The organism is Roseateles sp., assembly GCF_039929605.1.
Lineage (GTDB): Bacteria > Pseudomonadota > Gammaproteobacteria > Burkholderiales > Burkholderiaceae_C > Pelomonas.
Window position 1 is genome coordinate 1 of record NZ_JBDSQX010000092.1, and the last position, 48,245, is coordinate 48,245.

General features: G+C 68.8%; 47 protein-coding genes and 1 other RNA gene. 22 read left to right on the forward strand and 26 right to left on the reverse strand.

The genetic code is table 11. From position 1 onward, the window contains the following. The first annotated feature begins 246 nt into the window (after positions 1-246). The 3 genes from ABIS05_RS12500 to ABIS05_RS12510 are packed head-to-tail and all read left to right on the forward strand — an operon-like array spanning position 247 to position 4,789. Entirely contained in the window at positions 247-1,227 is a 981-nt protein-coding gene (locus tag ABIS05_RS12500; RefSeq protein WP_348013314.1) for an aldo/keto reductase, read from the forward strand. A 47-nt stretch (positions 1,228-1,274) separates the two neighbouring features. Further along, a complete protein-coding gene (locus ABIS05_RS12505; RefSeq protein ID WP_348013315.1) occupies positions 1,275-2,483 on the forward strand; it encodes a DNA polymerase IV in 1,209 nt (402 codons plus the stop codon). Then, positions 2,480-4,789 (forward strand): ATP-dependent DNA helicase, encoded by a 2,310-nt coding sequence (locus ABIS05_RS12510; protein ID WP_348013316.1) that lies wholly within the window; start codon positions 2,480-2,482, stop codon positions 4,787-4,789. Before ABIS05_RS12505 ends, ABIS05_RS12510 begins: the two co-directional genes overlap by 4 nt. A 12-nt stretch (positions 4,790-4,801) precedes the next feature. Here ABIS05_RS12510 and ABIS05_RS12515 read toward each other — a convergent pair whose 3' ends face one another. Continuing rightward, positions 4,802-6,361, reverse strand: a complete 1,560-nt coding sequence (locus ABIS05_RS12515; RefSeq protein WP_348013317.1) for an alpha-L-fucosidase — start codon at positions 6,359-6,361, stop codon at positions 4,802-4,804. Between the two features lie 280 nt (positions 6,362-6,641). On the opposite strand from ABIS05_RS12515, the gene ABIS05_RS12520 reads away from it, so the two are divergent. The 7 genes from ABIS05_RS12520 (at position 6,642) to ABIS05_RS12550 (ending at position 12,366) form a co-directional block, all read left to right on the forward strand. Continuing rightward, positions 6,642-7,274: a CAP domain-containing protein gene (locus tag ABIS05_RS12520; protein WP_348013318.1), complete on the forward strand. Its 633-nt coding sequence runs from the start codon at positions 6,642-6,644 to the stop codon at positions 7,272-7,274. Between the two features lie 154 nt (positions 7,275-7,428). After that, positions 7,429-7,932: a hypothetical protein gene (locus ABIS05_RS12525; protein WP_348013319.1), complete on the forward strand. Its 504-nt coding sequence runs from the start codon at positions 7,429-7,431 to the stop codon at positions 7,930-7,932. A gap of 192 nt (positions 7,933-8,124) precedes the next feature. After that, complete coding sequence (locus tag ABIS05_RS12530) at positions 8,125-8,508, forward strand: VOC family protein (RefSeq protein ID WP_348013320.1); 384 nt, start codon at positions 8,125-8,127, stop codon at positions 8,506-8,508. Between the two features lie 408 nt (positions 8,509-8,916). Beyond that, positions 8,917-9,909 carry an ABC transporter substrate-binding protein gene (locus ABIS05_RS12535; protein ID WP_348013321.1) on the forward strand — a complete coding sequence of 331 codons (993 nt, stop codon included), beginning with the start codon at positions 8,917-8,919 and terminating at the stop codon, positions 9,907-9,909. A 4-nt stretch (positions 9,910-9,913) separates the two neighbouring features. After that, positions 9,914-10,753: an ABC transporter permease gene (locus ABIS05_RS12540; RefSeq protein ID WP_348013322.1), complete on the forward strand. Its 840-nt coding sequence runs from the start codon at positions 9,914-9,916 to the stop codon at positions 10,751-10,753. Between the two features lie 5 nt (positions 10,754-10,758). Then, complete coding sequence (locus ABIS05_RS12545) at positions 10,759-11,580, forward strand: ABC transporter ATP-binding protein (protein ID WP_348013323.1); 822 nt, start codon at positions 10,759-10,761, stop codon at positions 11,578-11,580. Between the two features lie 42 nt (positions 11,581-11,622). After that, positions 11,623-12,366 (forward strand): GntR family transcriptional regulator, encoded by a 744-nt coding sequence (locus ABIS05_RS12550; protein WP_348013324.1) that lies wholly within the window; start codon positions 11,623-11,625, stop codon positions 12,364-12,366. Here the strand turns inward: ABIS05_RS12550 and ABIS05_RS12555 are convergent. Together ABIS05_RS12555 and ABIS05_RS12560 are read right to left on the reverse strand one after the other, a co-directional pair. After that, complete coding sequence (locus ABIS05_RS12555) at positions 12,347-13,468, reverse strand: phospholipase A (protein ID WP_348013325.1); 1,122 nt, start codon at positions 13,466-13,468, stop codon at positions 12,347-12,349. The genes ABIS05_RS12550 and ABIS05_RS12555 overlap by 20 nt on opposite strands. A gap of 128 nt (positions 13,469-13,596) precedes the next feature. Further along, positions 13,597-13,953 carry an MmcQ/YjbR family DNA-binding protein gene (locus ABIS05_RS12560; RefSeq protein WP_348013326.1) on the reverse strand — a complete coding sequence of 119 codons (357 nt, stop codon included), beginning with the start codon at positions 13,951-13,953 and terminating at the stop codon, positions 13,597-13,599. A 148-nt stretch (positions 13,954-14,101) separates the two neighbouring features. Between ABIS05_RS12560 and ABIS05_RS12565 the strand changes: the two genes are divergently transcribed. From ABIS05_RS12565 to ABIS05_RS12585, 5 genes are all read left to right on the forward strand, one after another. After that, a complete protein-coding gene (locus tag ABIS05_RS12565) occupies positions 14,102-14,848 on the forward strand; it encodes a tetratricopeptide repeat protein (protein ID WP_348013327.1) in 747 nt (248 codons plus the stop codon). A 37-nt stretch (positions 14,849-14,885) separates the two neighbouring features. Then, on the forward strand, positions 14,886-15,803 hold the full coding sequence (locus tag ABIS05_RS12570; protein WP_348013328.1) for a LysR substrate-binding domain-containing protein: 918 nt from the start codon (positions 14,886-14,888) through the stop codon (positions 15,801-15,803). Positions 15,804-15,870: 67 nt separating this feature from the next. After that, a complete protein-coding gene (locus ABIS05_RS12575) occupies positions 15,871-17,025 on the forward strand; it encodes an alpha-hydroxy acid oxidase (protein ID WP_348013329.1) in 1,155 nt (384 codons plus the stop codon). A 167-nt stretch (positions 17,026-17,192) separates the two neighbouring features. Continuing rightward, on the forward strand, positions 17,193-18,746 hold the full coding sequence (locus ABIS05_RS12580; protein WP_348013330.1) for a methyl-accepting chemotaxis protein: 1,554 nt from the start codon (positions 17,193-17,195) through the stop codon (positions 18,744-18,746). Between the two features lie 64 nt (positions 18,747-18,810). Then, positions 18,811-19,941 carry a serine hydrolase domain-containing protein gene (locus ABIS05_RS12585; protein ID WP_348013331.1) on the forward strand — a complete coding sequence of 377 codons (1,131 nt, stop codon included), beginning with the start codon at positions 18,811-18,813 and terminating at the stop codon, positions 19,939-19,941. A 3-nt stretch (positions 19,942-19,944) separates the two neighbouring features. Here ABIS05_RS12585 and ABIS05_RS12590 read toward each other — a convergent pair whose 3' ends face one another. The 5 genes from ABIS05_RS12590 to ABIS05_RS12610 are packed head-to-tail and all read right to left on the reverse strand — an operon-like array spanning position 19,945 to position 23,455. Beyond that, the gene (locus ABIS05_RS12590) at positions 19,945-20,814 is read right to left on the reverse strand and encodes an alpha/beta hydrolase (protein ID WP_348013332.1); all 870 of its coding nucleotides are present in this window, start codon (positions 20,812-20,814) and stop codon (positions 19,945-19,947) included. Continuing rightward, positions 20,814-21,200, reverse strand: coding sequence for a DUF4440 domain-containing protein (locus tag ABIS05_RS12595; RefSeq protein WP_348013333.1), 387 nt, complete (start codon positions 21,198-21,200; stop codon positions 20,814-20,816). Before ABIS05_RS12595 ends, ABIS05_RS12590 begins: the two co-directional genes overlap by 1 nt. Next, a complete protein-coding gene (locus tag ABIS05_RS12600) occupies positions 21,197-21,523 on the reverse strand; it encodes a YnfA family protein (protein ID WP_348063265.1) in 327 nt (108 codons plus the stop codon). The genes ABIS05_RS12595 and ABIS05_RS12600 overlap by 4 nt, the downstream gene beginning before the upstream one ends. Before the next feature lie 31 nt (positions 21,524-21,554). Continuing rightward, positions 21,555-22,118, reverse strand: a complete 564-nt coding sequence (locus tag ABIS05_RS12605; RefSeq protein ID WP_348013335.1) for a DUF1566 domain-containing protein — start codon at positions 22,116-22,118, stop codon at positions 21,555-21,557. Between the two features lie 14 nt (positions 22,119-22,132). Further along, on the reverse strand, positions 22,133-23,455 hold the full coding sequence (locus ABIS05_RS12610) for a hypothetical protein (RefSeq protein ID WP_348013336.1): 1,323 nt from the start codon (positions 23,453-23,455) through the stop codon (positions 22,133-22,135). Between the two features lie 80 nt (positions 23,456-23,535). Between ABIS05_RS12610 and ABIS05_RS12615 the strand changes: the two genes are divergently transcribed. Further along, positions 23,536-24,096 (forward strand): YceI family protein, encoded by a 561-nt coding sequence (locus ABIS05_RS12615; RefSeq protein WP_348013337.1) that lies wholly within the window; start codon positions 23,536-23,538, stop codon positions 24,094-24,096. A gap of 196 nt (positions 24,097-24,292) precedes the next feature. Here ABIS05_RS12615 and ABIS05_RS12620 read toward each other — a convergent pair whose 3' ends face one another. From ABIS05_RS12620 to ABIS05_RS12635, 4 genes are all read right to left on the reverse strand, one after another. Continuing rightward, positions 24,293-26,479 carry a S46 family peptidase gene (locus tag ABIS05_RS12620; protein WP_348013338.1) on the reverse strand — a complete coding sequence of 729 codons (2,187 nt, stop codon included), beginning with the start codon at positions 26,477-26,479 and terminating at the stop codon, positions 24,293-24,295. Positions 26,480-26,709: 230 nt separating this feature from the next. Further along, positions 26,710-27,078, reverse strand: a complete 369-nt coding sequence (locus tag ABIS05_RS12625; RefSeq protein WP_348013339.1) for a hypothetical protein — start codon at positions 27,076-27,078, stop codon at positions 26,710-26,712. Positions 27,079-27,195: 117 nt separating this feature from the next. Further along, positions 27,196-28,002: a cupin domain-containing protein gene (locus tag ABIS05_RS12630; RefSeq protein WP_348013340.1), complete on the reverse strand. Its 807-nt coding sequence runs from the start codon at positions 28,000-28,002 to the stop codon at positions 27,196-27,198. A gap of 10 nt (positions 28,003-28,012) precedes the next feature. Further along, the gene (locus ABIS05_RS12635) at positions 28,013-28,729 is read right to left on the reverse strand and encodes a sigma-70 family RNA polymerase sigma factor (RefSeq protein WP_348013341.1); all 717 of its coding nucleotides are present in this window, start codon (positions 28,727-28,729) and stop codon (positions 28,013-28,015) included. Positions 28,730-28,947: 218 nt separating this feature from the next. On the opposite strand from ABIS05_RS12635, the gene ABIS05_RS12640 reads away from it, so the two are divergent. Further along, positions 28,948-29,433, forward strand: coding sequence for an SRPBCC family protein (locus ABIS05_RS12640; RefSeq protein WP_348013342.1), 486 nt, complete (start codon positions 28,948-28,950; stop codon positions 29,431-29,433). Positions 29,434-29,460: 27 nt separating this feature from the next. On the opposite strand, the gene dcd is transcribed toward ABIS05_RS12640, so the two are convergent. Genes dcd through ABIS05_RS12665 form a run of 5 tightly spaced genes read right to left on the reverse strand, consistent with a single transcriptional unit; the run spans position 29,461 to position 34,835 of the window. Further along, positions 29,461-30,027, reverse strand: coding sequence for a dCTP deaminase (gene dcd / locus ABIS05_RS12645; RefSeq protein ID WP_348013343.1), 567 nt, complete (start codon positions 30,025-30,027; stop codon positions 29,461-29,463). Positions 30,028-30,038: 11 nt separating this feature from the next. After that, complete coding sequence (locus ABIS05_RS12650) at positions 30,039-31,598, reverse strand: ABC transporter substrate-binding protein (RefSeq protein ID WP_348013344.1); 1,560 nt, start codon at positions 31,596-31,598, stop codon at positions 30,039-30,041. Then, positions 31,595-33,616, reverse strand: coding sequence for an amidohydrolase family protein (locus ABIS05_RS12655; protein ID WP_348013345.1), 2,022 nt, complete (start codon positions 33,614-33,616; stop codon positions 31,595-31,597). Before ABIS05_RS12655 ends, ABIS05_RS12650 begins: the two co-directional genes overlap by 4 nt. Before the next feature lie 41 nt (positions 33,617-33,657). After that, positions 33,658-34,122 carry a ribonuclease HI gene (rnhA, locus tag ABIS05_RS12660; protein WP_348013346.1) on the reverse strand — a complete coding sequence of 155 codons (465 nt, stop codon included), beginning with the start codon at positions 34,120-34,122 and terminating at the stop codon, positions 33,658-33,660. Next, complete coding sequence (locus ABIS05_RS12665) at positions 34,119-34,835, reverse strand: class I SAM-dependent methyltransferase (RefSeq protein ID WP_348013347.1); 717 nt, start codon at positions 34,833-34,835, stop codon at positions 34,119-34,121. The genes rnhA and ABIS05_RS12665 overlap by 4 nt, the downstream gene beginning before the upstream one ends. A 34-nt stretch (positions 34,836-34,869) precedes the next feature. Between ABIS05_RS12665 and gloB the strand changes: the two genes are divergently transcribed. Together gloB and ABIS05_RS12675 are read left to right on the forward strand one after the other, a co-directional pair. Continuing rightward, a complete protein-coding gene (gene gloB, locus ABIS05_RS12670) occupies positions 34,870-35,655 on the forward strand; it encodes a hydroxyacylglutathione hydrolase (RefSeq protein ID WP_348013348.1) in 786 nt (261 codons plus the stop codon). An 11-nt stretch (positions 35,656-35,666) separates the two neighbouring features. Continuing rightward, positions 35,667-37,259 carry a transglycosylase SLT domain-containing protein gene (locus tag ABIS05_RS12675; protein WP_348013349.1) on the forward strand — a complete coding sequence of 531 codons (1,593 nt, stop codon included), beginning with the start codon at positions 35,667-35,669 and terminating at the stop codon, positions 37,257-37,259. A gap of 10 nt (positions 37,260-37,269) precedes the next feature. Here the strand turns inward: ABIS05_RS12675 and ABIS05_RS12680 are convergent, their stop codons facing one another. From ABIS05_RS12680 to dnaX, 4 genes are all read right to left on the reverse strand, one after another. Next, positions 37,270-37,662 carry an MAPEG family protein gene (locus ABIS05_RS12680; RefSeq protein ID WP_348013350.1) on the reverse strand — a complete coding sequence of 131 codons (393 nt, stop codon included), beginning with the start codon at positions 37,660-37,662 and terminating at the stop codon, positions 37,270-37,272. Between the two features lie 11 nt (positions 37,663-37,673). Next, positions 37,674-38,255, reverse strand: coding sequence for a recombination mediator RecR (gene recR / locus ABIS05_RS12685; protein WP_348013351.1), 582 nt, complete (start codon positions 38,253-38,255; stop codon positions 37,674-37,676). A 119-nt stretch (positions 38,256-38,374) separates the two neighbouring features. Beyond that, positions 38,375-38,701 carry a YbaB/EbfC family nucleoid-associated protein gene (locus ABIS05_RS12690; RefSeq protein WP_348013352.1) on the reverse strand — a complete coding sequence of 109 codons (327 nt, stop codon included), beginning with the start codon at positions 38,699-38,701 and terminating at the stop codon, positions 38,375-38,377. A 10-nt stretch (positions 38,702-38,711) separates the two neighbouring features. After that, complete coding sequence (dnaX, locus tag ABIS05_RS12695; protein ID WP_348013353.1) at positions 38,712-40,568, reverse strand: DNA polymerase III subunit gamma/tau; 1,857 nt, start codon at positions 40,566-40,568, stop codon at positions 38,712-38,714. A gap of 33 nt (positions 40,569-40,601) precedes the next feature. Between dnaX and ABIS05_RS12700 the strand changes: the two genes are divergently transcribed. The 3 genes from ABIS05_RS12700 to ffs all read left to right on the forward strand — a co-directional run bounded on the left by ABIS05_RS12700 (position 40,602) and on the right by ffs (position 42,351). Beyond that, complete coding sequence (locus ABIS05_RS12700; RefSeq protein WP_348013354.1) at positions 40,602-41,711, forward strand: AIR synthase-related protein; 1,110 nt, start codon at positions 40,602-40,604, stop codon at positions 41,709-41,711. Positions 41,712-41,857: 146 nt separating this feature from the next. Next, positions 41,858-42,244, forward strand: a complete 387-nt coding sequence (locus ABIS05_RS12705; RefSeq protein WP_348013355.1) for a SirB2 family protein — start codon at positions 41,858-41,860, stop codon at positions 42,242-42,244. Positions 42,245-42,254: 10 nt separating this feature from the next. Next, an RNA gene (gene ffs, locus ABIS05_RS12710) (signal recognition particle sRNA small type) lies at positions 42,255-42,351 on the forward strand. A gap of 112 nt (positions 42,352-42,463) precedes the next feature. Here ffs and ABIS05_RS12715 read toward each other — a convergent pair. The 5 genes from ABIS05_RS12715 to ABIS05_RS12735 all read right to left on the reverse strand — a co-directional run. Continuing rightward, complete coding sequence (locus ABIS05_RS12715; RefSeq protein WP_348013356.1) at positions 42,464-42,880, reverse strand: hypothetical protein; 417 nt, start codon at positions 42,878-42,880, stop codon at positions 42,464-42,466. A gap of 45 nt (positions 42,881-42,925) precedes the next feature. Then, the gene (locus ABIS05_RS12720; protein WP_348013357.1) at positions 42,926-43,861 is read right to left on the reverse strand and encodes an OmpA family protein; all 936 of its coding nucleotides are present in this window, start codon (positions 43,859-43,861) and stop codon (positions 42,926-42,928) included. A gap of 15 nt (positions 43,862-43,876) precedes the next feature. Next, on the reverse strand, positions 43,877-44,245 hold the full coding sequence (locus ABIS05_RS12725; RefSeq protein WP_348013358.1) for a DUF4398 domain-containing protein: 369 nt from the start codon (positions 44,243-44,245) through the stop codon (positions 43,877-43,879). A gap of 184 nt (positions 44,246-44,429) precedes the next feature. After that, positions 44,430-46,820, reverse strand: a complete 2,391-nt coding sequence (locus ABIS05_RS12730) for a protein kinase domain-containing protein (RefSeq protein ID WP_348013359.1) — start codon at positions 46,818-46,820, stop codon at positions 44,430-44,432. Between the two features lie 12 nt (positions 46,821-46,832). Next, positions 46,833-48,245 (reverse strand): HDOD domain-containing protein (locus ABIS05_RS12735; protein WP_348013360.1); only part of this gene is annotated, 1,413 nt, incomplete at its 5' end.

The following is a 48,245-nucleotide window of genomic DNA, read 5'->3' on the forward strand; positions in this document are numbered from 1 at the left end:
GGGCAACCTGGCGCAGATCGACACGCCCTACCTGACCGAAGGCAGCTCGGGCCTGACGTTTGCAGTCGACCGCTTCAAGGGCTGGGCCCACAGCGGCCACGTAACGCTGGCTCGCGGCGAACGTTCGCGGCTCGCCGATTTCGCATCGGAAGTGCTTTGAAGCGAGGGCCGGCAGCGGACCATTGATCGCGCTACCATTTCGCAATCGCGCGCCCTACCGGCGCGCGTTTTTCGTTTGGAAACCACATGATCTACCGTCCTCTGGGCCGCACCGGCCTGAACGTCTCTGCAATCGGCTTCGGCGCCTGGGCCATAGGCGGCACCTGGGGCGACACCGACGACACGGCCGCGATGGCCGCGCTGCACCACGCCCTGGACCGTGGCGTGAACTTCTTTGACACCGCGGACGTCTACGGCGATGGTCACAGCGAGCGCCTGCTCGCTCGGCTGCGCAAGGAGCGCCCGAGCGACCCCTTCCATGTCGCCACCAAGGCCGGCCGGCGCCTGAACCCGCATGTGGCCGACGGCTACCTCAACCTACGCCCCTTCATCGAGCGCAGCCTGCAGAACCTCGACACCGACGGCATCGAGCTGCTGCAGCTGCACTGCCCGCCCAGCGCCGTCTACAGCATGCCCGAAGTCTTCGGCGCGCTGGACGACCTGGTGAAGGAAGGCAAGCTGCGCCATTACGGCGTCAGCGTCGAGCGCATCGACGAGGCTTTGGCCGCGCTGAAGTTCCCCGGCGTGCAGTCTGTGCAGATCATCTTCAACCTGTTCCGCCAGCGGCCCGCCGAGGTCTTCCTGCCCGCGGCGCAGGCAGCGCAGGTCGGCGTGCTGGCGCGCCTGCCGCTGTCCAGCGGCATGCTCAGCGGCAAGTTCACGCGCGACAGCAAATTCAGCGCCGACGACCATCGCGGCTTCAACCGCCAGGGCGAGGCCTTCGACAAGGGCGAGACCTTCTCGGGCGTCGACTTCGAGCAGGGCCTGGCTGCTGTGGAGGAACTGCGCGCGCTGCTGCCGCCTGGCGTGAGCATGGCCAAGCTCGCGCTGCGCTGGATCCTGATGAACGAAGCCATCACGACCGCCATCCCCGGCGGCCGCACGCCTGCTCAGGTGGACGAAAACGTCAGCGCCGCCGACCTCGCCGCCCTACCCGCCCCGCTGATGCAGGCGCTGGCCGACCTCTACCAGCGCCGCATCGCACCGCAGGTGCACGGCCTCTGGTAAGGCCTGCTGCCGTGGCCTGACAGTCCGGGGCGGGACAATCCCGCCCCATGCCGCAGCCCCCTCGCTGGATCGCCCACCTCGACATGGACGCCTTCTACGCGTCCGTCGAGTTGCTGCGCTATCCGCAGCTCAAGAGCGAAGCCGTCGTCATCGGCGGGCGGCGGGCGGATGCCCCGCAGCAGTTGGAAGACGGCTCCTGGCGCTACGCCACGCTGCGCAACTACACCGGCCGCGGCGTGGTGACGACCTCCACTTACGCCGCGCGCGACCTCGGCGTGTTCTCGGCCATGGGCCTGATGAAGGCCGCCCTGCGTGCGCCCGACGCCATCCTGCTGCCGGCCGACTTCGATTCCTACCGCAAGTACTCGCGCCTCTTTAAGGCCGCTGTGGCCGAGGCCGCGCCCGTCATCGAGGACCGCGGCATCGACGAGATCTACATCGACCTGAGCGACGTGCCCGGCGTGCGCGACGCCGTGGGCCATGACCCGCTGGGCGGCGTGAAGGCTGTGGCGCGCGAGATCAAGAACTCGGTCGGCCGCGCGACCGGCCTGACCTGCTCCATCGGCGTCACGCCCAACAAGTTGCTCAGCAAGATCGCCAGCGAGCTGGACAAGCCCGACGGCATCACCGTGCTGACGCTGGACGACATTCCTCGTCTGATCTGGCCGCTGGGCGTGCGCAAGATCAACGGCATCGGGCCGAAGGCGGGCGACAAGTTGCGCAAACTCGGGCTGGAGACCGTGGGCGACATTGCCGCCGCCGACCCTGCCTGGCTCGTCGAGCAGTTCGGCGAGAGCTACGGCCAGTGGCTGCACGCGGCCTCGCACGGGCGTGACTCGCGCGCCGTCGTCACGCATAGCGAGCCGGTGTCGATCAGCCGCGAGACCACCTTCGAGCGCGACCTGCACGCGGTGCACGACCGGGCCCTGCTCGGCGGCATCATGGACGAGCTCTGCGAGAGCCTGTCGCGCGACCTGGAACGCAAGCGCTACGCGGGCAAGACGGTGGGCATCAAGCTGCGCTTCGAGGGCTTCGTGACTGTCACGCGCGACCAGACACTCAAGTCAGCGATCACCAGCGCCGCCGACATCCGCCACGCCGTGGGCCTGTGCCTCAAGCGCGTCAAGTTCGACAAACGGCTGCGGCTGATGGGCGTGCGCATCGGCAACCTGGTGCACGCCAGCGAGGCGCTTGCTGCGCCGGCCTCCGTGCGCATCGACACAATGCCTGCTCCCGACAACCTGAGTCTGTTTTGAGCGCCTGGACTTACACCGTCTCGGTCCGCAGCCTGTGCGAGTTCACTGCCAAGCGCGGCAGCCTGGACCGCCGCTTCACGCCCTCGGCCACGGCGCTGGAGGGCCAGGCGGGCCAGCTGGCCGTGCTGGCGCGGCGCTCACCCGGCTACGAGAACGAACTGCCGCTGGAAGGCCAGTGCGGCAACCTGCGCGTGCGTGGCCGGGCTGATGGCTACGAGGCCGACGTGAACCGGCTGGAGGAGATCAAGACCATTCGCGGCCCGGTCGAATTGATCCCGGAAAACCGCCGCGCGCTGCACTGGGCACAGCTAGAAACCTACGGCGCCCTCATCGCCGCCGACCGCGGCCTGGCCGAGCTGGAGCTGGCTCTGGTCTACGTGGATGCCGACACGCAGAACGAGACCGTGCTGCGCGAAAAGGCCACCGCCGCCGCGCTGCAAGCCGCCTTCGAGGCACGCTGCGCCCAGTTCGAAGCCTGGGCCGCGCAGGAGGCGGCTCATCGCGCCGCGCGCGATGCCGATTTGAGCTTGCTGCCCTTCCCCTTGCGCGAGCTGCGCCCGGGCCAGCGCCTGCTCGCCGAAGCCGTCTACCGCGTCGCCGCCAACGGCCGCCACCTGCTGGCCCAGGCGCCCACCGGCATCGGCAAGACACTGGGCACGCTCTACCCGCTGCTGCGCGCCATGCCCGGCCAGCAGATCGACAAGATCGGCTACATGACCTGCAAGGGCACCGGCCGCCTCACCGCGCTGGAGGCCTTGCACGCACTGCGCGAGGCCGCGCCGACGAAGGCACTGCGCGTGCTGACGCTGGTGGCCAAGGAGCAGGCCTGCGAGCACCCCACCAAGGCCTGCCACGGCGACGCCTGCCCGCTGGCCCACGGCTTTTACGACAAGCTGCCCGCCGCCCGCGCCGAGGCCGTGCAGGCGGGCTGGCTGGACGCGCCGACCCAGCGCCGCATTGCGCTCAAGCACGACGTCTGCCCCTACTTCCTGGGCCAGGAGCTGTTGCGCTGGGCCGACGTGGTGGTGGGCGACGTGCACCACGCCTTCGACCCGCACGGCCAGCTCTATGGCCTGGCGCAGGCGCAGGGCTGGAAGCTCGCGCTACTGGTGGACGAGGCGCACAACCTCATCGACCGCACGCGCGACATGTACAGCACCAGCCTGAGCCTGGAGCGTGTGCGCGAGGCGCTGGCCAACGCGCCGGTCAGCCTGCGCGCGCCGCTGCGCGGCCTGGCCAAGGAACTGGCCACGCTGGGCCACGCGCAGGCCGCCGACTACCAGCCGCTGCCCACGGTGCCCGAGGCGCTGGGCGAGGCGCTGCAGCGCGTCAACGTCGCCCTGGGCGAGTACGTGCAGAACCACCCGCTCGAAGTGGGGCCCATGCTGGAGTTCTATTTCGAATGCCTGAGCCTGCAGCGCCTGCTGGACCGCCTGGACACGCACTCGCTGTGCGACCTGCAGCGCAGCGCTGCCACGCGGCCCGCGCCAGGCGTGCCCGGCAACCTCTCGCTGCTGCAGGACGAAGCCGAGGACGACGGCCGCGACGTACTGCTCTCCGTGCGCTGCATCGTGCCCGGCCACTTCCTGAAGGAGCGTTTCGAGGGCTGTCATAGCGTCACGCTGTTCTCAGCCACCCTCGGCCCGCCCGACTACCCGCGCCACTTGCTCGGCCTGCCCGACGACACGGCGTGGATCGACGTGCCCGCGCCCTTCCCGCCCGAGCACCTGACGGTGCAGGTGGCCAACCTCTCCACGCGCTGGGAGCACCGCGACGCCTCGCTCAACGCGCTGGTGGAGGTGCTCGCCACGCAGTACGGGCAGCATCCCGGCAACTACCTCGCCTTCTTCAGCAGCTTCGACTACCTCGACAAAGCCGCCGCGCGGCTGGCGCTGCGCCACCCGCAAGTGCCGCAGTGGAGCCAGGCGCGTGCGATGGGCGACGCGGCGCGCCGCGGCTTCCTGGAGCGCTTCGTGCAGGATGGGCGCGGCATCGGTTTTGCCGTGCTGGGCGGCGCGTTCGCCGAGGGCGTGGACCTGCCCGGCACCCGCCTCATCGGCGCCTTCATCGCCACGCTGGGCCTGCCGCCCGTGTCGCCGCTGCAGGAGCAGGTGCGCGAACGGCTCGACACGATGTTCGGCGCTGACCACGGCTATGCCGACCTCGTACCCGGCCTGCAGAAAGTTGTGCAGGCCGCCGGCCGCGTGCTGCGCTCGGTAGACGACCGCGGCTGGGTCTGGCTGCTGGACCAACGCTTTCGCCGGACCGAGGTGCGCGCGCTGCTGCCGGCCTGGTGGCAGCTGTGACGCACAGTTCGTTCAGCCGCGGACGATGCGCAGCGCGCTGACGTGGCGGCCAGGCAGGCGCTCGGGCATGTCGACCTCCAGCGCCTGCGCGGTCTGCCGGAACGTCAGCGGCCCGGCACCGAGCAACTCGACCCGGCGCACCGCGCGCGCCTCGTGCGGGCTGCCACGCCGCAGCGAGGCGATCTTCAGCATGCCCTTGGGCTCGCCCAGCGTCAGCGCGTACAAGGCGTCGCCCTTGGTGGTGAAGCGGATGTCCTGCGGCGTGTAGGCGGCGTTTTCCTGGAAGGCGCCGCTGGCTGCGGCGGTCGGGCCTTCGCCGTACACCTTCCAGGGCCGCGTGCCATGGATGGCCTCGGCATTGACCTTCATCCATGCTGCCATCTCGGTCACCAGCGTCTCGGACTCGGCCGTCAGCGTGCCGTCGGCGCGTTGCACCACGTTGAGCAGCATGCTGCCGTTCTTGCTGACGATGTCGCACAGCATCGTGAGCACCTGTGCCGGCGTCTTGTAGCGGTCGTGTTCGGAGTGGAACCAGTCGCCGTTGGAGGTGCAGGTCTGCCACGGCAGTGGGTTGATGCCGGGCAGCACGCCGCGCTCGATGTCCTGCACGCCCACCTCGGCGATGAAATCACCGGACCCGAGCGCCTTGTGGTTGTACACGGCCTGCATCTGGCCGGTGCGGCGCACCGAGCTGTTGAACAGGTGCGCGATCACGGCCCGGCCCACCTCGCCGAACGGGATGCCGCCGTCGGAATACAGCAGGTCCGGCTGGTGGCTGTCGATCAGGTCGACGACGCGGCGGTACCAGATCTCGTGGAACTTCGGGTTGGTCGTGTACCAGTCGCCACCGCGGTTCAGGTACGGCGTGTCGTGCGGCTCGTGGTAGAGGTCGAAGTTCTCCGGCTTGGCGCCGTCGTAGGCCACGCCCAGCTTGGGCCAGAACTGGTCGCACTGGTGGCTGGTCCACCACCAGTTGTGGCTGGCGCCCAGGTGCTCCGACACGCCGAAGTGCAGCCCGCGCTTGCGCGCGGCATTCGCCCAGTCGCCGACGATGTCGCGCATGGGGCCGAGCTTGGTGGCGTTCCAGCGGTGGTGCTTGGAGTTCCACAGGTCGAAGTTGTCATGGTGCACGCCCATCGACACGAAGTACTTGGCTCCGGCGGCGACGTAGCGGTCCATCAGCGCCTCGGGCTCGAAACGCTCGGCCTTCCAGCGATTGACGATGTCCTTGTAGCCAACCTCCGACGGATGGCCGTAGGTCTTCACATGGTGGGCGTAGTGCGGGTGGCCAGGCACATACATAAGGCGGGCATACCAGTCGCCCTGGGCAGGCACGGCCTGCGGGCCCCAGTGGGACCAGATGCCCAGCTTGGCGTCGCGGAACCAGGTCGGGACTGCCGACGTGCGCAGCGAATCGGCGGCGGCTGTGAAGGGGCCGGTGGATGCCGGCGGCTTGTACGCCGCCGGCGCGGCGGGCTCGCAGCCCTGAGCCTGCGCCAGGCGCGCGGCGCCCAACCCGGTGGCGGCCAGCAGCGGGCCGGCCAGGAAACTGCGTTTACTCAGTGAAGACATGCGGATCGAACCTAGTTTTTGTCGGGGAAAGGGGTGCGGGGCCTGAACCGTTCGGCGCGCCAAATTGGTAATACCAGAATGCCCAACGCAATTTGACACGCTCCAGACGGGCCGCATATACCGGGTAACTACCGGGGCATGCAATCTCATTTGGCCTGACCAAATTGCATGCAGAGGGTGGCTTGGCCCGACATGAGTTGTGTGGGGATGTTGCCGGCCGTCCTCGTGCGGCTGCACCCAGTAACCGGGCGAGAGGCCTTGCGTGCCAAGCTCGAGGCCTATGAGCTCCTGCCCTACCGCAAATTTCGCTTCCCGCGCGACCGCGCCGCACCTGACCACAGTTGCCGCGCTGGCCCTGCTGCTCTCACTCGCCGGATGTGGCGGCGGTGGGAGTTCTGCCACGACAGGCGATGCGCCTACGCTCGTCCCGGCACCGCCCACGGCGCCACCACCCTCGACCGCAGGCACCCGCATCACCTGCAACCTGCCCAACTTCGAAGCCGAGATGCTGGCGGCCGTCAACGTGCACCGGCGCGCCGGCGCCACCTGCGGCGCGCGGGGCAGCTTCCCGGCGGCACGCGAGCTCGCCTGGAACGCCGCACTCACGCAGGCCGCCGCCGCGCACAGCGACGACATGGTCGCGAACAACTTCTTCGACCACACCGGCAGCAACGGCAGCACCCTCGGCACCCGCGTGACCGCCGCCGGCTACCAGTGGAGCAGCGTGGGCGAGAACATCGCCGCCGGCCAAGCCGGCGTGGCCGAAGTGGTGGACGGCTGGATGAAGAGCGACGGCCATTGCGCCAACCTCATGAACTCGGCGTTCCGCGACATCGGCGTGGCCTGCGTGGCGGGCAACGCCAACACGACGTATCGGACGTACTGGACGCAGGACTTCGGCACCCCGCGCTAGCGATCCGTGCCTGCCCCGACGCGCGGGCGCCGTGCCGACGTGAAGGCAGCCTAGGGTTCACCACCACGGGCGGCGTGGTTGAACCGAGCACTTTGCCCTTGCCGCCCCTGCGCGTATCGCAAGAATCCGGCTTCCCCCATTCAAGGACGCCGCGATGCCAAGCCCTCTTCTCCACCGCGCGCTGGGCGCTGCCTTTCTGATGGCAGGCGCCTCGGTCTTCGCCCAGACACAGGAAATCACGCTGCCGCTGAGGGAGGCGTGGTTCGAGGGGCAGATCGTTCACTACGTCAGCACCGACATTTCCGACCCCGGCATTGCCAAGAAGCAGGGCATCAACTACGTGCCGGCGCTGGCCAATACCTTGAAGCCCGGCATGCCCGTTGAGCGGGCCTACAAGTTCCCCAACGACGAGCAGGCCACCGTGCTGCCGTCCATTCCACGCCCCGTGGGCGGCGCCAACGCCGACGCCACCTACAGCCCGCTGTGGGTGCTGGTGATGGTGCGCTGGAAGGCAGGCGTGACGCCGCACACGCTGACCTCCGAAGAAGCCGTGCTGGCCGCCGAGGAAAAGGGCGAAGTGGAATTCACCCGCACCAAGATCGTCGCCAACTGGCCGGTGGTGCGCGCACGCGGCGCGGCGTTGCAGGGCGTTCGGTAAAGAACTGCGCCGCCTTTCAGCCAACCCCGGCATGCCGATTGCGGCGCCCCGTCTGCCGCGGCCGAGAACACTGCCGCTGCCAAGCCGAAAACCGGACCGGCCGGCAGGCGCCTGAGCAGAGGGGAGGCCCCGGGTTGAGCCAAGACAGCGCGCAGGCTACGCTGCCCAAATGCCAACCTTTGGGAGCTTTCCATGAAACGCGTCACCGGCCTCGGCGGCATCTTCTTCAAAGCGAAAGATCCCAAGGCGTTGAACGCCTGGTATCAGCGCCACCTCGGCCTGAACGTCAGCGAATGGGGCGGCACCACCTTCCAGTGGGCCGACGACAACCCACCCGGCGCCGGGATGACGCTCTGGACGCCGTTCAAGGCGGACACCGACTACTTCGCGCCCAGCACCGCGCCCTTCATGGTCAATTTCCGTGTCGCGGACCTGCACGCGCTGCTGGCAGCGCTGCGGGCCGAGGGGTGCGACGTGCAGGACAAGGTGGACGAGTCCGAGTACGGGAAGTTCGGCTGGGTCATCGACCCCGAGGGCAACAAGGTGGAACTCTGGGAGCCGCCGGCCGGCAGCTGAGCCACAGCCAGTTCTTCAAGCGCAAAAGGCGGGTCGGGAGACCCGCCTTTTTGCTTTCGGCTGCTTCGGCTGCTTCGGCTGTTGGCTGTTCGTTCGTGCCGCCTGTTTGAACGGAGCGTAGCGAAGTGAGTTCGGCGCGGCCCTGGGCTTTGAGCATTGCAGGGCACCCGGCTCCGCCGGGCATGCAGCAAGCCGGTGCATCGCCACCCCATCCTGATGCACGCAGGGCCGCACGGAAGACCAGCGAAACGCCGCCGATCAGGCCATGCCGAACGTGACGCCCAGACAACCGCCAAGTCAACGAAGCGCATCGCCCACTGGCACGCTCAATGCTTGAGTACCAATCGGTATACCAGATTGCACCCGCCGCGAGCAGCAGGCCAGCCCCATTCAAACCAGGAGCCGAACATGACCCATTCGCCGTCGATCAAATCCCAGCGCCGCACCCTGCTTGGCGCGGCCGCCGCCGTAGCCACGCTGGGCGCGCCCGCGCTGGTGCGCGCCCAGACGCCCAAGATCCGCATCGGCTACTGGCCGGTGGCGGCGGGGCTGCCGTTCTATGCGGCTGTGGAGAAGGGTTACTTCAAGGAGGCCGGGCTGGACGTCGAGGCGATCAAGTTCGCCGGCGCGCAGCAGGTGATGGAGGCCATGCTCGCCGGCCGCTGCGACGGCAGCTCCAACGGCACGGGCTCGGGCAACCTCGGCGTGGGCGAAATCGCATCGCCCGGCCTCTTCAAGATCATCGCCACCAACCCGAGCAACGCCAAGTACGTGCTCGACCAGTTCCTCGTGCCCAAGGACAGCCCCGTCAAGACGCTGGCCGAGCTGAAGGGCAAGCGCGTGGCCAGCGGCCCCGGCATCCAGAACAAGACGCTGGCGCTGGCTGTCCTGGAGCGCGCGGGCGCGGCGGGCACGACGGTGACCGAGCTGCCCATCGGCCAGCATGTCGCCGCGCTCGCGGCCGGCCAGGTGGACGCCGTCTACACGCTGGAGCCCACCGGCACCGTGGGCCGGCTCAACGGCACCACGCGCGTGCTGGAGGCCGGTGTCATCGCCAAGTACATCCTCGGCGACCCGCTCGCACCCTGGCACGGCGGTTCGGCCACGCTGACGACCGAGTTCATCAAGAAGCACCCGGCGGAGACGAAGAAGTACATCTCGGCTTATGCCCGCGGCATCGACCTCGTCCGCAAGGACCCGGCGCAGGCGCGCGCCTTCCTGAAGGGCTACACCGCCATCGAAGGCCCGCTCACCGGCGAGGTGCCGCTGGCCTCCTACATGCTCTACAACGAGTTCACGCCCAGCGACGTGGCGGCCTTCCAGAAGTTCTTCGACCTGTTCACCGAGAAGGGCGTGTTCGAGAAAAAGCTGGACGTGGCCTCCCTGCTCTACAAGGCATGAGGCCATGACCACCGTGGACCCAACCCCCGTCGCAGCGCAGCCCTGGCGCGCACCCGCCGCCGAAGGCCAGCCTCCCGTGCGCCTGCCACGCTTCAACGCCGCCAAGCTGCTGCCCTTCATCGGGCCCTTGCTGCTGTTCATTGCCTGGGACCTGGTGGTGCGCTTCGGCTTGATCCGCCCCATCCTGCTGCCGCCGCCGCTGGCCACGCTGCAGACGCTGGTGGTGGGCCTGGCCGGCGGGCCGCTGCTGCTGGACTTTGCGACAACCGTGTGGCGCACGGTGCAGGCCTTCCTGATTGCCGCAGTCATCGGCGTGCCGCTGGGCGTGCTGCTGGGCAGCAATGAGCGCGCCTACCGCAGCGTCGAGTTCCTGATCGACTTCTTCCGCTCGACGCCGTCGTCAGCACTCATCCCGCTGTTCCTGCTGATCTTCGGTGTGTCAGACATCAACAAGATCGCCATCGCCGCCTTCGGCGCGCTGCTGATCGTCGTGTTCAACAGCGCCTATGGCGTCATCAATGCGCGCAAGCAAAGAGTTATGGCCGCCAAGGTGATGGGCGCGTCGCGCTGGCAGATCTTCAAGGACGTGCTGGTGTGGGAGAGCCTGCAGCCCAGCTTCGTCGGCCTGCGCTCGGCGGTGTCGATGGCGCTGGTGATCGTCGTCGTGGCCGAGATGTTCATCGGCTCGGACAACGGCCTGGGCCACCGCATCATCGACGCGCAGCAGGTGCTGAACGTGAAGACCATGTACGCCGCCATCCTGGCCGCAGGCATCCTGGGCTATGTGCTCAACATCCTGTTCCTGGTGCTCGAACGCAGGATCGTCCATTGGAGTGGGAGGTGAATGCGATGACTGCCGTCTTGAATGCACCCGTCGTGGCCGACGTGCCGCAACGCCCCTTCCAGCCCGGCCCGGCCGGCACCCACATCACCATCCGCGGGCTGACGAAATACTTCGCCGGCTGGCCGCTGTACGAGGACTTCAACCTCGACATCCCCAAGCACAAGATCGTGTCCGTGTTCGGCCCCAACGGCTGCGGCAAGAGCACGCTGATCAACATGATCGCGGGGCTCATTCCCATCGATTCGGGCCAGATCCTGTTCGACGGCAAGACGCTGAAGGACACCAAGATCGGCTACGTTTTCCAGAACTACCGCGAGGCGATGTTCCCGTGGATGCGCACCATCGACAACATCGCCTACCCGCTGAAGATGGAAGGCCGCAGCAAGGCCGAGGTGGACCGGCGCATGGCCGAACTGGTGGAGAGCTTCGACGTCAAGTTCGACCTGAAGCGCTACCCGTACGAGCTGTCGGGCGGGCAGCAGCAGACGGCGTCCATCATGCGGGCGCTAGCGCCCGAGCCCGAGGTGCTGTTCCTGGATGAGCCCTTCTCGGCGCTGGACTTCGAGATGACGCTCTTCATCCGCGAGAAGCTGCAGGAGGTCTTCATGCAGACAGGCACGACCATGATGCTGGTCTCGCACGACCTGGAAGAGGCCGTCTACCTCGCCGACGAGGTGCTGCTGCTGACCAAGCGCCCGACCAAGGTGGCCGAGATCCTGAAGTACGACGACCCGCGGCCGCGCACGGTCGCGACCTTGTCGGAGCCCAGCTTCATTGCCGCCAAGAAGCAGAGCCTGGAGATCTTCCAGCGCGAGGTGCGGCGTTGACGATGGGCGTGGGCGCGCGGCGGCCTCGCTAACATCGGTGCCATGCGGCATCCCATCGACCCTTCCGCCAACGGCCGCGCCAACCTGGGCGAACAGGTCTACGCCCAACTCAAGGCCGAGCTCAACGATTTCCAGCTGGTGCCGGGCGACCGCTTCTCCGAGGCCGAACTCAGCCAGCGCCTGGGCGTCAGCCGCACGCCGGTGCGCGAGGCCTTGTTCAAGCTGCGCAACGAGGGCTTTCTCGACGTGGAGGCGAAGTCGGGCTGGTCCGTGCGGCCCATCGATTTCGGCCGGCTGGAGCAGCTCTACGACCTGCGCGTGATCCTGGAGCTGGCAGCGGTGTCACGGCTGTGCGCCCACACCGGCACGCCGCCACCGGAGCTGGAGTCGCTGAAGGCCATCTGGCTGGTGCCGGCCACGGAGCGCCTGAGCGACGCCCGCGAGGTGGGCCGGCTGGACGAAGCCTTCCACGCCACGCTGGTGCGCGCCGCCGGCAATGCCGAGATGGCGCGTGTGCACTGGGACGTGACCGAGCAGATCCGCATCATTCGCCACCTCGACTTCACGCGCGGCCACCGCATCGAGGCCACCTACGCCGAGCACGCCAAGATCCTGCGCGCGGTGATGCAGCGCAAGGTCGAGCAGGCCCAGCTGCTGCTGCGCAGCCATGTCGAGCAGAGCAAGGCCGAGGTGCGCAAGATCACGCTGGCCACGCTGCACGAGGCGCGCGAGAAGACGGCGACCAAGGTAGCGGCCAAGCTCGCCCTCAAAACTGCAGGAAGCTGAAGCCGGCGCCCACGCTGGTCTGGCGGAAGTTGTAGTCGGTCAGCGTTTCGCCGTAGCCGCGGAACACCTGGACATACCAGCGCAGGCCATTCGGTTGGTCGCCGAAGACGGGATAGGTCCACTCGAATTGCAGGGCGCCGTACTTGGCATCCTTCAGCGTCGTGCGGTAGAGCAGTTGCGCGGTGTGCTTCTGGTGCGCCCAGTTCAGCTGGAACTCGCCGCGACCGCGAAAGCCGACGAGGTCGGGGTTGTTGTCGGTGTCCGCGCCCTCCTTCTGGCGTTTCAGGAAGCGCGTGATCAGCGACCAGTCGCCGCGCTCGAAACCCGCCACGAGGTTGACGCGGTTCCAGCTGCGCGACAGCGGGTCAGACTGCCCGTTGGACTGGTGCGCCAGCCCGAGTTGCGTGTAGCGCCATTGCCAGCCGAAGGGCAGCTGGCGCACGCTCTCGGGCGTGGGCACCACATAGATCAGCTCGGGCTCGTAGTCGGCATTGCGGAAGGGCTTGGAGTCCTTGCCGTTCCAGATCTGCCACATGGCCTGTTGCGTGAAGGCGGCCCACAGGTCGGCACCGGGCAGCAGCACGTCCTGGGCGAGCTTGGTGCGCAGCGAGAGCTGGAACTTGGCCTCCTCGCGCTTGTAGTTCGGCGACTCGACCACCGCCTGGCTGGGCGACTGCGGCGAGCGGTTGATGCGGCTGGTCAGGTGTATCGGCAGCACGTAGTTGGCGCGATAGCCGACGAAGTTGAAGACACCGCGCTTGTCCTGCGGCTCCAGCTCCCAGTACTTGGACAGAAGGCTGCTGGGCTCGGTCTTTTCAGCGGCCACGGCCACCGCTGCGTTCTTGGGTGCGAGCAGCGAGGTCGACGGGGCAGGCGCGCCGCCCGCAGGGTTCTCGGCGTAGGCGGGTGGCGCAGCCGGCGCGGGCGCTCGGCCCATGGCCTTGTCGTAGCAGGCCAGGCGGTCAGCCGGCGCGCCGATGTCAACGCAGGGCTCCAGCGCGGGGTTGGCAGGCGTCTGCGCGGCCAGCGGCGGCGCCAGGGTCGCAAGCAGCGCCAGGGCGCCACAGGCATGAAAGGGGTGTCGGGTTGGCGGGGCACGCATCAAAAACTCCGGGAGGTCATCGCCTTCGCCGGTTGCGGCCAAAGCACCGCGCCGAAGTCTATGGGCACAGGCGCGTAGCCGCTGGCGGCACAAAGGCCCTGCGCTTGTAGGACGCGATGACGCCCCGCCTAACCTGCTATCCCCAGGCTCAGCCGCAGCTTGCGCGACAGCTTGCCGGCCACCAACTCGTGCGAGCGCTTCACCAGCGCCTTGAGTTCCGCCAAAGGCAGCGCCTTCGCATCCGACACCGCGACCCAGTGATAGCGCGCCGCATAAGGCGCTGGTTTGAAGCCTGGCAGGCCGGTCAGCTCCAAGAAGCGATGCTCGTCCACCTTGAAGCTGCAATGCGTCCACTTCTCAGGGTGCGGCCCGCCGACGAAGAACATTTTGCCGCCGACGCTGGCGACCCAGTCGGCGCCCCACTTCACGTCCTGCGTGGCACCGGGCAGGGTCATGGCGAATTTGGCGAGGGCTGAAAAACTCATGGTGGTGTGAGCCGGCAGGGTGATGACGCATTCTGCCCACGCCGGCCCTAACCCGAGGTCGTGAATTCCTCCCGCAGTCTGCTCACTTGCTGGAAGGCGCCAGGCCGCACACCCGAAGCCGGGTGGCGGCCGTGACCACAATCCGGCGATGCCTCCTTGTGACCTCCCCGCGCCGGCCATCAACCCCTTGCAGCAGGGCCTGGCGCTGTTCCACGCCACGTCGCCGGACTATCGGCGCGCCGTCGGCTGGTTTCGCGCCGCTGCGGAAAGCAACGACCGCGATGGACTGGCCATGCTCGGGCTGTGTCAGCTCGAAGGGCTGGGCATGCCTGCCGACGCGGTGCAGGCCCGGGCACTGCTTGAGCAGGCGGCGGCGCGCGGCAGCGTCATCGGGCGCTACCAGCTCGGGCGGGTGCTGATGACCGGCCGGGGCGGGCCCACCGACGAATCGCGCGGCCTGTCGGCCTATATCGCGGCAGCAGCCAAGAACCATGCCGAGGCCAGCTTCAACCTCGCCAACTGCCTGCACGCCGGCGTGGGTTGCCTGCCCGACCGACTGGCGGCCAAGGCGCTCTACCTGCGCAGCCGCACGCTGGGCTGCACGCTGCGGCCCCAGGGCGTGCGGGTGCAGCAGCGTGAGTTGAAAGCGGTTCGGGCGCTGGCGCTGCGCTTTGCCGACCCGCACCGGATGATCTTCCTGCTGCAGGAGCGCCAGCAGGAACTGTCGCTGGCGCTCGCCATTGCTGAGCAGCATCAACCGGGACGCAGCGCCCAGGCCACGAGATCCCAACCGTGGAGGCTCGCCGCCGGCGTCATGGTGGCGATGGCCGGCACGCTCGGCCACTACTTGCGACCGGCCTCACGCGATGCCGGCCCCACGACGCTCACCTTCTGAAGCCTGCCTCGCCGCACCGGCTGGCTACGATGACCGTATGCCCCCGCGCCCCATCCGCCTGCCCTCGCTCGACGCCCTGCTCGCCTTCGACGCCGTGGCCCGCGCCGGCAGCTTCGAGGCCGCAGCCGCCGAGCTGGCACTGACCGCCAGCGCCGTGGCCAAGCGCGTGGCCGGGCTGGAGGAGCGGCTGGACCAACCCCTCTTGCTGCGCCAGCCGTCCAGGGGCCTGAGCCTGACCGCTGCCGGCCACGAATACCTGCCCCAGGTGCGCCAGGCCCTGGCGCTGCTGCAGGCAATGCCGCTGCACCAGCGCGCCAGCCCGCAGCGGGAGCGGCTGCGCGTCAGCTCCACGCCCACCTTCGCCCGCCAGCTGATCGTGCCCGCCCTGCCCGGCTTCACGGCCGCGCATCCGCACGTCGAGCTGGAGCTCACACTCTCCATCCCGCTGCTGGCCGAAGGCGACGCAGGTGCGGACGTGGAGATTCGCCACGGCGCCGTGCCGGGCGACCTCGCGGCCGAGCAGGTGCTGCTGCGCGACCAACTCACGCCGTTGGCCTCGCCCGCCTTGTTGGCCGGTCACCCGCCTTTGCGCGGGCCAGCTGACCTGCTCTCCCTGCCGCTGCTGCGCACGCCACTGCAGCCGTGGGCGCCCTGGCTGCGCGCTGCCGGCCTGGGCGACACGCCCGAGCCCGACGAAGGCCCGCGCCTGGTGGACCTGGGCTTGGTTCTGGCCGCCGCGCTGGCCGGCCAGGGCGTTGCGCTGGCGCGGCTGAGCCTCGCGCGCCACGAGCTGGCCGAGGGCCGTCTCGTGCAGCCCTTTGCGCTGACGGTGCCGGCTGAGCGGCACTACGGGTTGGTCATCCACCGCCCCAGTCCGGCGGCCGAAGCCTTCGCGGGCTGGCTGCGGGCGCATTGCCAGGCGCTGGGTACGGAAAACTCTTCCGCCGCAGCCTGAGGTTTTTTCCGACCTCCGCCGGGCCATGCGGGCCTAGCATCGCGGCCACTCCGGACCCTCAGCCACCATGCCCGTCATCACCTGCATCGAAGACCTGCGCCAGCTCGCCGAAAAGCGCGTGCCGCGCATGTTCTACGACTACGCCGATTCCGGCTCCTGGACGGAGACGACCTACCGCGCCAACCAGAGCGACTTCCAGGCCATCAAGCTGCGCCAGCGCGTGGCCGTCAACATGGAAGGCCGCAGCACCGCGGTGACTATGGTGGGCCAGGCCGCCAAGATGCCCGTGGCCATCGCGCCGGTGGGCCTGACCGGCATGCAGCACGCCGACGGCGAGATCCACGCGGCGCGCGCGGCCGAGAAGTTCGGCATCCCGTTCACGCTGTCGACGATGAGCATCTGTTCCATCGAGGACATCGCCGAGAACACCACGGCGCCGTTCTGGTTCCAGCTCTACATGATGCGCGACCGCGAGGCCATGGCCCGCATGATCGACCGCTGCAAGGCCGCGAAGTGCTCGGCCCTTGTGTTGACGCTGGACCTGCAGGTCATCGGCCAGCGCCACAAGGACCTGAAGAACGGCCTCACTGCGCCGCCACGCCCCACCCTCGCCAACATCCTCAACCTGATGACCAAGCCGCGCTGGTGCCTGGGCATGGCGGGCACGAAGCGCCACACCTTCCGCAACCTCGTCGGCCATGTGAAGGGCGTCAGCGACATGCGCTCCCTCTCCGCCTGGACGAACGAGCAGTTCGACCCGCGTCTGTCCTGGGCGGACATCGCCTGGGTGAAGGAGAAGTGGGGCGGCAAGCTCATCCTCAAGGGCATCATGGAAGCGGAAGACGCCAGGCTGGCCGTGCAGGCGGGGGCCGACGCCATCGTCGTCAGCAACCACGGCGGCCGGCAGCTGGACGGCGCGCCGAGCAGCATCCATGCGCTGCCAGCCATCGTGGCCGAGGTGGGCTCGCAGACGGAGGTCTGGATGGACGGCGGCATCCGCTCCGGTCAGGACGTGCTGAAAGCCTGGGCCCTGGGCGCCCGCGGCACCATGATCGGCCGCGCGATGGCCTACGGCCTGGGCGCGATGGGCGAGGAAGGCGTCACCAAGGCGCTGCAGATCCTGCACAAGGAGCTGGACGTGACCATGGCCTTCTGCGGCCACACGCAGCTGCAGAACGTGACGCGCGAGATCCTCGTGCCTGGGACCTACCCGACGGCCTGACCTGTCCGGCGTCGCCCAACAGCACGGGTGGCGTCACATTTCACATTGCGGCGCACTTCCCCATGCGGGCAACGTTCTTCGGCGAGTTTTCACTAAAATAGTGCATTGCGCCCGGAGCGGTGCCCCGGCCACTTTGTAGCTCTCGCGAGGTCAATATGCGTCAACCCATGACTGTGGCCCAACGCCTGACTCTGGGGTTTGGCCTGCTGCTGGTGCTGCTGCTGATCACCGCGTCGCTGGCTTGGCGCTCGCTGAGCCAGTCCGACGAGGCCCTGCAATCGATCTACGAAGACCGAACCGTTCCCATGCATCAGCTGGGGGACATCCGCTACCTCGCGGCCCGCGACCGCATCATCCTTAACGATGCTGCGGACAGCGCCGATGCCGCCAAGACCCAGAAGCGCTTGACCGAGTTCGACAAGAACCGCGCCAAGGCGCAGGTCGAATGGACGGCCTACCTCGCCACCACCCTGACGCCCAAGGAGGCGGCGCTCGCAAAGCTCCAGCAGGCCGCCATGCAGACCTATGTCAGCGACGGCTTGATGCCCGCTGCCGAGGCCTTGCGCCGCAGCGATTACACCGCTGCGCATCGGGTGCTCGACACCCAGGTCAGCGCCTTGTCACCCGCCGCACAGGAGAGCCTTGACGCGCTGCTGGACCTGCAGATCGACGTGGCCAGGCAGACCTATGAAGACGCGGCGGCGCAAAACCGTCTGCGCCTGCTGTTCATCCTCGGCCTCGGCCTGGCCAGCGGCGTGATCGCCACGGCGGCGACGCTGCTCATCACGCGGCGAATCACCCGCCAGCTGGGTGGCGAGCCGCATGAGCTTGCAGCCGTGGCCAACCGGGTCGCCTCCGGTGACCTGACCCTGCAGCCAGTGCAGCGCGCGGTCGTGGCGGGCAGCGTGATGGCGGCGATGCACGCCATGCGCCAGACCCTCAACGACCTGGTCCAGACCGTGCGCCAAGGTGTCGACGGGGTGTCGACCGCCAGCGGGCAGATCGCGCAAGGCAACCAGGACCTGAGCGCACGCACCGAGGCGCAGGCGTCCAGCCTCCAGGAAACGGCGGCGTCCATGGAGGAATTGACCACCACCCTGCAGAGCACGGCCGGCAATGCGCAGAACGCCCAGCGCCTGGCTCACGATGCCGTCCAAGTGGCGCAACACACCGGCGCTGCGATGCGCAACGTCGTCGACACCTTCGCCGGTATCCAGCAGGCCAGCCGCCGCATTGCCGACATCATCAGCGTCATCGACGGCATTGCCTTCCAAACCAACATCCTGGCGCTCAACGCCGCCGTCGAAGCGGCTCGGGCCGGTGAGCAGGGCCGCGGCTTTGCCGTCGTGGCCGGTGAGGTGCGCGTGCTGGCCCAGCGCAGCGCCGAGGCCGCCAAGCAGATCAAGACGCTGATCAACGAATCGGTGGAACGTATCGACGGTGGCTCCACGCTGATCTCGGGCGTCGGCGAGACCATTGGCGAGGTGGTGGCGCATGTCGAAGGCGTCAGCGCGCTGATCGCACAGATCGCCGCCGAGGCGTCGGAGCAGACGGCCGGCATCTCGCAGATCGACGGCGCGATGCAACAGCTCGACCACACCACGCAGCAGAACGCCGCCCTCGTTGAGGAAGCCGCCGCAGCCGCAGCCAGCCTGAGGCAGCAGGCCTTGGTGCTCGCAGATGCCGTGGCTGCGTTCAAGGCACAGCCGACCCTCGGCTGATACCCCACGGCCGCTGCCCTGGCGCCGCTTGGCCTAGCACTCATCGTGCAGTTAAGCTGACGCAATGCGCCGCTACCTGCTCGCCTGCCTCATCACCGCCTGGCCGCTGCTGGCTGCGGCCCTGCCCTCCACTGCCGCCATCGACGCCGAGGCCGCGCGGCTGATGGCGTCGTCGCATGCCCAGGGCCTGGCCGTGGCCGTCGTCGAGGAAGGCCGCATCGTCCATGTCGGGGCCTATGGTCGGCGCAATGCGCAAGGTGACCCGCTGCTGCCCGAAACCGTCATGTACGGCGCCTCGCTGACCAAGGCCGTGTTCGGCCACTTCGTCATGCAGCTGGTGGATGAAGGCAGGCTCGACCTGGACCGCCCGCTGGCCGCCTACCTCGACCGGCCGCTGCCCGACTATCCCGCCGACCCCAAGTCCGGCCCCTGGCGAGACCTGTCGGGCGACGAACGCTGGCGCCAGCTGACCGCTCGCATGCTGCTGACGCACAGCAGCGGCTTCGCCAACTTCGCCTTCCTGGAGCCCGACCGCAAGCCGCGCATGCACTTCGAGCCCGGCACGCGCTACGCCTACTCCGGCGAGGGCTTGATCCTGCTGCAATTCGTGCTGGAGCGCGGCCTGGGGCTGGACGTGGGCGCGGAGGTGCAACGCCGCGTGTTCACGCCGTTAGGCATGACACGCACCAGCCTGATGTGGCGCGCCGACTTCCGCCCCAACCTGGCCGACGGCTGGAAGGAGGACGGCAGCGTCGAGCCGCACGACGAGCGCAGCAAGGTGCGCGTGGCGGGCTCGATGGACACGACCATCGCCGACATGGCCAAGATGGCTGCGGGCTATATCAACGGCACCAACCTGGCCACGCTCACCGCGCCGCACCTGCCCATCACGACGGCCACGCAGTTCCCCACGCTGCAACCCGAACTGCCGCCCGAAAAACGCCGCCCCGACCTCGCCGCCGGCCTCGGCGTCATCGCCTTCACCGGGCCGCAGGGCCCGGGCTTCTACAAGGGCGGGCACAACGACAGCACGGGCAACACCTGGGTCTGCTTGAAGGCGGGCAAGCGCTGCGTCGTCATCCTCGCCAACGACGTGCGGGCTGAAGCGGCCTTCCCCCGCCTCGTCGAGTTCATCCTCGGCGACACCGGCACGCCGTGGCGCTGGGAGTACGGCGAGATGCGCTTTGTCGACTGAGCGTCAGAGGCTGCGGCGCAGGAAGTCCGCGACGTCGGCGAACAGCCTCGGTTGATAGGCCGCTCGGTCGAAACCAGGCGGATCCTGCGAGGGTGGAAAGTCCGGCCGCGTCATCGCCGGCGGGAACACGCCGAGGAAGGAGAAGTGCCCGGCGCCCTCCACCACCTCGTGCTCGACGCGCAACGGGTCGGGCACGCCGCCAAGCACGCGCCCGGCATGCAGGGCCGGCGTGATCGCGTCGCGGCTGCCGCTGCGCAGAAGGATGGGCTGCGCCACGTCGCCCAGCGCGCCGTCAGCCGCGAACCAGAACGTGGCCGGCGCCAGAAGCACCAGCGCGCCGATACGGGCATCGGGCGTCGCGTCGACCGGTTGCGGCTGGCCGTCGCGCGACTCGTGCGGCCCGCACCATGCGTGCCCGCCGGCCGCAGCCAGCGCCGTGTATCCGCCGATGGAAATGCCACCAGCAGCCACCGGGCCGCGGCGAACACACGCGCCAACCACGTCGTCCGCCAACGCCGCGTCAATCGCCAACGACAGATGCCGCGGGCGGTTGCGCAAATTGGCCAGCGTGCCGGCCAGGCTGCTGTCGCTGCGACTGTTGCCAACGTGTTCCGGCAGCGCGACGACGAAGCCAGCGCGCGCCAAGTCGGCGGCCAGGTCGCCCAGCGTCCACGGCGAGCCGTTGTTACCGTGTGAGAGCACGACGAGGGGCAGATGCGCACCGGCCGGCGGCGCATCCCAGGCCGCGTGGACTTCGTAAGGTCCGAGGCGGCGCGTCGTGGCGGCGGCCTGGACCGGGTACATCAGCGCGAGCGGCAGGTCCACGCCTTGCACCGCGTCATGCACGCGCGCAAGCCGGCAGCCAGCCTCCATCACCAGGCCACCTCGGCCGGCGTGCCCTGGTGATAGAACAGCTGCCAGCTCTCGGCCTCACGCAGCCAGACCGAGGAGCGCAGCGTGTGCCGCGTCAGCGTGCCGTCGGGCAGGCGATGCGCCGAGCGGTAGGTCAGCAACGCCGACGCCGGGCCCAACGCGCGCACGGTAAAGCGATCATGCACGACGTCCGGCGGACCCTCAGCGCTGGCGCCCTGCTCGGCCAGGAAGCGCAACACGGTCGCAAGGTCGTATGCGCGACCCGAACGGCCCACCTCGCGGAAGTCGGCATGCAGCAGGGCCCGTAGCCGGGCCTCGTCCAGCCTTACGCCGGGGTGATGCAGCCCGATCTCCAGTCGCCGCAGTTCGCTCAACAGTCCGATCATGACGCCGCCCGCGCCCCGAACATGATGACGCCCATGCCCGCCAGGCACAGCGCCACGCCGATGCAGTCGGTCAGCGTCGGCCTGACCTTGTCCACCACCATCAACCAGACGATGGCCACGCCGATGTAGACGCCGCCGTAGGCCGCGTAGACGCGACCGGCGGCCGTCGGGTGCAGGGACAGCAGCCAGGCGAACAGCGCGAGGCTGGCAGCGCCCGGCAGCAGCAGCCAGGCCGAGCCGCCCTGCTTGAGCCACAGCCAGGGCAGATAGCAGCCGACGATCTCGGCCACGGCGGTGACGACAAGGAGGGCGAAGGTCTTCAACACGTCCACGCGCGGGCCTGCCGGTAGATGCTCAGAGCTTCAGACTGCGCACCAACCGCAGTGGCAGGCGCTGGCGCTTGGGCATGTCGCCGCGCACGTCGCCGCTGCGCGCGTCCACCGCCCAGCCGACCTGCACCGCGAGCCGGTTGACCTGGGTCTCGGTCGCACCGCGCTGCACGTTGCGGTAGGCGTAGGGGTTCACCGCCTCGCTCTCGATGCGCACGGTGCTCGTCCAGTACCAGCCCGCAGGCGCGGCAGGCGCCAGTGTGGCCGGCTGCGGTGTGTGTGCCAGCCGGCCTCCGAACTGCTTGATCTCGGGCACGCGCGGCACACGCCAGGCGCGGCCCTCGGCCTCGCTGCGGGCCCGTGCCATCGCCAGTGCCTCGGCATGCGTGAACAGCGCCGCCTCGCCCTGGCAGGTGCGGCCGTCCCAGTGCATGCCTTCGACACAGCGTGACCAGGCCTGCCCACTCGCGGCGTCCACGAGTTCCATGCCATCGGCAGCGGGCACGAGGCCGGGCGAGGCGGATGCTGGTTCAGCGGCCCGGACCGGAAGTACGACCGCCAGCAAGGTGGCGAGCAGAGTGAGGCGCATCACCGCATCCTGCCTCAGCGGCCCGCCGCATTCACCAACGCCAGCGCCTCGGCCGGCGTGACGGGCCCCTCGCCCGGCAACTCGACGACGATCAGATAGCCGGCAAGGTCAGCGCGCGTGCTTGCGGCTGCGTAGATCTGGGCGAGCGCCAGCTGCCCGCTGGCGAGCAGGCGGCCGGTGGCCGGGTCCCAGCTCTCCGCAGAGATCATGCAGCCCTGCTGCGGCGTGCCTGGGAAATAGGGCGTGCCGACGTAGTAGGCCGGGTTGATGGTTGTGCCGTGCACCAGCAGTTCGTCGCGCCCGGCGCGGCCAGCCAGCCAAGCTTCTTTCAACGGTGACACGCCGCGCCAGCTTTCGGGCAGGAAGCTGTCGTACACAGCCTCGCTCCAATCCGGCGTGTCGGCGATCGCGACGTGCTCGAACTCGGCCACGCTCGCCTCCACCGGCAGCTTGCTGTGCAGGTAGGGCGTGGGGCCGATGTTGGGATTGGTGGCCGTGCCGGCGCCCACCAGCGTGAACAGGCCCTGCGGCGTGTTGCCATTGGTGATGGTGCCCGGCAGGCCGCTGCGCGAAAGCGCGAGCTGCGGCGAGGTGAACAGCTGGCCGGCGGCATCGCGCACGAAGCGGCCGTCGGCGCCGCGCACGAGGGTCAGGCCCATCTGCTGGCGGCCGGGGCGTTGCAGGCTGACGATGACGGGGAAGCCTGCGCGCAGCGGCGCGGCCAGCAGGTCGGCTAGCGGCGGCGGCACGGCGGCCGAAGGATTGAGGCGGCGCATCAACGCGGTCAGGCGCGGGTCGTCGGCCCAGGCGGGGAACTGCCGCGGCACCAGCGTGCGCAGGGTGTCTGCCGCAGCGCCGTCGGCCAGCAGCAGCGTGTAGGCCGCAATGGCGAAGGGCTTGCTGGCGGTGAGCTGGGGCAGCAGCGGCCAGATCAGCGGCGCGGCCTCACCGGAGTAGAGCGTGTGTGCGGCGGTCAACAGCGCGCGCTGGAACTCGGGGTCGCGCTGGGCGAGCGTCGGCAGGGCTTCGAGCAGCAGCGGCCGCGCGGCGGGGATCTCGGCGTTGTACTGGGCGACGAGGTCGAACAGCTGGGGCAACGCCACATCGCGCTCGGGGCCGGGTGGCAGCGCGATGCGGGCGCGGATGTCGGCCAGCGCGGCCTCGCGCAGCGCGCGTTCGCCGTCGGTGGACATGCCCGGCCAAGCGAAGTCGGCGGGCTTGAGAGCCAGCAGCTCAGCGGCGCTGTAGCGCTTCTCCGCGGGCTTCTGTTGGGGTTGCAGCGGTGCGCAGGCGGCGAGGGCCAGCGTCATTAGCGAGAGCAGTAAACGATGTTTCATGGCGGCGATGATGGGCGCCCGTCGAAATCAGGGCGCCTGCTTCGTCGTAGTGTCAGGCATCCCCAACCCCAAGGAACCCCATGAAGCGCCTGCCTTTGATCGCCCTGCTCATCACCACCCTCGGCCAAGCCGCGCCGGTCACTTACAACATCGACCCGGCCCACACCTACCCCAGCTTCGAGGCCGACCACATGGGCGGCCTGTCGGTCTGGCGCGGCAAGCTGAACAAGAACAGCGGCAGCATCGTCTACGACAAGGCCACGGGCGTCGGCAGCGTGGACGTGCAGATGGAGCTGGCCAGCATCGACTTCGGCCTGGACGCGATGAACGCGTGGGCCAAGGGCGACAAGTTCTTCAACGTCGAGAAGAACCCGAGCGCCAGCTTCAAGGGCCGCTTTGAAGGCGCATTGCCGGCCAAACTGGTGGGCGATCTGACGCTGAACGGCATGACCAAACCCGTGACGCTGACCGTCCACCAGCTCAAGTGCATCCCGCACCCGATGCTCAAGCGCGAGCTGTGCGGCGCGGACGCGTCGGGCAGCTTCAACCGCGACGACTTCGGCCTGGCCGCAGGCAAGGACTGGGGCTTCAAGATGGACGTGAACCTGCGCATCCAGGTAGAGGCACTAGCCAAGGAATAGTGAGCCCCTCGCCCAGTCTCGCCGCGCTGAACGCGGGCGAGCCTGGTCGGTCCCCCGAGGGGACGGCGATGCACGCGGCGTTGAGCCGCAGGCACATCGCCCAAGGCGGGCCGGCTTGGGAGCGGCCCGGCGCTCGGCCCGCATGAAATGAAAAACCGGTCTCTCGGAGCCGGTTGTGCTGTGCGCCAGACGACGCTTACTTGACATCCATCTCTTGCAAGATGCGCGTCGTCTTGTCCACCGTGCTCATCTGCCACAGCATGTAGCGCGAGTCCAGGCAGATGCTGCGGACCATCTTGGGGTTGAAGTCCCAGTCGGAGATGACGGCGTCCAGCGTGCCGTCGAACAGCAGGCCGACGAGTTCGCTCTTTTTGTTCAGCACCGGGCTGCCGGAGTTGCCGCCGGTGGTGTCCAGCGTGGACAGGAAGTTCACCGGCACCGAGTTCAGCGACTTGACGCGGTAGATGCCGAAGTTGCGCGCCTTGATGGCGGCCAGCTGCTCGGCGGGCGCGTTGAACTCGCCACCCGCTTCGTCCGGGCCCTTGTGCTTGGCGACGATGCCGTCCACGGTGGTGAAGGGCGTCCAGTTGCTGCCGTCGGCGCCCGGCGTGCGGCCCTGCACCTTGCCGAAGCTGATGCGTAGCGTGTTGTTGGCGTCGGGGTAGGCCGTCTCGCCACGGCTGGCGTGGTAGTCGATGAGCGCCTGCTGCACGCCGGCATAGGCCTTCTGCAGTTTGCCGGCGAGTTCCTTGTCGCGGTTCTCCAGGCGGCGGTCGTCGTCGTAGAGCGCCACGGCGGCCTTGATGAGGGCGTCATCGCTGGCCTTGAAGGCAGCCACGTCCTTGTCCAGCCAGCTCATGCGGGTGGCGGTGTCCGACAGCTTGCTGGCAGCGTAGACCTTGTCGATCTGGGCGCGGATGCTGGCTTCGTCCTGGCCGGCCTTGAGGCTGAACACATCCACCCAAGCGGGGTTCAACGTGTTGGCGGGCTGGGCCAGGTATTGCGCCAGGAAATGGGCGGCCAGGCGCTTGTCGGTGGGCTCGTCGTAGCGGCGATCCAGCGACTGCTGGCTGGCGCGGATGCGCGGCAGGTCGCGGTCCTGGTAGCCGCTCTTGCGTTCGGCATCGGGCTTGGCGCGCTCCTGCGCGAGCAGGTAGAGCTGGCGCGCGGCGGTCAGCAGCGACGGCGTCATGAAGTTGGCCAGCAGCTCCGCGCGCTGGATGCCCTGGCGCTCGGCCAGCAGGCTCTCGGTGGCGGCGAGGTCGGCACCGTAACGCGCCTGGCGCTTCGCGTCGCCGTTGACCCAAGCCTTGAGCTTGGCGAAGTCGGCCTGCTTGCGGGCCAGGATGTCGCTGCCGTCCCAGCTCTGCTGCTGGCCTTCCAGGTTCTTGTAATAGTTCTGCAGGCCTTGCATGCGCGAGGCCATCTTGATCTCGCCGTCGCGGCGGCCGGCCGTTTCCGCCTTGACGAGGGCGATGGACTCGCCCAGGGCTTTGGCCAGCGCCGGCTGCTGCCAGCCGAAGGCGAAGTCGACCTCGGTGGGCAGGCGGTGGCGGTTGGTGCGGCCCGGGTAGCCGGCCACCATGACAAAGTCGCCGTCGTTCAGCGGGCTAGTCACGGGCGAGGCCACCTGCAGGTGGTGCTTGGGCACGTAGGGCTTGTTGTCCTTGCTGAAGTCAGCCGGCTTGCCGTCCGGGCCCACATAGGCGCGGTAGAAGCTGTAGTCGCCGGTGTGGCGCGGCCACATCCAGTTGTCGGCATCGCCGCCGAACAGGCCCACGCCGGTGGCAGGTGCGTGCACCAGGCGCACGTCCCGAATCTCCAGTTGCTTGATGAGCTGGTATTGCAGGCCGCCGAAGAAGGGGTAGACGTTGCAGCGGTGGCCGGCGTCGGCCTCGCAGGCGGCGACGAGCTGCTTCTCGGTCGCCTCGACGGCGTCGGTGCGGGCCTTGCCGGTCAACGCGGCCGTCTTGGCGTTCAGGATGTCGGCCGTCACCTCCTTCATGGCGACGGTGACGAGGATGCGGCTACCGGGCGCGGCGGGCAGTTCATCGGCCAGCGTGGCGGCGTAGAAACCGGTCTTCAACAGGTCGCGGTCGGGCTTGGAGTTGTACTGGATGCTGCCGTAGGCGCAGTGGTGATTGGTGACCACCAGGCCTTGAGGCGACACGAAGCTGGCCGTGCAGCCGCCCAAGCTGACGACCGCGCCCATCGGGAAAGCGGTCAGGTCATTGAGCTTGGCCGGGTCCAATGCCAGGCCGCCGTCCTTCAGGGCCTTGGCGATCTGGGGCAGTTGCTTGGGCATCCACATGCCTTCGTCGGCATGAGCGGAGGTGGCTGCCAGCGCAGCGGCGGCGAGCAGCGAGAGGGAGAAACGGGTCATGGGCGGTCGGCTTGAAAGGCGAAACCGCGAGGTTACCCCGCAGGGCTCAGAACCCCCGAGTGAGGAAAGACAGGCTTCGGTCCAGGGAAAGCCCGGAGCTGGCTCAGTTCGGGCCGAGTGCCGGCCGCTCCCAAGCCGGCCCGTCATGGCGATGTTGCTTGCGGCTCAACGCTGCAAGCATCGCCGCCCCCTTGGGGGACCGGCCAAGGCAAGGCCTTGGACGGGGGGCTTCAATGCGCCAAACCGATCCATTCACCGGCCGCCTGGTAGGCCTCAAACAGCTCCAGCGCCAGATCGCGCAGACCCGGGTGGTCGCAGGCGTGGCCATCGGCCAGGCGCTCGTAGGCGTAGTGGCGGTCGTAGAGCATGCGGGTGGGGTTGATGGCCAGGCCCGCGTCGTTCATCAGCTGGCCGAAGCGCAGCAGGCTGCTGGTGCTGACCGGGCCGTTCGCCGCGCCCACCCCCGTCAGGCCCAGTGCGCGAATGTCGCCCAGATGCACGCCCGGCGCGATCTTGAGACCGGCCCACGCATGGCCCGGGTCGCCCAGGCCGCGAGGTTCGTCGGCGGGGACGGGGATCAGGTGCAGGGGAATCAGCATGGCGGCCTCCAGGCTCGGACGGAATGGCTCCCATCGTGCCGAGGCCTCGGCCAAGCGAAGGCCGGATAAAGCCCGAAATGACCCGGCTAACTGCCGTTGATGCCGCTCAAGTTCCGCTCAACTGAACTGCAGGTCCAGGTCGCCGTGGGCGTAGATGATGACGCCCGTGTCCGTCTCGGTGACCACATGACCCGACCCCGCCGGCGCAAGCTGGTAGTCGCCCGCCTGCAGCAGCACGTCATCCAGGAAGATCTCGCCCTGCACCGTCAGGCATTCCTCGTCGTGGCCGTGGCCGTGGCCGGGCACCTGGGCGCCGGGGTCGGCGCGGTAGAGCAGCGCGGCCTCGCCACCGGCCGTCCACAGCACGCGGCGGGCGATGCCGGGCGCGAACTCGGGCCAGCCGGCCTCGCGGTCACGCACCAGCGTGCGCTCACCGCCCTCGCCTTCCGCCTCGCGAACAAAGACGTGGCCCCCGTCCTCGCTGCTCAGATGTAAAGCCATGCCGGCCGGCAGCCGCAGGAAATCGTGCAAGCCCAAGGTCTCGCCGTCGGCCCCGACGCTGCCGCGCAGCACCAGGAATTCGCGCGCGCCGCCGACCGGCAGCGTCAACTGCGCGCCAGCCTGCAGCTCAATGATGCTGGCGGCGCGCGGCTCGCCCGGGCGTGCCGCGCGGCTGGACGGCGCCTGGTAGAGCACGCGCTGTTGAACACCTTCGCCCAAGGTCTCCGCCTCGGACTTGCGGCGGCGCACCGTCACCATGCCCTCCTCGGCCTTCAAGGATTCAGCCAGGCGTTGGCCCAGCCGCTCGGCCAGCCGGCCCGACACGCCGGGCGCAGGCGCGGCCCAGGCGCGGGCGAAGGGCTCGCTGAGCAAGGGGCTCAGGTCGTCGTTGTTGGATTCGGGAGGGGTGGAGATCATCGTCATGGCGTCACCTTCAGGCCGGCAGTGCGTGCGCGCCGGCGTCGCCCAACGTCTCGCGCAGCGTGATGAGCGCGCGGCGTATCTGCGACTTGACCGTGCCCAGGGGCAGCAGGGTCTGGCTGGCGATCTCCTCGTGGGAGAGGCCGTTGAAGAAGGCCAGCGCCACCAATTGGCGCGGCTGGGGTTTGAGCAGCAGCAAGGCCCGGTGCAGCTCGGCATGACCCTGGGCCACGGCGAGCAGTTCGTCACCAGACTGCGTGGCCGGCGCCGACATCGCTGCGGCTTCTTCGTCCAGCTCTTCATGCTGGAAGCGGGCCTCACGGCGGATGGCGTCGATGGCGCGTGAGCGGGCCATGCCCAGCAGCCAGGTCAGCGGCCGGCCACGTTCGGCGTCAAAGCGCGGCGCCTGGCGCCAAACCTGGAAATAGACCTCTTCCGCCACCTCCTCGGCCAGTTGGCTGCGCCGCACCAGGCGCAGTACGAGGCCGTAGACGCGCGACAGCGTCGCTTCGTACAGGGCCAGCAAGGCACGTTCGTCGTGCTCGACGATGCCGCCTATCCAGGCTTGCAGCTGGGTGTCGTCCGGCGCCGGGCAACCCGCGCGGACGGCGGCTGCGATGTCGGCCACGGCTTCAGCGCAGTCCTGCTCGGTCTCGTCCGGTTGCACATCGAACAACGACGCCGCGTCAGGGGGCGATTCGTCGGGCGCCATGGAGTGTGGAATGGCCATGTCAAACCTCTAGCCAACGATTGATGCAGATGCGGTTCACGACCCGCGCCCTGTCCGCCGGATGCTCAGGCAAGGCTGGGGTCGGGTGGCGGAGAACGGGGAGAAGGGGGAAGCGAAGGTCACGACAATAGCTACGCAGCAAACTTGTTTCTGGATGCAGGGTACTCGCATCAAGGCCTCTGGCATCCACCCTGCCCCGCGGGTCGTATTGCTTTCACATGTCCCAGATCGCCTATTTCGACCTCGTCAGCCACTGGCGCCTGGATGCGCCGGTCGCCAGCGTGTGGCGAGCCATCACCGAAACCGAGCACTGGCCGCGCTGGTGGCCGGGCGTGGTGGGCGTGAAGAAACTGCGCAGCGGCGACGGCACCGGCGTGGGCCTGCTGCAAGAGATCAGCTTCCGCACCGGCCTGGGCTACCGGCTCCATCTCCAGCTGGAAGTGACCGAGGTGCTGAAGGAGGAACGCCTGCGCGCCCGCGCGGCCGGCACGCTGGCGGGAGAAGGCATCTGGCTGATGCAGCAAGCGCTGCCGGCGCTGGGCGGGCACACGGACGTCACCTTCGTCTGGCGCGTCACGCTGCCGCCAGGCATCCTGCGCTGGCTGGCGCCGTTGCTGGGGCCGGTGTTCCGCTGGAACCACAAGCGGGTGATGCGGGCGGGGCGGATCGGCTTGATCCAGTACTTGGCTTTGATGGGTGACTGAAGCCCCGCGAAAACGGGCTTCAACAGCTCAAGCTTTAGGCAAGGTCACGCCCACCTGCCCCTGGTACTTGCCGCCGCGGTCCTTGTAGCTGGTCTCGCAGACCTCGTCGCTCTCGAAGAACAGCACCTGCGCGCAGCCTTCGCCCGCGTAGATCTTGGCCGGCAGCGGCGTGGTGTTGCTGAACTCCAGCGTCACATAGCCTTCCCACTCGGGCTCAAAGGGCGTCACGTTGACGATGATGCCGCAGCGGGCGTAAGTGCTTTTGCCGAGGCAGATGGTGAGCACGTTACGAGGGATGCGGAAGTACTCCAGCGTGCGCGCCAGCGCGAAGCTGTTGGGCGGGATGATGCAGACGTCCTTGTTGATGTCGACGAAGCTGTTCTCATCGAAGTTCTTCGGGTCCACCACCGTGCTGTGGATGTTGGTGAAGACCTTGAACTCGGGCGCGCAGCGGATGTCATAGCCGTAGCTGCTGGTGCCGTAGCTGACGATCTTCTGGCCGTTCTGCTCGCGCACCTGGCCGGGCTCGAACGGCTCGATCATGCCGTGCTGCTCGCACATGCGGCGGATCCACTTGTCGCTCTTGATGCTCATCTCTGTTCCTCTTATCGGGGGAGAACCCCATCGAAATACATGCCGCCGTCCAGGTCCAGCACAAAGCCCTTGACCGCCGCGCGCTCGGGCACGGCCAGGCGGCCGTGCGCGATGGGGGTCCAGGGCAGTTCCTGCATCGCGATGCGCTGGGCCTTGGCGTAGATGACCTTGCGGTCCTCCTGCTTGAGGGCCTGGCGGGCTTCGGCCAGCAGCTTGTCATAGGCCGGGCTGCACCAGGACGTGCCGCTGTTGGCGCCACAGCTGAGTTGGCCGAAGGTGTTGGCGGGCTCGGGGTCACTGTTCCAACCGCTCAGGGCCGTGTCGTGCTCGCCAGCATCGATGCGCCGCAGGTACTCGCCCCACTCGTAGGTGACGATGCGAGCTGTGACACCGACCTTGGCCCAATCCGCCTGGATCATTTGCGCCATGCGCTGGCCGTTGGGGTTGTAGTTGCGAACCACGGGCATCGCCCACAGCGTGATGTTCAGCGGCAGCACACCAGCCCTATGCAGCAAGGCCTTGGCCTTCGCCGGGTCGTAAGGGGCTGGCTTGAGTGAGGCGTCATGCGCCCAATTGGCTGGCGCAATGATGCTGCTGGCCAGCGCGCCAGCCTCGCCGTAGACCGTGCGAACGATGGTGGCCTTGTCGATGGCCATATCCAGGGCCTGGCGCACTTCGACCTTGGACAGGGCCGCACGCTTGGTGTTGTAGGCCAGGATGCCCACGTTCATGCCCGGCGCGGTGGCGAGCTTGATGGCGGGGTCTTTCTTCAGCTCGTCCAGTTCGGCCGGGCCAACCGGGGCAGCGATGTCGCATTCGTCGCGCTTGAGGCGCTGGGCGCGCACGCTGGCGTCGCTCGTGACCGCGAAGACGAGCTGGTCAGCGCGGGGCCGCTCGTCCTTGCGCCACCAGGTCGGGTGCTTCACGTAGCGGATGACGCTGTCAGCTCGAAAGCTCTTGAATTGGAAGGGCCCGGTGCCGACCGGCATCTGCGCGATGCGCTGCGGCGTGCCGGCCTTGAGCAACTGGGCGCCCAGCTCGGCCGACTGGATCATCGTGAACGTGAAGCTCAGCGCTGACAGGAAGGACGCATCGCGTTCGGCCAGTGTGATGCGGATCTGGTGGTCGCCCAGCTTCTCGACCTTCTGGACAAGCTTCTCCCAGCCGAAGGACATGACGTAGGGCGACACGCTTGGGAATGCCTTGGCGAATTCGCTGTCGCGGCTGAGCAGGCGGCCGAAGGTGAAGACGACGTCGTCGGCAGTGAACTCGCGCGTGGGCTTGAAGCCTTCCGCGGTGTGCCAGCTCACGCCGCGGCGCAGCTCGAAGGTGTAGGCCAGGCCATCGGGGCTGAGGCTCCAGCTCTCGGCCAGGCCGGGGATGAGCTGGTCGGTGCCGCGCTTGAGCTCGATGAGGGTGCTGAATACGGGCATGTGGGCGACATGGTCGACGTAGCTGTCGGTCATCGCCGGGTCGAAGGTCTTGGGGCTGCCGGCGGTGCAGAAACGCAGCGTCGTGTCGGCGCCGGCCATCAAAGGTAGGGCTAGCAACAGGGCAGCGAGGCGCTTCATTTCGTGATCTCCGCCGACGGCACGAAGGGCAGGATGCCCATCGATTGATAGAGCGCGGCGGGCGACAGGGCCTTGTCACCCTGAATCACCAGCGCCACGCGCCGGATGGCGCGGATGTCGGCCACCGGGTCGCCGTCCACCAGCAACAGGTCGGCGCGCTTGCCGCGCTCGATGCTGCCGATCTCGTTCAGCCGGTCGCTGTACTTCGCGCCGTTCCAGGTCGCGATCTTCAGCGCCTGCGCGGCCGGGATGCCGGCTTGTACATACAACTCCAGCTCGCGCTGGAAGGCAAAGCCCGCCGTCGCGTCGGTGCCGGCCACCAGCGGGATGCCGGCGGCGTGCATGCGGCGCAGCAGGTCCATCATGACCTTCCAGCTCGCACCCCAGCGCTTGGCCTTGGCGTCGTCCATGTCGACTTCCGCCGACAGGAAGCTGCGCTGCACGACGGCCGGCAGGTTGGCCGCCACCATCGCATAGCTCGCGCTGGGCTGCCCCTGGCGCTGCGTGTAGGTGCCCTCGAAGGCAGTCATCGTCGCGTCGACGACGGTGCCTTTCTTCTTCAGCAGCGCGATGAAATCCTGCGTGCGGCGGTCGTTGAGCTTGAGGTCGGCCGCCTTGTCGCCGACGAGGTTGAAGCGCAGCAGCGTGCGCGTGTCGTCGCCCTTGCCGACGAGGAAGTTCAGCGTCACCTGGTTGATGTGGTGCAGCTCGTCGTAACCGGCCTCGACGGCCTGTGCCGCCGTCATGAAGGCCGGCACATGGCCGCCGGTGCGCAGGCCCAGCTCGCGCGCACGGGCCACCATGGGCTTCACCCATTCGGGGCGGATGGAGTTGTAGAGCTTGAGCTGGCGGTAGCCGTGGGCGGCATACCAGTCGATGGCGGCGAGCGCGTCGGGCAGGTTGTCGGGCACGAAGTCAGCCTGCGACGAGAACGGGCTCTTGCCTTCGATGAAGCCGTTGGCCGAGATGCGCGTGCCCAGCACCTCGCCGCGGTCGATGCGGCCACGCAGCTGCGCCAGCTCGGCGTTGTCGTTGCCCACATCGCGCACCGCCGTCACGCCGGCGGCCAGGTTCAGCAGCAAGTCGCCTGGCGTGACGTGGGCGTGCATGTCGACGAAGCCGGGCAGCAGCGTGCGGCCCTTGCCACTGATGCGCTGGGCCGGCGCGGCGGTTTTCAGCGTGCCCGGTTTGGCGATGAAGGCGATATGGCCGTCCTGGAGGTAGACGTCGGACGGGCCGCGCAGGACGGCCGCCTGCGAGTCGAACCAGCGCACACCTTCGATGACCGTCAGCCCCGGCAGCGGCTGCGGCAACTCCTTGGCCAGGCGCTGCAGATGGGCGAACTGCGCAGCCTTCTGCGCATCGCTGAGGCGGTCGATCTCGGCCTCGAAGCCCTGCAGCACCGTGCCGCCCCAGCCCGGGTAGACCTGGGCGAAGAGGGCGCGGTTGTCCTCGCGCAGCCACAGGTAGCTAGGCTCCAGCTCGATGCCGGTGATGGCGTAGAGGCCAATCTCGTAGGCCTGCCCTGGCACGGACAGACGCTGCACGCGCTCGATGGACAACCGGCCTGCGGGCAGCGCCTCGATGCGCGGTGTCTTGGCCGCAAGCAGGCTCTGCGCCAGCCGCGCGGCCCAGGCGGGGCTGGCCTGCACGGGCAGGTAGACGGCGTCGCGAGCCAGGCCGGCGCGCTCGCCGCTGTCCACTGGCGAACGCCACACCGCCTTGCCATCGGCCTTGCGCTCGAAGCTCTCGGCGATGCGCGCGCCGTAGGTGGCTACGCCCTCGGTGCGGTAGGCCATCCAGGCGCCATCGGGTGCGAACTCCAGTGTCTCTTTCTGGTCCGGCCCGCGGCCGTTGTTGCGGTAGCTGTAATCCGTCTCCAGCTTGCCAGCGCTCTCATTCACCAACAGGCGCCCGCAGGAGGTCTTCACGCAGACGACGGTGTAGGTCTGCGTCTGGGCTTGGGCCGCGCCGGCCGCCATCAGCAGCACGGCGAGCAAGGGGGGCAACAGCTTCATGGGCGATCCCCTGGGATTGATCTAAGTGGCGCGCACTGTACTCAGCGCGGCACGCCCTTGTTGGCCAGCATGTCGGCGCGCTCGTTGCCCGGGTCGCCCGCGTGGCCCTTCACCCAGCGCCACTCCACCGCGTGCAGCTTGCGCAGCGCGTCCAGCCGCTGCCACAGGTCGGCGTTCTTCACCGGCTTGCCGTCGGCCGTCTTCCAGCCGCGGCGCTGCCAGTTGATGATCCATTCGGTGATGCCCTTGCGCACGTATTCGCTGTCCAGGTAGACGACGATGTCGCAGCTGCGCTTGAGCGAGGCCAGCGCCTCGATGGGCGCCATCAGCTCCATGCGGTTGTTGGTCGTCTCGCGCTCGCCGCCGAAGAGTTCCTTGTCGTGGCCGGCGCTGTGCAGCCACGCGCCCCAGCCGCCGGGGCCCGGGTTGCCCTTGCAGGCGCCGTCGGTGTAAATGGTGACCTGCGGGCGCTTGATGGTGGGTGCAGGTGGGGTGGGTTCGGTCATTCTTTTTTGTGATGGTTGTTCAACGCGACGGCCGCTGCCTTCTTGGCCGTCGCGCGGGAGTTCTTGGCCAGGCCGATCATGCGCATGCCGTGCACGCGCTTGACCGCCTGGATGAAATACACGGCGCCCAGCACCGGCCACCAGCGCGAACCCACGGCCTCGGTCCACTGCCAGCGGTCCAGCCAGGCCTCGGTGCGCAGCGGCGGGCGATAGACGCCGAAGCGTGCCGCCTCGACCTCGAAGCTCAGCAGCTTGAGCCAGTCTCGCAGCCGCCAGTAGCCGATAAAGTCGCCATCGCGCGGCAGATAGGGATCGCCGCCGCGCTTGAGCCGCCCGAGGTTCTGGCGCAGGCCCCACAGGCTGGCGGGGTTCAGGCCGAAGACGATCAGCCGCCCCTCCGGCCGCAGCACGCGCTCCACCTCGCGCAGCAGCGCATGGGCGTCGCAGGCCAGTTCCAGCGCGTGCGGCAGCAGCACGAGGTCGAGGCTGGCGCTGTCGAACGGCAGGGCTTCGAAGTCGCACTGAACATGACAAATGGGGTCCACGCCCGCCAGCCAGCGGTGCGGCATGCGGTTGGTCTGCAGACCGTTCAGTTCGGGCATGCCGAGCTGCAGCGCGTGGAAGCCGAACAGGTCGGCCACGGCCACATCCACCTGCGCCTGCTCCCACGCCAGCAGGTAACGGCCCGGCGCGGTTTGCAGCCAGGCTGCCAAATCTATACTCGCCCCTTTACTGGTGACGCTCACGTTGACGCTCACGCCTCTCCCCGCTTTCGACGACAACTACCTCTGGCTGCTGGACAACGGCCGTGAGGGCCTGGTCGTCGATCCCGGCGACGCGCTTACGGTGGCCGCGGTGCTCGATGCCCGGGGCCTCACGCTCGCCGGCATTCTATTGACCCACCACCATGCCGATCACGTCGGCGGCGTCGACGCGCTGCGCCCGCGCCTGCAAGGCCCCATCTACGCACCGGCCCGCGAGAGGATGCCCGAGCCGGTGAGCCCTGTACGCGGTGGCGACACCGTCGAACTGCTGGGCCTGCGCTTCGTGGTGATGGACGTGCCCGGCCACACCGCCGGGCACATCGCCTACTTCGCGGCCGACGTGCCCAACGGTGATCCGCTGCTCTTCTGCGGCGACACCCTCTTCAGCGCCGGCTGCGGCCGCTTGTTCGAAGGCACGCCGGCGCAGATGCACGCCTCGCTGCAGTCCCTGGCCGCGCTGCCGCCTGAAACGCGCGTCTGCTGCGCCCACGAATACACGCTGTCCAACCTGCACTTTGCGCGCGAGGTGGACCCCGCCAACCCCGCCCTCGCGGCCTACACCGCCTGGTGCGAAACCGAGCGCGCCGCTGGCCGACCGACGCTGCCCGGTCGCGTCGGCATCGAGCGGCAGATCAACCCCTTCCTGCGCTGCACCGAACCCGCCCTGCGTGACGCCGCGCGGCGCCGCGCCCCTCTCAAACTGCCGACCGCGCCCAGCCCGGTCGACGTCTTCGCCACCTTGCGCGAATGGAAGAACGGATTCCGATGACGCTTACCCGCTTGTCCCCCTTGGTTCTGGCCACGTTGCTCGCCGCCTGCGCCACCACCACCCCGCCGCCCGCCGATCTGGCGACCCCGGCTCCCCTCCCCGCCACCACCACCGCCGTCGAAGCCGCCGCCGCGCCCGAAGCACCGGCGCCCGTGGCCGTGCGCGCGATGGCCGCCGAGCTGCTGGAAGACAACCTGCGCCCCGGCGAGAAGATCGACCTCGACGCAGCCGACGCCAGCACCGACCTCTGGGGCCGCCTCCGCCAGGGCTTCCAGTTGCCGGACCTTGATGACGAATGGGTGCGCAAGGCCGAGGCCTGGTACAGCGCACGGCCCGAGTACGTCGAGCGCATGACGGCGCGCGGCAGTCGCTACCTCTTCCACATCGTCGACGAGGTCGAGAAGCGCGGCATGCCCACCGAACTGGCGCTGCTGCCCTTCATCGAAAGCGCCTTCGTCACACACGCCGTGTCCCGCACCAAGGCCACCGGCATGTGGCAGTTCATGCCCGCCACCGGGCGCGACTTCGACCTCAAGCAAAACATCTTTCGCGACGACCGCCGCGACGTGCTGGCCTCCACCCGCGCCGCGCTCGATTACCTTGAGCGCCTGCACAAGCAGTTCGGCGACTGGCACCTCGCGCTGGCCGCCTACAACTGGGGCCAGGGCAATGTGAGCAAGGCCATCGCGCGCAACCAGAAGCTGGGCCTGCCGACCGATTACGCCAGCCTGAAGATGCCCGACGAGACGCGCTACTACGTGCCCAAGCTGCAGGCGGTCAAGAACATCGTCTTCAACCCGGACCGCTACGCGCTGGCCCTGCCCCAGGTAGCCAATCACCCATATTTCCTCAGCGTCAAGGTCGAGCGCGACATCGACGTGGCGCTCGCTGCCGAGCTGGCCGGCATCACGCTGGAGACCTTCCAGCAGTTCAACCCGCAGATGAACAAGCCGGTCATCCTGGCCGCTGCCACCTCGCAGGTGCTGCTGCCCTACGAACAGGCCAGCGCCTTCGCCGAGAACCTGGCCCGCCACGATGGCCCGCTGGCCACCTGGACGGCCTGGGTGGTGCCCAAGACCATGAGCCCGGCGGAAGCGGCCAAGCGCACCGGCATGGCCGAGTCGGCGCTGCGCGAGATCAACCGCATCCCGCCCAAGATGCTCGTCAAGGCCGGCTCCACGCTGCTGGTGCCGCGCGGCGAGCACGTGCACGACGACGTCTCGGAGCGCCTGGCGGACACCGCCAGCCTCAACCTCGCGCCCGACGCGCCGCCGCAGGGCAATCTCAGGCGCATGAGTGTCAAGGCCGGCAAGGCGGACACCGTCAGCACCGTCGCGGCCCGCTACAAGGTTCGCACCGAACAAGTGGCGCAGTGGAACAAGGTCGGCAACAAGGCACGCTTCAAGCCGGGCCAGGCGATCGTCGTCTATACGGCCTTCCAGCCTGCCACATCCAAGGCCAAGGCCAAGGTGGCCGCCCGTTCCGTTGCGAAAGGCAAGGCGACGAAGACGGCCCGCGCCGCCAAGCCGGCCGCGCCGCGCACCTTCGCCAAGGACCGCGGCGGCAAGGGCCGCAACAACGCCGTCGCTTCGGCGGCGCCTTGACGCTTAAGCCTCAACCAACGAAGAAAAGCGCGGCGCAGGCCGCCATGCCCGCGACCCAGAGCACCGAGCGCAGCGAGGCCTGGTCGGCCAGATACAGCGCGATGTAGGCCAGCCGCGCGGCGATGAAGCCCAGCGCCAGCGCGTCCACCGTGGCCTGGGCAGCCTGGTGCTGATGGGCGACGAACAGCCCGGCCAGGAATAGCGGCAGGGCCTCCCAGCCGTTGGACTGGGCTGCGTTCGCGCGCGCCTGCCAGCCGTCGAGCTTGGCCAGCCATTCGCGCGGCGAGTTGTTGTCGAAGCCGCCCTCGCGACGCCGCTTGCCCACGCCCTTGGACTTGGCGAGCGCAGCGCACACCGGGGGTAGCGCACAGGCCACGAGCAGGCAGAGTTGGGCGATGGTCATGGCGGCTACTTTCAGCGTCTATCAGTGAGGGCATGGGCGATGGTGCCCAGGTCCACGTATTCGAGCTCACTGCCCACCGGCACGCCGCGCGCCAGTCGCGTCGACTTGATGCCGCGCGCCTTCAGCGCCTCGGCCAGCACATGCGCGGTGGCCTCGCCCTCGGCGGTGAAGCTGGTGGCCAGGATGACTTCCTCGACGCCCGCTTCCGCTGCGCGCGCCAGCAGCTCGGCCGCGCCGATCTGGCGCGTGCCGATGCCGTCCAGCGGCGAGAGCCGGCCGAGCAGCACGAAGTAGTAGCCGCGGTAGGAGGCGGTGCGTTCCAGCGCGGCCTGGTCGGCCGGCGTCTCGACGACGCAGAGCAGCGCCGCATCGCGCTCAACGTCCGCGCAGACGCTACAGATGGGTGTCTCGCTGAAGGTGTGGCAACGGTCGCAATGCTTGATGTGCTCGCCGGCCGCCGTCAGCGCGTCAGCCAGGCGCGGCATGGCCAACCGGTCGTGCTGCAGCAGGTGGTAGGCCATGCGCTGGGCCGACTTCTGGCCCACGCCGGGCAGGCGCTTGAGCGCCTCGATCAAAGACTCTAGAGCGTTCAAACCGAAGCGGCGCCGTCAAAAAATGATCGCCGCCACAGGCGCGATCTCATCAAGCAGCAGCCGTGGAACTGGCTGCGCCCCCTTGAGGGGGAGGCGCGAAGCGCCTCGGGGGTGGGCCATCAGAACGGAAACTTCATGCCGGGAGGCATCGGCATGCCCTGCGTCAGCTTGCCCATCTTCTCGGAGCTGGTCGCTTCGGCGCGGCGGGCCGCGTCGTTGAAGGCAGCGGCGACGAGGTCTTCCAGCATGTCCTTGTCATCGGCCAGCAGGCTGGGGTCGATGGTGACGCGGCGGACTTCGTTCTTGCAGGTCATCAGCACCTTCACGAGGCCGGCGCCGCTCTGGCCCTCGACCTCGATGTTGGCGAGCTCGTCTTGCGCCTTCTTCAGGTTGTCCTGCATCGCCTGGGCCTGCTTCATCAGACCGGCGAGTTGGCCTTTCATCATGGTGTGTTCCTTAAGTGGTGATCAGGGGTTGGACCGAGCCGGGCAGGATGCGTGCCGAGGGGAACTGGGCCAGCAAGGTGCGCGTCATCGGGTGTTGCGCGGCGAGATCTTCGGCCGCGCGCTGCTGCGCATCGGCAAGGGCGGTCGCGCGCAGCGCAATGGAATCTTCGGCCACGCCGGCTTCGACATCGAGCCGCGCGTCCAGCGCCGCTTCGAGCTTGCCGACGAGGGCGGGCTGGCGCAGCGATTCGCGCTCGACGCGCAGCGTCCAGACCTCGCGGCCGTCGACCGTCGCGCAGCCCAGCGCCTGGGCCTGACGGGCCAGTTCGCCGGTCATGCCCGTCAGGTTGAGGGCAGCGATGCGCCCGGCCCAGAGGGCGCCTTCGGGCGTTTCACGCAGCACGGCGCGGCGTGGGGCGTCCGGCTCGCGAGCGGCGGGCGCTGCCATGGCGGGCACGTCATCGGCCTCCATCCACGGCGGCGGTGCGTCGTCGGGCGGCGAGCCATCGAGGTCCGCCGACTCGTCGGCCTGGGCCGCCGCTTCGACTGGGCGGGGGCGCAAGCGGTCGCTCGGCTTCATTGCCACCGAGGGTTCGGCCACCTGGGGAGTTGCGACCACAGGCGCCGGTGCGAAAGCCGTGGGCACGGGGGCGGGGGCTGGAGCCACGGCCACGGGCGCCAACCTCGGCAGCGGCACCGCCACCACCGCCTTGGCCACCGACGGCGGCCGCACCAGCGCAGCCGCCTTCACCGGCCTGGCGCTCGTGCCGGCCGGGCGGAACGCCAGCATGCGCAGCAGCACCATCAGCAGGCCGGCGTATTCGTCCGGCGCCAGATGCAGCTCAGCGCGGCCATGCAGGGCCATGCTGTACATCAGCTGGATCTCATCGGCCGGCAGCAGCGCGGCCAGGCGCCTGATCTCGGCGGTCTCGTTGTCGGCATCGTCCAGCGCCGTCGGCGCGGCCTGCGCCAGCGCCATCTGCTGGAACAGCGTGGCCAGGTCCTCCAGCGTGCCAGCAGCCGACAGGCCCGCGCCGCGCAGCGCATCGGCCTGGGCGACGACCGCCTCGCCACTCGCCGCCGCCAGCGCGTCGACGATGGCCACGACATGGCCGCGGTCCACGCTGCCCAGCATCTGGCGCACGCCGGCTTCGGTCAGCGCGCCGGCACCGAAGGCAATCGCCTGATCGGTCAGCGACAGGCCGTCGCGCATGGAACCCCGCGCCGCGCGCGATAGCAGCCGCAGCGCGCCCGCTTCGGCCGGTACGTTCTCGGCGCCCAGCACATTGCCGAGGTGGCTCTGCACGTCCACCGCCGCCATCGGCCGCAGGTTGAACTGCAGGCAGCGCGACAGCACGGTGACCGGCACCTTCTGCGGGTCGGTCGTGGCCAGCACGAACTTGAGATAGTCCGGCGGCTCCTCCAGCGTCTTCAGCATCGCGTTGAACGCGGTGTTCGACAGCATGTGCACTTCGTCGATCATGTAGACCTTGAAGCGCCCGACGACCGGCTTGTAGACGGCCTGGTCCAGCAGCTGCGAGATCTCCTCGACACCGCGGTTGGACGCTGCGTCCAGCTCCACGTAGTCGACGAAGCGGCCCGAGTCGATGTCCCGGCAGGCGTGGCAGACGCCGCAGGGCTTGGCCGTGATGCCGCCCGTGCCGTCCACGCCGACGCAATTGAGGCTCTTGGCCAGGATGCGCGACACCGTCGTCTTGCCAACGCCGCGCGTGCCGGTGAACAGGTAGGCGTGGTGCAGGCGGCCCTGCGTCAACGCGTTGGCAAGGGCCTGCACGACATGCTCCTGGCCGACGAGCTGCTCGAAACTCTGCGGACGGTATTTGCGGGCCAGGACCTGGTAACTCATCCTCAGGATTCTAGGCGTCGATAATCCCGCCCCATGACCTCGCAAGCCCCCCTCACCTACGACCAAGCCGGCGTCAATTACGACCTGATCGACCCGCTGAAGATCACCGCCCAGCGCGCCGCCGCCGCCACCGCCACACACCTCGCCGGCCACGGCTTCACCGAAGTGAAAGCCTCGCGCGGCGAGTCGGCCTATGTCGTGGACGTGGGGCCGTTCTACCTGGCCTCCATCGTCGAATGCCTGGGCACCAAGACCCTGGTGGCCGACGAGATGGCCAAGCTGACGGGCAAGAGCTTCTTCGCCGGCATCGCCCAGGACACCATCGCGATGGCGGTCAACGACCTGATCACCGTCGGCGCCACGCCCCTCGTTGTGCAGGCCTACTGGGCCGCCGGCGGCAGCGACTGGTTCGGCGACGCGCAGCGCTCGCAAGCGCTGGTGGCCGGCTGGAAGGCCGCCTGCGACACCTGCCAGGTCGCCTGGGGTGGCGGCGAAACGCCCGCGCTGGCCGGCATCGTCGAAGACGGCCGCATCGACCTGGCCGCGTCCTGCACCGGCCTCATCAACCCCAAGGAGCGCCTGTCGGTCGGCGACAAGCTGGGCGCGGGCGACGCCATCGTGCTGCTGGCCTCCAGCGGCATCCATGCCAACGGCCTGAGCCTCGCGCGCAAGCTGGCCGAGCGTTTGCCCAACGGCTACCTGACCGAGATCGAGCCAGGCCTCAGCTACGGCGAAGCGCTGCTGGCACCGACCGCGCTCTACTCGCCCGTGACGGAAGCGCTATGGAAGGCCGGCATCGCGCCGCACTACTGCGCCAACATCACCGGCCACGGCTGGCGCAAGCTGCTGCGCCACCCGAACCAGCTGACCTACCGCATCCACACCGTGCCGCCCAAGACGGCGGTGCTGGAGTTCATCCAGAAGCAGGCCGGTCAGGACGACCGCGAGGCCTACTCGACGCTGAACATGGGCGCCGGCTTCGCCATCTTCGTCAAGGCGGAAGACGCCGAGCGCACTGCCCAGGTGGCACGCGACTGCGGCGTCGAGGCCTGGGTGGCTGGCACGGTCGAAGCGGGCGAGAAGCAGTTGCTGATCGAGCCGTTGGGCATCCGTTTCAGCGAAGACGACCTGGCCTTGCGCTGAGCCATGCCCGCGCGTGAAGCCTCGCGGGCCGAGCGCCGGGCCGCTCCCAAGCCGGCCCGTCTGGCGATGTGCGAGTGGGGCACGCCCCGCGAGCATCGCCGTCCCCTCGGGGGACCGGCCAAGGTACGCCTTGGACGAGGGGCCGCATGACGTGGTACTACACGCAGATGGTCCAGTGGCATGTGCTGCTGGCCTGGTGCAGTGTGGGCCTGTTCTTCATCCGAGGAGCCCTCTTCCAGTTCGGCTCACCGCGCGCGCAGGAGTTCGCCAAGGACGCCCGCCTGCTGGTGCTCGTCTTCGGCGTCAACGCCTGCCTCGTCGTCACGGGGCTGAGCCTCTGGGGTTCCATCGGCTACGGCTTCACGCGTGACTGGTGGCTGGGCGCCAAGCTCGTCGCCCTCATCGGCTACGTGATCTGCGGCCACTGGGCCATGAGCCGTGCGCGCCTGCATCTGCTGGGCTATCTCACGGCGCTGGCTTTGTTGGCGCTGGCAATGGACCTTTCGATCAATCGCCAGTTTCTCCCCGGTTAGAATCTCGCTCGACGGGCCTCCCCGCATGGAAGCGCGCCCAACCGGGTCAGATGGGGAACCAAGCAGCCCTAAGCGTTGCAACCAGTGCCGGGGTCAGGCTCGTCACCCTCCCCTCCCAAGTTCATCAGCGGCGGCCGAAAAAGAAATCGGCCGGAGCCCGCATGAATGCCGGGTCCGGCCGATCTGGGCGAGGGATCAACTCCCTCTTTCACTTCACGTTCAGTTGCCCGGCGCCTTCGGAATGTCCGTTGTGCGGATGGTCAGCGACTTGACCTGGCCGCCGGCTTCGACGCTGCCCACCACATCACCTTCACGCACGCGGCGCTCGCACAGCGTGCGGTCTTCGCCACGCTGGGCTTCGCAACGCTTGAGGGCGTTGGCGGCCCATTGATCAGCCCGGTCGCTTTGCGAGACCAGCTTGCCCTGGCGAGCCTGCGCATACGCCGCACTGGCTTCACGCAGGCAGACGCTGCGCGGCTGGTTGGTCTTGCCGGTCAGGCAGTCGGCCTTCTCATGCTCGTACTGAAGGCGCAGGGGGTCGACGTTCTTCGCGGCAGGCGCCGCCTGGGCCACGTTGCTCAGCGCGAGCAGTGCAACGCCAAGCCAGACGGCGTGATGGCTTCGGTGGGTGTTCATCGCAATCTCCTTGAGGGAATGCGGCCGCAGCCGCTTGGACCGCGTTCAGCCGCGGGCGCGAACCGGCTGGTTGTCGTTCGAGATGTAGACCTCGACGCGACGGTTCATCGCGCGGTCGGACGTGCTCGAGTTGCTGGCCACGGGGTATTGCTCACCGTAGCCGCGCGTGGCGACGCGGGCCGGGTCGACGCCCTGGGCACGCAGCGCGTCGGCCACGGCCTGGGAGCGGCGCTGCGACAGCGTCAGGTTGGTTGCGTCGCTGCCGGTGCTGTCGGTGAACCCTTCGATCAGCACACGGCGATCCGCGTGCTCCTTCAGGTAGTTGGCCAGCTTGCCGATGGAGGCCTGCGCAGCCGGACGGATTTCGGCGCGGCCGGTTTCGAACAACACGTCGCCCAGCGTCACCAGCATGCCGCGGTCGGTCTGCTTGGCTTGCAGGTCGGCCAATTCATGGGCCAGCGCGGCAGCCTGGGCCTGAGCCTGAGCAGCCTGGCTCTGCGACTGGGCGGCATCGGCCTGGGCGCTGGCGGCTTGCTGACGGGCGACATTGGCATCGGCATTCGCGTTCGCAGCTGCGGCCTGGGCCGTGGCGGCCTGGCCCTGCGCCACGTTGGCGCGATTGGCGTTCGCATCGGCGCGGGCGCGTTCGCGGTCGGCTTCGGCGGCCTTGATGTTGTCTTCTTCCGTCTGGGCCTTGGCCAGGGCCATCGCAGTTTTCGCCTGCGTGGCGGCAACGTAGGCGGCGGAGTCGATATCAGCCGGCGCCTCACGGTTGGCGGCCAACTGCTCGGCGCGCTTCAGCGACTCGGTGGCCTTCTTCGCTTCCAGCGCGGCGTACTTCATCACGGCGGGGTCGGACTCGGCGCTGCGCACGGTGGAGCGCGCCTGCTGCAGGCCGGGCGTCACGGTGGGGGCGCTGGCGCAACCGGCAAAGAGGGCGGCAGCAGCAGCCAGGGTGGTCAGGGTGGCAATGGTTTTCATGTCGGTCCTCTCGGATCAGGAACGGTTGAGCTGCACTTGCAGCTGCTTGATGCTTTCGCGCACTTCGCTCAGCGCGCGCGTCGAGCGGGCGCTGCGCGCCGTGGCTTGCGCAAGGGCGGCGTCGGCGGCGGCCTCGTCGGCAAGCTGGCGGGCCAGCACAAAGTCCTTCTTGGCGATCGCCACGTTGGCGCGGGCCAGCTTGTCGCGAGCGGTAGACAGCTCGGCAGGCGCTTCGGCAGCGTTGCCAGAGGCTTGCTCGACGGACGAATTGGCGACGGCCATCTGTTCCTTGGGCTCGGGCGTGGAAGCGCAGGCCGCAAGTGCGAGGGCGGCGCAGGTCACGAGGACGGCGCGACTCCTGCTTTTTATCGAATGCGGATTCATCTTGGACTCCTATTTGTGATTTGACCGGCCGGTGAGCTTGTTCACCGTGCGGGCTTGGCATTGCAGCCTGCAGAAGGAGTATTCGCGCAGCAGACGGCGCGCCCGGTCGGAGACCGCCGCGTGCAAAGACGGCCTGTCGCCCCACACGCTGTGGGACAGGCCCTACAGCGACAGCGCTGGCTGGTCAACCAGCAGGTTGGCGGAAGGCCATCACGGCCTGGTTGCGCAGCGTGCGCAGCAAGGAGAGTTCCTTGTCGCCAAGTTGCACGGCGCCGGCCTGGGCATGGTCGGCATAGATCAGCCCAAGGGGCGCTCCCTTGAGCACCAGCGGCAGCAGCAGGAAGCTCTGCGCCTGCATCTCGCCCTTGAACCAACTCGGCAGCCGCGCCGCGATGTTGGCGGCGCGGGCGTCCTGGATGAGCGTGTCGGCGCCCTTCAGGCAGACGGCGGCGAGCAGGTCGGGCGGCTGGCGGGTCAGCTCCACGCGCAGCAGCGGCGCGAGGCGCTCGACGTCGAGGCCCACGCCCAGGCGGCCGGTCAGCGTCTGGCCACGCGCATCGCGCAGGCAGAAGATGACGCGGCGCACGCCGAGGGCGCGATAGATGGTCTCCAGGATCATGCGCAGCACGGCATTGAGCTGAAAGCTGTTGACCATCGCGTCGGTGATCTCCTGGATGCCGGCCGCCAGCAGCTCGCTGGCCTGGGCCGCAGTTGGCGGTGAGCCGATGGCCTCGGTGCGGTCCAGCACCAGGGTGCGTGTCAGCTCATGGGCCGTCAGTGAGTCGTGCACGGAAGGCGTCAGCGGCGCCATCAGGCGATGGGCCTTGGAGTTCTGCGGCAGGCGCATGTCCAGCGCCTCGGTCATCTGCGTGAGGCGCTGGCGGGCCGTGTCGGCGGCTTGCTCGAAGGCTTCGGCGTTGATGCCCAGCGCCCGCGCATGCCGCTGCGCCAGCGCCTTGACCTTGGCATGCGCCTGCTCGGGCGGCGTGTGCAGGATGAGATCGGCCATGTCGTTGGACGCGCGGGCCAGCCAGCGCTGGCGCTCGGCGGCGTCCTCGATGAGCTTGGTCGGCGCCTCGCCGCCCGGCCGGCGCATGGCGCGCTGCAGGCTGTCGGGCAGGCCCCATTGGCGGGCCACGCCCAGGCCCAGCGCCTCGTAGCTCATGCCCAGCACCTGGGCGGACGCGGCTGCCTCCGTGATTGCCACGCCGTCGTCCGCCGGGCTGACGAGGCGGCGCACGGTCTCGGCCTCTTCAGGGAAATAGAACTCGGTCAGCGTGCGGCCGAGGTGGTGCAGCATGGCGCCGAGAAAGGCCTCCTCGGCCTCGCGCTCGCTCAGGCAGAGCTCACGTGCGACGGACGCGGCCATCAGCGAGCGCAGGAAGTCTTCTCGCAACCGCTGGGCGTGGCCCTTGTTCTCCATGCGCTCCAGCAGCACGAGGCTGAGCGCCAGGTTGCGGATGCCGGCAAAGCCGATCAGCGCGACGGCGCGCGAGATGGTGCTGATGCCGCCGCCGCCGTTGTGCCGATAGGCCGCCGTGTTGACCAGGCGCAGCAGCTTTTGCGTCAGCGCCACGTCCTTCAGGATCTCGTTGGAGAGGCTGGCCAGGCTCTCGTTCTCGGACTGCGTCAGGCGCTGGATGCGGCTGATGGCGTCCGACAGCGCCGGGAAGTCGCTCTTGTGGCGCATGCGGCGCAGCAGGAAGTCCAGCACCGGCGCGTCCTGCGCCTCGGCATCGGGCTCGGCCACGGGGCGCAGCCAGGCGGCCAGCGCGGCGTGCATCTGGCCGGCACTGGGCCAGCGGGCCTGCGGGTCACGCGCTAGACCGCGCTGCACGATGGCGCGTAGCGCGTCGTCCACGTCATTGGCCAGGCCCGAAGGCAGCACCAGGTCGGTCGTCTGCACGCGCTGCACGGCGCGCCAGGGGTCGGGGTCGTGGTTGAGGCGCTGGCCGCTCAGCATCTCGGCCAGCATGACGGCAGCCGCGAACACATCCATCTGCGGATGCGGCGGCGCGCCGGCAGCGGCCTCGGGTGAGATGTAGCCGGGCGTGCCGACGATGCGCGTCGGCGCGCTCGTGGCAGGCGACACGCGCGCCGCGATGCCGAAGTCCATGACCCGCGCACGGCCCCGGGCGTCGATGAGGATGTTGCTGGGCTTGAGGTCGCGGTGCACCAGGCCGGCAGCGTGAGCGGCAGTCAGGCCATCGAGCACGCCCAGCAGCAGCGTGACGGCCTCGGCCGCGGTCAGCTTGGGGCCGGCGCGCAGGCGCTGGCTCAGCGTGCCGCCGCTGACGTATTCGAAAACGAGGTAGGAGCGGCCGCCCTGTGCGTCGGCCTCGAACACGGGCACGATGTTCGGGTGGGTCAGGCGACTGACGGCTCGGGCTTCGTGCAGCCATTCGTCCACGCTGCCGGGCTCGTTCGCATCCACGCCCTGAGGCTTGAGCAGCTTGACGGCGACCTCACGGTCCAGCAGCGGGTCATGCGCCAGCCAGACGGTGGCCTGCGCGCCTTCGCCCAGGCGGCTCAGCAGCCGGAAGCGGCCGAGCTGGGGAGGTAGGTCATCGGCCATGGATCAGTCGTCTCAGGAACGGCCCGCCAGGCGGTTGCGCAGGGAGCCCGGCTCGGTGGCCGGCGCTGCGGCCGGTGGCGGCGCAGGCTGACCCGGCTTGTGCGCACCGGGGTTGAGCGCCTCCATCACCTCGCGCAGGCCCAGGCTCAGTGGCTTGGCATAGCGCCGCGTCGCGGCGTCCACGGCGGGGCGGCGCTTGGCCTCGGGCAGGGCAAGCGCGTCGATCAGTTCGTTGCCCAAGCTGCAGGTCAGGCGCAGCGTGTCGGCGTCGTTGCGCGGCGGGTGAACGGGCGCGCTCAGCGGTTGGCGGCGGATCATCTGCAGCAGCTCGTCGCCCAGGCCCCAGTGGCGGGCCACGGCAACACCCATCGCGTCCAGGTCGCAGCCCAGCACCGCGTAGGCGGCGGCCTGCTCGCTCAAGGCGGGCGGGTTGGGTTGGTCCTCCGTCGGCTCGGGCGGCACCATCAACTGGCGAATCTGCTGGGCATCGTCCGGGAAGTGGTACTGCAGCAGCAGCCGACCGAGGTTCTGCATGACGGTGATGAGGTAGACAACCTCGGCGTCATAGCCAGCCGGGCGCAGCGTCTGGGCCACCTGGGCGGCACGGGTGACGCGGGCCATCACCTGGCGCAGCATCTCCGCCGCCACTGGCGCCAGCGGCCCGGGCCATGGTTTGAGCGCGTTAGCGGCCAGTTGCACGCCGTCCAGGCCGAGCATCTGGATGGCGCGCTGCATGTTCAGCACCGTTTCGCCCGCATGGCCACTCTGCTTGAGCGCGTTGTTGACGCGGCGCACCAGCTCCAGGCTGAGGGCCATGTCCTTGAGCACGAGATCGGACAGCGCGCTGACGTGCTGCGCCTCCATGCCGGCGCCCCCGGTGAAGCGATGCATACCGGTGGTCGTCGTCGGCAAGTGGCCCTGGCGCTGCAGCTTGTCCAGCAGCAGCACGACGGGGCCGCCGTCGTCATAGGCGGCGGCCTGGCGCCAGCCGTCCAGCGCGCGCCAGAAGCTGCGCGCGAGGTGGTAGCGCTGGCGCAGTTGCCGGTCGGTCGCGCGGTTGCAGATGGCGCGCAGTGGATCGGGGATGGGGTGGGGTGTCTCCCAGCCCAGGCGCACCATCTCGCGGCCGACGGGTTGCATCTGCTGCACGACGGCCTGCAGGTCGTTCTCCTCCAGCACCGGCTTGCCGCTGAGGATGCGGTTCAGGATGAGGCCGGCGCAGAGCACATCCTCCTGGGCGGACTCGCGCACCGCGCGGCGCGTCACCGCGTCGAAATCGACCGTGGCGGGGAAGACCTCCTGCGCCACTTCGATACCGATGAGGCGCACCTTGTCGTTGGCGTCGATGACGAGGCTGGCGGTCTGCAGATCACGGTGGGCGTGGCCGGCGTCGTGCGCAAAGGCCAGGCCTTCGAGCAACTGGGC

What these genes read in the sequence shown, in the direction of transcription:
- rnhA (WP_348013346.1), bottom strand. Translation starts at nt 34,122, where the DNA reads ATGACCGAACCCACCCCACCTGCACCCACCATCAAGCGCCCGCAGGTC.
- ABIS05_RS12635 (WP_348013341.1), bottom strand. Translation starts at nt 28,729, where the DNA reads ATGGCCATTCCACACTCCATGGCGCCCGACGAATCGCCCCCTGACGCG.
- dnaX (WP_348013353.1), bottom strand. Translation starts at nt 40,568, where the DNA reads ATGAGTTACCAGGTCCTGGCCCGCAAATACCGTCCGCAGAGTTTCGAG.
- ABIS05_RS12565 (WP_348013327.1), top strand. Translation starts at nt 14,102, where the DNA reads ATGCCTCCTTGTGACCTCCCCGCGCCGGCCATCAACCCCTTGCAGCAG.
- ABIS05_RS12515 (WP_348013317.1), bottom strand. Translation starts at nt 6,361, where the DNA reads ATGTCTTCACTGAGTAAACGCAGTTTCCTGGCCGGCCCGCTGCTGGCC.
- ABIS05_RS12715 (WP_348013356.1), bottom strand. Translation starts at nt 42,880, where the DNA reads ATGAACACCCACCGAAGCCATCACGCCGTCTGGCTTGGCGTTGCACTG.
- ABIS05_RS12620 (WP_348013338.1), bottom strand. Translation starts at nt 26,479, where the DNA reads ATGACCCGTTTCTCCCTCTCGCTGCTCGCCGCCGCTGCGCTGGCAGCC.
- ABIS05_RS12530 (WP_348013320.1), top strand. Translation starts at nt 8,125, where the DNA reads ATGAAACGCGTCACCGGCCTCGGCGGCATCTTCTTCAAAGCGAAAGAT.
- ABIS05_RS12580 (WP_348013330.1), top strand. Translation starts at nt 17,193, where the DNA reads ATGACTGTGGCCCAACGCCTGACTCTGGGGTTTGGCCTGCTGCTGGTG.
- ABIS05_RS12640 (WP_348013342.1), top strand. Translation starts at nt 28,948, where the DNA reads ATGTCCCAGATCGCCTATTTCGACCTCGTCAGCCACTGGCGCCTGGAT.
- ABIS05_RS12680 (WP_348013350.1), bottom strand. Translation starts at nt 37,662, where the DNA reads ATGACCATCGCCCAACTCTGCCTGCTCGTGGCCTGTGCGCTACCCCCG.
- ABIS05_RS12535 (WP_348013321.1), top strand. Translation starts at nt 8,917, where the DNA reads ATGACCCATTCGCCGTCGATCAAATCCCAGCGCCGCACCCTGCTTGGC.
- ABIS05_RS12610 (WP_348013336.1), bottom strand. Translation starts at nt 23,455, where the DNA reads ATGAAACATCGTTTACTGCTCTCGCTAATGACGCTGGCCCTCGCCGCC.
- ABIS05_RS12520 (WP_348013318.1), top strand. Translation starts at nt 6,642, where the DNA reads ATGAGCTCCTGCCCTACCGCAAATTTCGCTTCCCGCGCGACCGCGCCG.
- ABIS05_RS12650 (WP_348013344.1), bottom strand. Translation starts at nt 31,598, where the DNA reads ATGAAGCGCCTCGCTGCCCTGTTGCTAGCCCTACCTTTGATGGCCGGC.
- ABIS05_RS12525 (WP_348013319.1), top strand. Translation starts at nt 7,429, where the DNA reads ATGCCAAGCCCTCTTCTCCACCGCGCGCTGGGCGCTGCCTTTCTGATG.
- ABIS05_RS12585 (WP_348013331.1), top strand. Translation starts at nt 18,811, where the DNA reads ATGCGCCGCTACCTGCTCGCCTGCCTCATCACCGCCTGGCCGCTGCTG.
- ABIS05_RS12720 (WP_348013357.1), bottom strand. Translation starts at nt 43,861, where the DNA reads ATGAAAACCATTGCCACCCTGACCACCCTGGCTGCTGCTGCCGCCCTC.
- ABIS05_RS12655 (WP_348013345.1), bottom strand. Translation starts at nt 33,616, where the DNA reads ATGAAGCTGTTGCCCCCCTTGCTCGCCGTGCTGCTGATGGCGGCCGGC.
- ABIS05_RS12555 (WP_348013325.1), bottom strand. Translation starts at nt 13,468, where the DNA reads ATGCGTGCCCCGCCAACCCGACACCCCTTTCATGCCTGTGGCGCCCTG.
- ABIS05_RS12690 (WP_348013352.1), bottom strand. Translation starts at nt 38,701, where the DNA reads ATGATGAAAGGCCAACTCGCCGGTCTGATGAAGCAGGCCCAGGCGATG.
- ABIS05_RS12560 (WP_348013326.1), bottom strand. Translation starts at nt 13,953, where the DNA reads ATGAGTTTTTCAGCCCTCGCCAAATTCGCCATGACCCTGCCCGGTGCC.
- ABIS05_RS12545 (WP_348013323.1), top strand. Translation starts at nt 10,759, where the DNA reads ATGACTGCCGTCTTGAATGCACCCGTCGTGGCCGACGTGCCGCAACGC.
- ABIS05_RS12595 (WP_348013333.1), bottom strand. Translation starts at nt 21,200, where the DNA reads ATGATCGGACTGTTGAGCGAACTGCGGCGACTGGAGATCGGGCTGCAT.
- ABIS05_RS12700 (WP_348013354.1), top strand. Translation starts at nt 40,602, where the DNA reads ATGACCTCGCAAGCCCCCCTCACCTACGACCAAGCCGGCGTCAATTAC.
- ABIS05_RS12500 (WP_348013314.1), top strand. Translation starts at nt 247, where the DNA reads ATGATCTACCGTCCTCTGGGCCGCACCGGCCTGAACGTCTCTGCAATC.
- ABIS05_RS12615 (WP_348013337.1), top strand. Translation starts at nt 23,536, where the DNA reads ATGAAGCGCCTGCCTTTGATCGCCCTGCTCATCACCACCCTCGGCCAA.
- ABIS05_RS12570 (WP_348013328.1), top strand. Translation starts at nt 14,886, where the DNA reads ATGCCCCCGCGCCCCATCCGCCTGCCCTCGCTCGACGCCCTGCTCGCC.
- ABIS05_RS12725 (WP_348013358.1), bottom strand. Translation starts at nt 44,245, where the DNA reads ATGAATCCGCATTCGATAAAAAGCAGGAGTCGCGCCGTCCTCGTGACC.
- ABIS05_RS12550 (WP_348013324.1), top strand. Translation starts at nt 11,623, where the DNA reads ATGCGGCATCCCATCGACCCTTCCGCCAACGGCCGCGCCAACCTGGGC.
- ABIS05_RS12630 (WP_348013340.1), bottom strand. Translation starts at nt 28,002, where the DNA reads ATGACGATGATCTCCACCCCTCCCGAATCCAACAACGACGACCTGAGC.
- ABIS05_RS12730 (WP_348013359.1), bottom strand. Translation starts at nt 46,820, where the DNA reads ATGGCCGATGACCTACCTCCCCAGCTCGGCCGCTTCCGGCTGCTGAGC.
- ABIS05_RS12705 (WP_348013355.1), top strand. Translation starts at nt 41,858, where the DNA reads ATGACGTGGTACTACACGCAGATGGTCCAGTGGCATGTGCTGCTGGCC.
- ABIS05_RS12590 (WP_348013332.1), bottom strand. Translation starts at nt 20,814, where the DNA reads ATGGAGGCTGGCTGCCGGCTTGCGCGCGTGCATGACGCGGTGCAAGGC.
- ABIS05_RS12540 (WP_348013322.1), top strand. Translation starts at nt 9,914, where the DNA reads ATGACCACCGTGGACCCAACCCCCGTCGCAGCGCAGCCCTGGCGCGCA.
- dcd (WP_348013343.1), bottom strand. Translation starts at nt 30,027, where the DNA reads ATGAGCATCAAGAGCGACAAGTGGATCCGCCGCATGTGCGAGCAGCAC.
- ABIS05_RS12625 (WP_348013339.1), bottom strand. Translation starts at nt 27,078, where the DNA reads ATGCTGATTCCCCTGCACCTGATCCCCGTCCCCGCCGACGAACCTCGC.
- ABIS05_RS12505 (WP_348013315.1), top strand. Translation starts at nt 1,275, where the DNA reads ATGCCGCAGCCCCCTCGCTGGATCGCCCACCTCGACATGGACGCCTTC.
- ABIS05_RS12575 (WP_348013329.1), top strand. Translation starts at nt 15,871, where the DNA reads ATGCCCGTCATCACCTGCATCGAAGACCTGCGCCAGCTCGCCGAAAAG.
- ABIS05_RS12605 (WP_348013335.1), bottom strand. Translation starts at nt 22,118, where the DNA reads ATGCGCCTCACTCTGCTCGCCACCTTGCTGGCGGTCGTACTTCCGGTC.